Annotated in this window: 48 protein-coding genes, 2 tRNA genes and 4 pseudogenes (1 of these 54 only partly in view); 27 read left to right on the plus strand and 27 right to left on the minus strand. The window is 60.9% G+C overall.

From position 1 onward, the window contains the following. A protein-coding gene (locus AC0L2M_RS13650) for a biotin transporter BioY (protein WP_128248012.1) crosses the window boundary here: on the minus strand, window positions 1–401 show its 5' portion. The gene continues 184 nt to the left of window position 1, outside the view; the window shows 401 of its 585 coding nt (coding positions 1–401); it begins with the start codon at window positions 399–401; its stop codon lies off the left edge, out of view. A 115-nt stretch (window positions 402–516) separates the two neighbouring features. Here AC0L2M_RS13650 and AC0L2M_RS13655 point away from each other — a divergent pair, with 115 nt between their 5' ends. Further along, the gene (locus AC0L2M_RS13655) at window positions 517–1,425 is read left to right on the plus strand and encodes an MBL fold metallo-hydrolase (protein WP_128174354.1); all 909 of its coding nucleotides are present in this window, start codon (window positions 517–519) and stop codon (window positions 1,423–1,425) included. Between the two features lie 29 nt (window positions 1,426–1,454). Here the strand turns inward: AC0L2M_RS13655 and AC0L2M_RS13660 are convergent, their stop codons facing one another. The 5 genes from AC0L2M_RS13660 to AC0L2M_RS13680 are packed head-to-tail and all read right to left on the minus strand — an operon-like array spanning window position 1,455 to window position 6,181. Continuing rightward, entirely contained in the window at window positions 1,455–2,375 is a 921-nt protein-coding gene (locus AC0L2M_RS13660) for a phosphorylase family protein (protein WP_473535113.1), read from the minus strand. Between the two features lie 31 nt (window positions 2,376–2,406). Next, complete coding sequence (locus AC0L2M_RS13665) at window positions 2,407–3,198, minus strand: ABC transporter permease (RefSeq protein ID WP_473535114.1); 792 nt, start codon at window positions 3,196–3,198, stop codon at window positions 2,407–2,409. Continuing rightward, entirely contained in the window at window positions 3,191–4,078 is an 888-nt protein-coding gene (locus tag AC0L2M_RS13670; RefSeq protein ID WP_473535115.1) for an ABC transporter permease, read from the minus strand. The genes AC0L2M_RS13665 and AC0L2M_RS13670 overlap by 8 nt, the downstream gene beginning before the upstream one ends. Beyond that, window positions 4,075–5,112, minus strand: coding sequence for an ABC transporter ATP-binding protein (locus AC0L2M_RS13675; protein WP_287238835.1), 1,038 nt, complete (start codon window positions 5,110–5,112; stop codon window positions 4,075–4,077). Before AC0L2M_RS13675 ends, AC0L2M_RS13670 begins: the two co-directional genes overlap by 4 nt. A 28-nt stretch (window positions 5,113–5,140) precedes the next feature. Then, window positions 5,141–6,181 (minus strand): ABC transporter substrate-binding protein, encoded by a 1,041-nt coding sequence (locus AC0L2M_RS13680; protein WP_287395077.1) that lies wholly within the window; start codon window positions 6,179–6,181, stop codon window positions 5,141–5,143. A 17-nt stretch (window positions 6,182–6,198) separates the two neighbouring features. On the opposite strand from AC0L2M_RS13680, the gene AC0L2M_RS13685 reads away from it, so the two are divergent. Next, the gene (locus AC0L2M_RS13685) at window positions 6,199–7,377 is read left to right on the plus strand and encodes a LacI family DNA-binding transcriptional regulator (protein WP_473535116.1); all 1,179 of its coding nucleotides are present in this window, start codon (window positions 6,199–6,201) and stop codon (window positions 7,375–7,377) included. An 89-nt stretch (window positions 7,378–7,466) separates the two neighbouring features. Here the strand turns inward: AC0L2M_RS13685 and AC0L2M_RS13690 are convergent, their stop codons facing one another. After that, window positions 7,467–8,252: a DUF1499 domain-containing protein gene (locus AC0L2M_RS13690; RefSeq protein ID WP_287171541.1), complete on the minus strand. Its 786-nt coding sequence runs from the start codon at window positions 8,250–8,252 to the stop codon at window positions 7,467–7,469. A gap of 75 nt (window positions 8,253–8,327) precedes the next feature. Further along, window positions 8,328–9,956, minus strand: coding sequence for a fatty-acid--CoA ligase (locus AC0L2M_RS13695; protein ID WP_473532968.1), 1,629 nt, complete (start codon window positions 9,954–9,956; stop codon window positions 8,328–8,330). Between the two features lie 196 nt (window positions 9,957–10,152). Here AC0L2M_RS13695 and AC0L2M_RS13700 point away from each other — a divergent pair, with 196 nt between their 5' ends. Next, entirely contained in the window at window positions 10,153–10,509 is a 357-nt protein-coding gene (locus tag AC0L2M_RS13700; RefSeq protein ID WP_023797902.1) for a hypothetical protein, read from the plus strand. A 164-nt stretch (window positions 10,510–10,673) separates the two neighbouring features. After that, the gene (locus AC0L2M_RS13705; protein WP_473535117.1) at window positions 10,674–11,063 is read left to right on the plus strand and encodes a DUF427 domain-containing protein; all 390 of its coding nucleotides are present in this window, start codon (window positions 10,674–10,676) and stop codon (window positions 11,061–11,063) included. A 95-nt stretch (window positions 11,064–11,158) separates the two neighbouring features. On the opposite strand, the gene ppdK is transcribed toward AC0L2M_RS13705, so the two are convergent. Beyond that, entirely contained in the window at window positions 11,159–13,837 is a 2,679-nt protein-coding gene (ppdK, locus tag AC0L2M_RS13710; RefSeq protein WP_023797904.1) for a pyruvate, phosphate dikinase, read from the minus strand. Between the two features lie 230 nt (window positions 13,838–14,067). On the opposite strand from ppdK, the pseudogene AC0L2M_RS13715 reads away from it, so the two are divergent. Beyond that, window positions 14,068–14,181: pseudogene (locus AC0L2M_RS13715) on the plus strand (VOC family protein); the annotation flags it as partial. 165 nt (window positions 14,182–14,346) lie between these two features. After that, window positions 14,347–14,421, plus strand: a tRNA-Gln gene (locus tag AC0L2M_RS13720). A gap of 62 nt (window positions 14,422–14,483) precedes the next feature. Here AC0L2M_RS13720 and AC0L2M_RS13725 read toward each other — a convergent pair. After that, window positions 14,484–14,633: pseudogene (locus AC0L2M_RS13725) on the minus strand (SLC13 family permease); the annotation flags it as partial. Between the two features lie 22 nt (window positions 14,634–14,655). Here AC0L2M_RS13725 and AC0L2M_RS13730 point away from each other — a divergent pair. Together AC0L2M_RS13730 and AC0L2M_RS13735 are read left to right on the plus strand one after the other, a co-directional pair. After that, a pseudogene (locus AC0L2M_RS13730) lies at window positions 14,656–14,895 on the plus strand (transposase); the annotation flags it as partial. 268 nt (window positions 14,896–15,163) lie between these two features. Continuing rightward, window positions 15,164–15,481 carry a hypothetical protein gene (locus tag AC0L2M_RS13735; protein WP_473535118.1) on the plus strand — a complete coding sequence of 106 codons (318 nt, stop codon included), beginning with the start codon at window positions 15,164–15,166 and terminating at the stop codon, window positions 15,479–15,481. Window positions 15,482–15,551: 70 nt separating this feature from the next. Here the strand turns inward: AC0L2M_RS13735 and AC0L2M_RS13740 are convergent, their stop codons facing one another. From AC0L2M_RS13740 to AC0L2M_RS13765, 6 genes are all read right to left on the minus strand, one after another. Continuing rightward, window positions 15,552–16,115 carry a DUF995 domain-containing protein gene (locus tag AC0L2M_RS13740; protein WP_473535119.1) on the minus strand — a complete coding sequence of 188 codons (564 nt, stop codon included), beginning with the start codon at window positions 16,113–16,115 and terminating at the stop codon, window positions 15,552–15,554. 132 nt (window positions 16,116–16,247) lie between these two features. After that, on the minus strand, window positions 16,248–17,192 hold the full coding sequence (locus tag AC0L2M_RS13745) for a glycoside hydrolase family 26 protein (RefSeq protein ID WP_473535120.1): 945 nt from the start codon (window positions 17,190–17,192) through the stop codon (window positions 16,248–16,250). Between the two features lie 15 nt (window positions 17,193–17,207). Then, window positions 17,208–17,714 carry a DUF995 domain-containing protein gene (locus tag AC0L2M_RS13750; protein ID WP_023797912.1) on the minus strand — a complete coding sequence of 169 codons (507 nt, stop codon included), beginning with the start codon at window positions 17,712–17,714 and terminating at the stop codon, window positions 17,208–17,210. Window positions 17,715–17,915: 201 nt separating this feature from the next. Beyond that, window positions 17,916–19,754 (minus strand): glycosyltransferase family 2 protein, encoded by a 1,839-nt coding sequence (locus AC0L2M_RS13755; RefSeq protein WP_473535121.1) that lies wholly within the window; start codon window positions 19,752–19,754, stop codon window positions 17,916–17,918. After that, window positions 19,751–20,737, minus strand: coding sequence for a UDP-glucose 4-epimerase GalE (gene galE / locus AC0L2M_RS13760; RefSeq protein WP_473535122.1), 987 nt, complete (start codon window positions 20,735–20,737; stop codon window positions 19,751–19,753). Before galE ends, AC0L2M_RS13755 begins: the two co-directional genes overlap by 4 nt. After that, entirely contained in the window at window positions 20,737–21,750 is a 1,014-nt protein-coding gene (locus AC0L2M_RS13765; RefSeq protein WP_287227633.1) for a UDP-glucuronic acid decarboxylase family protein, read from the minus strand. The genes galE and AC0L2M_RS13765 overlap by 1 nt, the downstream gene beginning before the upstream one ends. 575 nt (window positions 21,751–22,325) lie before the next feature. Between AC0L2M_RS13765 and AC0L2M_RS13770 the strand changes: the two genes are divergently transcribed. Beyond that, window positions 22,326–23,468 (plus strand): helix-turn-helix domain-containing protein, encoded by a 1,143-nt coding sequence (locus tag AC0L2M_RS13770; RefSeq protein ID WP_023797917.1) that lies wholly within the window; start codon window positions 22,326–22,328, stop codon window positions 23,466–23,468. Window positions 23,469–23,487: 19 nt separating this feature from the next. On the opposite strand, the gene AC0L2M_RS13775 is transcribed toward AC0L2M_RS13770, so the two are convergent. Continuing rightward, the gene (locus tag AC0L2M_RS13775; RefSeq protein WP_473535123.1) at window positions 23,488–25,260 is read right to left on the minus strand and encodes an SLC13 family permease; all 1,773 of its coding nucleotides are present in this window, start codon (window positions 25,258–25,260) and stop codon (window positions 23,488–23,490) included. Window positions 25,261–25,539: 279 nt separating this feature from the next. On the opposite strand from AC0L2M_RS13775, the gene AC0L2M_RS13780 reads away from it, so the two are divergent. Together AC0L2M_RS13780 and AC0L2M_RS13785 are read left to right on the plus strand one after the other, a co-directional pair. Beyond that, on the plus strand, window positions 25,540–26,109 hold the full coding sequence (locus AC0L2M_RS13780) for a peroxidase-related enzyme (RefSeq protein WP_128174323.1): 570 nt from the start codon (window positions 25,540–25,542) through the stop codon (window positions 26,107–26,109). A 2-nt stretch (window positions 26,110–26,111) separates the two neighbouring features. Further along, window positions 26,112–26,502 (plus strand): annotated as a pseudogene (locus AC0L2M_RS13785) (rhodanese-like domain-containing protein). Window positions 26,503–26,546: 44 nt separating this feature from the next. Here the strand turns inward: AC0L2M_RS13785 and AC0L2M_RS13790 are convergent. Both AC0L2M_RS13790 and AC0L2M_RS13795 read right to left on the minus strand, forming a co-directional pair. After that, the gene (locus AC0L2M_RS13790; protein WP_023797920.1) at window positions 26,547–26,783 is read right to left on the minus strand and encodes a hypothetical protein; all 237 of its coding nucleotides are present in this window, start codon (window positions 26,781–26,783) and stop codon (window positions 26,547–26,549) included. Window positions 26,784–26,894: 111 nt separating this feature from the next. Then, a complete protein-coding gene (locus AC0L2M_RS13795; protein WP_473535124.1) occupies window positions 26,895–27,827 on the minus strand; it encodes a complex I NDUFA9 subunit family protein in 933 nt (310 codons plus the stop codon). Window positions 27,828–28,576: 749 nt separating this feature from the next. Between AC0L2M_RS13795 and leuA the strand changes: the two genes are divergently transcribed. The 4 genes from leuA (at window position 28,577) to AC0L2M_RS13815 (ending at window position 33,860) form a co-directional block, all read left to right on the plus strand. After that, window positions 28,577–30,253, plus strand: a complete 1,677-nt coding sequence (leuA, locus tag AC0L2M_RS13800) for a 2-isopropylmalate synthase (RefSeq protein WP_023797923.1) — start codon at window positions 28,577–28,579, stop codon at window positions 30,251–30,253. 182 nt (window positions 30,254–30,435) lie between these two features. Then, window positions 30,436–32,208, plus strand: coding sequence for a hypothetical protein (locus tag AC0L2M_RS13805; RefSeq protein ID WP_473535125.1), 1,773 nt, complete (start codon window positions 30,436–30,438; stop codon window positions 32,206–32,208). Window positions 32,209–32,311: 103 nt separating this feature from the next. After that, on the plus strand, window positions 32,312–33,115 hold the full coding sequence (locus AC0L2M_RS13810) for an alpha/beta fold hydrolase (RefSeq protein ID WP_473535126.1): 804 nt from the start codon (window positions 32,312–32,314) through the stop codon (window positions 33,113–33,115). Window positions 33,116–33,239: 124 nt separating this feature from the next. Continuing rightward, window positions 33,240–33,860 (plus strand): hypothetical protein, encoded by a 621-nt coding sequence (locus AC0L2M_RS13815; RefSeq protein WP_023797926.1) that lies wholly within the window; start codon window positions 33,240–33,242, stop codon window positions 33,858–33,860. Here AC0L2M_RS13815 and AC0L2M_RS13820 read toward each other — a convergent pair. Then, window positions 33,850–34,764: a metallophosphoesterase family protein gene (locus AC0L2M_RS13820; protein WP_023797927.1), complete on the minus strand. Its 915-nt coding sequence runs from the start codon at window positions 34,762–34,764 to the stop codon at window positions 33,850–33,852. The genes AC0L2M_RS13815 and AC0L2M_RS13820 overlap by 11 nt on opposite strands. Window positions 34,765–34,817: 53 nt before the next feature. Between AC0L2M_RS13820 and AC0L2M_RS13825 the strand changes: the two genes are divergently transcribed. Then, window positions 34,818–35,318, plus strand: a complete 501-nt coding sequence (locus AC0L2M_RS13825) for an NUDIX domain-containing protein (protein ID WP_031254497.1) — start codon at window positions 34,818–34,820, stop codon at window positions 35,316–35,318. A 1-nt stretch (window position 35,319) separates the two neighbouring features. Here AC0L2M_RS13825 and AC0L2M_RS13830 read toward each other — a convergent pair whose 3' ends face one another. Continuing rightward, window positions 35,320–36,309, minus strand: coding sequence for a glutathione S-transferase family protein (locus tag AC0L2M_RS13830; RefSeq protein WP_473535127.1), 990 nt, complete (start codon window positions 36,307–36,309; stop codon window positions 35,320–35,322). A gap of 310 nt (window positions 36,310–36,619) precedes the next feature. Between AC0L2M_RS13830 and AC0L2M_RS13835 the strand changes: the two genes are divergently transcribed. The 6 genes from AC0L2M_RS13835 to AC0L2M_RS13860 all read left to right on the plus strand — a co-directional run bounded on the left by AC0L2M_RS13835 (window position 36,620) and on the right by AC0L2M_RS13860 (window position 41,720). Further along, window positions 36,620–37,156 carry a GNAT family N-acetyltransferase gene (locus AC0L2M_RS13835; RefSeq protein WP_128174312.1) on the plus strand — a complete coding sequence of 179 codons (537 nt, stop codon included), beginning with the start codon at window positions 36,620–36,622 and terminating at the stop codon, window positions 37,154–37,156. A gap of 172 nt (window positions 37,157–37,328) precedes the next feature. After that, a complete protein-coding gene (locus AC0L2M_RS13840) occupies window positions 37,329–38,090 on the plus strand; it encodes a 3-hydroxyacyl-CoA dehydrogenase (RefSeq protein WP_473535128.1) in 762 nt (253 codons plus the stop codon). Between the two features lie 6 nt (window positions 38,091–38,096). Beyond that, a complete protein-coding gene (locus AC0L2M_RS13845; protein ID WP_128169354.1) occupies window positions 38,097–39,287 on the plus strand; it encodes a CaiB/BaiF CoA transferase family protein in 1,191 nt (396 codons plus the stop codon). Window positions 39,288–39,325: 38 nt separating this feature from the next. Next, a complete protein-coding gene (locus AC0L2M_RS13850; RefSeq protein WP_031254499.1) occupies window positions 39,326–40,087 on the plus strand; it encodes a HugZ family pyridoxamine 5'-phosphate oxidase in 762 nt (253 codons plus the stop codon). Between the two features lie 173 nt (window positions 40,088–40,260). Next, complete coding sequence (locus AC0L2M_RS13855) at window positions 40,261–40,599, plus strand: ArsR/SmtB family transcription factor (protein ID WP_128169352.1); 339 nt, start codon at window positions 40,261–40,263, stop codon at window positions 40,597–40,599. A 317-nt stretch (window positions 40,600–40,916) separates the two neighbouring features. Then, window positions 40,917–41,720, plus strand: coding sequence for a TrmH family RNA methyltransferase (locus tag AC0L2M_RS13860; RefSeq protein ID WP_473535129.1), 804 nt, complete (start codon window positions 40,917–40,919; stop codon window positions 41,718–41,720). 29 nt (window positions 41,721–41,749) lie between these two features. On the opposite strand, the gene AC0L2M_RS13865 is transcribed toward AC0L2M_RS13860, so the two are convergent. Beyond that, the gene (locus AC0L2M_RS13865; RefSeq protein WP_128169350.1) at window positions 41,750–42,898 is read right to left on the minus strand and encodes a coiled-coil domain-containing protein; all 1,149 of its coding nucleotides are present in this window, start codon (window positions 42,896–42,898) and stop codon (window positions 41,750–41,752) included. A gap of 148 nt (window positions 42,899–43,046) precedes the next feature. Further along, a complete protein-coding gene (locus AC0L2M_RS13870; RefSeq protein WP_023797936.1) occupies window positions 43,047–43,655 on the minus strand; it encodes a DUF1134 domain-containing protein in 609 nt (202 codons plus the stop codon). Between the two features lie 357 nt (window positions 43,656–44,012). Here AC0L2M_RS13870 and chpT point away from each other — a divergent pair, with 357 nt between their 5' ends. Both chpT and AC0L2M_RS13880 read left to right on the plus strand, forming a co-directional pair. Next, window positions 44,013–44,642, plus strand: coding sequence for a histidine phosphotransferase ChpT (gene chpT, locus AC0L2M_RS13875; protein ID WP_023797937.1), 630 nt, complete (start codon window positions 44,013–44,015; stop codon window positions 44,640–44,642). Window positions 44,643–44,887: 245 nt separating this feature from the next. After that, entirely contained in the window at window positions 44,888–45,256 is a 369-nt protein-coding gene (locus AC0L2M_RS13880) for a response regulator (protein WP_473535130.1), read from the plus strand. A gap of 120 nt (window positions 45,257–45,376) precedes the next feature. On the opposite strand, the gene ctrA is transcribed toward AC0L2M_RS13880, so the two are convergent. After that, window positions 45,377–46,072: a response regulator transcription factor CtrA gene (gene ctrA, locus AC0L2M_RS13885; RefSeq protein ID WP_006203583.1), complete on the minus strand. Its 696-nt coding sequence runs from the start codon at window positions 46,070–46,072 to the stop codon at window positions 45,377–45,379. Window positions 46,073–46,522: 450 nt separating this feature from the next. Between ctrA and AC0L2M_RS13890 the strand changes: the two genes are divergently transcribed. Beyond that, complete coding sequence (locus AC0L2M_RS13890) at window positions 46,523–46,900, plus strand: flagellar export protein FliJ (RefSeq protein ID WP_023797940.1); 378 nt, start codon at window positions 46,523–46,525, stop codon at window positions 46,898–46,900. Window positions 46,901–47,315: 415 nt separating this feature from the next. Here AC0L2M_RS13890 and sciP read toward each other — a convergent pair whose 3' ends face one another. Then, the gene (sciP, locus tag AC0L2M_RS13895) at window positions 47,316–47,591 is read right to left on the minus strand and encodes a CtrA inhibitor SciP (protein WP_006203587.1); all 276 of its coding nucleotides are present in this window, start codon (window positions 47,589–47,591) and stop codon (window positions 47,316–47,318) included. Between the two features lie 274 nt (window positions 47,592–47,865). Between sciP and mnmA the strand changes: the two genes are divergently transcribed. Next, window positions 47,866–49,056, plus strand: a complete 1,191-nt coding sequence (mnmA, locus tag AC0L2M_RS13900; protein WP_473535131.1) for a tRNA 2-thiouridine(34) synthase MnmA — start codon at window positions 47,866–47,868, stop codon at window positions 49,054–49,056. A gap of 55 nt (window positions 49,057–49,111) precedes the next feature. On the opposite strand, the gene AC0L2M_RS13905 is transcribed toward mnmA, so the two are convergent. Continuing rightward, window positions 49,112–50,077, minus strand: coding sequence for a Gfo/Idh/MocA family protein (locus AC0L2M_RS13905; RefSeq protein WP_023797942.1), 966 nt, complete (start codon window positions 50,075–50,077; stop codon window positions 49,112–49,114). Between the two features lie 328 nt (window positions 50,078–50,405). On the opposite strand from AC0L2M_RS13905, the gene AC0L2M_RS13910 reads away from it, so the two are divergent. After that, window positions 50,406–50,482: transfer RNA gene (locus tag AC0L2M_RS13910), tRNA-Met, on the plus strand. An 801-nt stretch (window positions 50,483–51,283) separates the two neighbouring features. Here AC0L2M_RS13910 and AC0L2M_RS13915 read toward each other — a convergent pair. Continuing rightward, window positions 51,284–51,577 (minus strand): DUF1003 domain-containing protein (locus AC0L2M_RS13915; protein ID WP_473535132.1); only part of this gene is annotated, 294 nt, incomplete at its 5' end.

A 51,577-nucleotide genomic window follows, 5' to 3' on the forward strand; every position in this document is an offset into this window, starting at 1 on the left:
AAAAGCTTGACCGGATGGCGATCCCAGCCGCGATCGGCGGCCCAGCCGACGATCGCCGCCATGACCACGAAGCCGAAGAGATAGCCGCCGGTCGAGCCGAGCATGTAGGCTATGCCGATGCCCTTTTCCGGCGTGCCCTGGAAGACCGGCAAGCCGATCGCGCCCTCCGCCATGTAGAGAAGCAGCGTGGCGACGCCGAGGCGCATGCCGAACGCAGCTGATATCAGGAAGACGGCCAAGGTCTGCATCGAGATGTCGACCGGTCCGAGCAAAACCCTGGTCTTGGCCGACAAGGTCAGCACCAGCGTACCGACGATCGCCAGCAAAAGCTGGGTCGCCAGGCGGGCCGCACCCTTTTCAGGCAGAGCGAGAGAAACAAGCGGCGTCGTTGCAATTGCCATGGTCTTCCTCATTCGGATTGCCGCAGATCGCGGCCTTGCGTTTTCCTATATTGGCTTCCGTGTTATGCGGCAATCGGTTTTGCCGCCTCTGGAACAGAGCTGAACGACATTCGCTATGGCGCTGAAATTCGACACAGACTTCGACCCGGCCTACGGCCAGGGCGTGACCGTTGCGCCCGACGTGGTTCGGGTCACCGCGAAAAATCCCGGCACGTTCACATTCTACGGCACCAACAGCTACATCGTCGGGCGCGAGACGCTGGCGGTGATCGATCCGGGGCCGGATGACGAGGCGCATCTCAAGACACTGCTCGCGGTGATCGCAGACAGGCCGGTCAGCCATATTTTCGTCAGCCACACGCATCGCGACCATTCCCCGCTGGCAGCGCGGCTGATGCAGCACACCGGTGCAATTATCCTGGCCGAGGGTCCGCATCGGCCGGCGAGGCCGCTGCGCACCGGCGAAATCAATCCGCTCGACGCCAGCGCCGACACCGCCTTCAATCCGGATATCGCGCTTGCCGACGATATGGTGGTCGACGGCGACGGCTGGGCGATCAGAACGGTGCTGACGCCGGGCCATACCGCCAACCACGCAGCCTTTGCGCTGGAAGGAACCGGTATCCTGTTCTCGGCCGATCATGTCATGGCCTGGGCGACCTCCATTGTTGCGCCGCCGGACGGCGCCATGGCCGACTATATGGCCTCGCTGGATCGGCTGATCGAGCGCGACGACCGCCTGCTGCTGCCCGGCCATGGCGGGCCGGTGACAGCGCCGAGCAGCTTCATGCGCGAGCTGAAGTCGCATCGCAGGATGCGCGAACGCGCGATCCTGGAGCGGATCAGAAGCGGCGACCGGACGATCAAGGAGATGGTCGCGGCGATCTATCGGGATACCGACCCGCGCCTGCATGGCGCGGCCGCGCTGTCGGTGCTTGCCCATCTCGAGGACCTGGTGGCGCGCGGCCTGGCGAGCACCGACGGCGACCCTGACATCGACGGCATTTTCAGCCTGCCTGGCTAAGCTCCCGCCAGAACTACGCTCCTGAAAGCTCAGAACCGGCTGGAACGCTCTTCGGGTTGGGGCGACTTCAGACCCTGGCAAGAGCATTGCGGATTGGCCGGAAGCCGCGCGGCGGTCTCCAGCGCGACAAGCGAGGCTGTCATGGAGAGATTGGGCAGCACGTCCTCCTGCAGCAATTTCTGGCGGTTGCGGTCCATATAGTCGTTGAAACCCGCCGTGACGAACGCACAGGGCACGAAGCAGGCGCCGATCTCGCGCGCCAGGGTCGCCTCAGGGGCGATGGAGTGGTTGAGCACGTCCGCCCCCATGCCGCGATAGGCCAAGGCTTCGGCCGGGGTTGTCAGCCGCGGCCCATAACAATGGGCAGCCACCAGTTGCTGTTCGATGCCATGCACGCGGCATTCGGCCGGCCAATGGCGGCGGGCCGTCTCGGCCAGAACCGCCGCACATCTTGGACATACGATCTGCTTGCCCGAACAGTCAAAACTCTGGCGGTCCGGAAGCAGTGAAAACGGGGTCTGCGTCAGTTCGATGATATCGGCGGGCACCACCATGTCGCCGGGCTGGATCGCCTTGTTGACGGCGCCAACGGTCGAGCAGGCGAGGACTTGCCGCACCCCCGCTTGCATCAACACCCAGAACGCGCGGCGATGGCAGGAATGGTCGATATGGTCGCGGGGATTGCCGTGCGAATACATGCACAACGCCCGCTTTGCTCTGCCTTCGGCTGAAATCGAGGCATCGAACTCGAGCAGCTTCCAGTTGTCGGTACGACCGAAAGGCGTTTCAAAACTCATGTCGCGCCGCAGCGTGCGCACGCCCTCGAAGCCGATATCTTCCGGGAAGGCAAGCCCCCAGTTTGCCGACCCGGTGATGATGGCCAAGCCGACCTGAGGTATGTCAGTCGATTGATCCGCCGGAGCACCGGCCGCGTGATGATTTTTGGGCATGCTTCCAGTCTCGGTGAGGATTTTGGCTCGGTCAGGATTTTTGGCGCAGGGCGACGATCACGACGACGACCACAACAATGGCGGTCCACAATGTCGAGATCGCCGCAATGGTCGGATCGATCTGATCGCGCAGCGAGATGAACATGAGCTTCGGCATCGTGCTGTTGCGACCACTTGCCACGAAGGTCGAAATCACGGACTCGTCGAGCGACGTCAGGAACGCCATCAGTGTCGCCGACAACAGGCTGAGCCGAAGTTGCGGAACGATTATTCCGCCAATTGCCCTGGCCCAGTCCGCGCCGAGGCTGCGCGCCGCCTGAACCTGGTTCCAGTCGAAGCGAGCCAGCGCGGGCAGCAACACGATGCACGCCACCGGTACGGCCAGCACCACATGTCCGACCAGCACACCGAACAGCGTTCCGACCAGGCGTTGCGCCGCCAGCACAAAGAACAGGCCGATCGCCAGCAGGATTCCCGGGGTGACCGAGGGGGTGAGCAGGACGCCCTGGATGGAAGCTGCGGTCTTGCCGCCCAGCCGATTCATCGAGATGCAGGCGAGCAGCGCAAAAGGCACCGCGATCAGCGCCGTCAATGTCCCGAGGATCAGGCTCGTCCTGAGTGCAGCCATCCACGTCGCCGAGCCGAAAAAATTCTCGTACCAGCGCAACGAGTAGGCGTGCGGCGGAAACTCGAGGAGGTTAGACGCCGAAAACGAAAGCGGCACCACCACGAGCGTTGGCAACATCAGAAATGCCATGACAAGCGCAGCAAAGCTCCACAGGACAATGCGGGCGAGCCGGTTTTGCGGATAGGCTTCAAGCATGGGAGGCTGCCACTGCGTCCTGGGCCAGCAGGCGGCGTGCCGCCAGCAGCATCACACCGATCAGCGCCATCAGAACGAGGAGCAGAATGCCCAGGACGCTCGCCGACCCCCAATCCTGAAAGGTCGATAGCGCACGCTCGATCCGGGTAGAGAGAGGATTTACCTTGCCGCCGCCAAGCACCGCCGGCGTGATGAAGAAACCGATGGAATAGATGAGCACGATGACCGAACCCGAGAAGATGCCGCCGGCCGAAAGCGGCATGATGACGGTGCGGATGACCTGCCCGAGCGTGGCTCCCATGCTCGCTGCCGCGCGAACGAGGTTTGGGTCGATATCGCGCATCGCGGCATAAACCGGCAGCAGAAAGATCGGCAGCATGTAGTGAACCATGCCGATCAGCGTCCCGGTGAAGTTGTAGACCAGCGGAAAAGGCTCCGCCGTCAGGCCCGAACCAGTCAAGGCCGCGTTGATCATACCATCACGCCGCAACAGCACGAGCCAGCCATAGGTGCGCACCAGGATGGCGGTCCACAATGGCAGCATGACGAAGGCCATCAGCACGTTGGCCACCCTTGGTCTGGCGCTGGCCAAGGCGAGTGCCAGCGGGATGCCCAGAAGAATGCAGATCGCCAGCGTGCCGAGGGACAGTTCGAGGGTGGTGACGAGCGCCGACCATGTCAGTCCGCTCGAAAGCACTTTCGCGTAGTTGCCGACAGTGTACTCACCGCCTGTGGTCAAAAAAGATTGCCGGATGATCCAAAGGATGGGCAGTATCGCCGCCAATCCAACGATGATCAGCGCCGGCAGCGAAAGCGAAAGGAAAAACCGCCGCTCGCGGCGCGCATCCGCCAAGAGCGCTGGATCCGCGGTGACGGTCACGCCAGCGCTCCCGGTATCGCGTGAATCTTCGCTGCTGGTGCATAGGCGGTCATCCGCTGACCGGCGGCAAGCTCGGCGCAACCGCCGGCCAGCGCTGCCGGAATGCAGACAAGGACCTCCTGGCCACCGTCGAGCGCCAGCGTCAAAAGCCAGTTCTCGCCGCGGAACGCCTTGGCGCGCAGTGTTCCTTCGAGAGCCACTGCGTCTGCCCCGGCGAGCTTCGCATCAAGATGGAAGCTTTCGGCGCGAATCATCAGGGTTTCGCGTGACGCTTCGGCGCCATCGATCCTGCGCACCGAGCCCGGCGCCACAATGTTGGCCTCGCCCATGAACTCGGCGACGAAGCGGGTCGATGGACGATCATAGATCCGCTGCGGCGTATCGATCTGCTGGATGCGGCCAAAATTCATCACCGCAATCCGGTCAGACATGATCAGCGCCTCGCGCTGGTCGTGGGTCACGTAGATTGTGGTGATGCCCAGATCATCGTGCAGACGCCGGATTTCGTACTGCATGGTTTCGCGCAGATTCTTGTCGAGCGCCGACAGCGGCTCATCCATCAGCATCACACGCGGCTCGAAGACGATAGCCCGCGCCAACGCCACCCGTTGGCGCTGGCCGCCGGACAGTGCGGCAACATTGCGCTCCGCCAGGCCATCCAGCTTGACGCGGGCCAAGGTGGCAAGCGCCCGCTGACGCGCCTCCGCTCTCGGCGTCTTGCGCAGCGCCAGCGGATACGCGACATTCGCCAGGACGTTCATGTGGGGAAACAAGGCGTAATTCTGGAATACGATGCCGATGTCGCGTTTGTTGGGCGCCAGACGGGTGATGTCGCGATCGCTCAACAACAGCTTGCCGGAATCCGGCCGGACAAAACCGGCCAGAGCCATGAGCAGCGTGGTCTTGCCCGATCCCGATGGCCCCAGCAGCGTGAGGAACTCGCCAGCTTGAATGTCGAGCGAAACATCATCCAGTGCGACGTAGGACCCGTAAGCCTTGCTGACGCTGTCGATGGTGATCGGGAGCGACTTCATCATCTGCTCCAGCCTTGTCAGCCGAGACTCAGCGGGCCATCATCTCATCGAAGGCCTGTTGGGCAGCCTCGCCGTTCTTGACCCACCATTCCGAATTGGAAAACACCGAAGTGCCGGCATTTTCAGGCGCCGTCGCAAGCGTCTTCAGACGGTCCTCGGGAATCAGGCCACCCTCATAGGCCGCAGGATTGACCGGGCCATAGGCGATGAAATCGGTCAGCTTCGCAACACGCGCCGGCTGCGTCATCGCTGCGATGAGCTTCATGGCGGCTTCCTTGTTCGGCGCGCCCTTCGGCACCCCAAGGCAGTCCGTGCCGATGACCGAACCCTTGAACGTGTAGTCAGCCGCGCCGCCATCTTTTTTAACAGTCTCTGCGCGTCCGTTCCAGGTAACGACCAGATCCGCCTCACCATCCTTCAGCAGCTGCGCGGACTGGGCTCCCGAGGTCCACCACACGGCGACATCCGGTTTGATCGCTTCAAGCCGCTTGATGGCGCGCTCCAGCCCTTCCGGCGTGCTGAGCACGGAATAGACGTCCGCCGGCGCCACGCCATCGGAGAGAAGCGCGATCTCGATCGAGTCCTGCGCATTGGCGCGCAACGCGCGGCGGCCCGGGAATTTGGCAACGTCCCAGAACTCGGCCCAGGTCTTCGGCGGGTTGTCGCCATAGGTCTTGGTGTTCCACGACAGGACGGTGCCATAGGAATCGAACGGATAGCAGTAGTCGGACGCGGCACCCTCCGGCACGGATTTGGCATCGATGATCTCGTAGTCGAGCGGCTCCAGCAGCGACTGAGCGGCGGCCTGGGCGCCTTCCGGCGAGCCGAGGTGGATAATGTCGGTCGCAACTGCCCCCGAGGTGACCTGCATCTTCAAGGCGGCCAGGCCGTCGCTCAGCGTCTCCTCGCGAACATCATGGCCAAGCTCTTGTGCAGCAGGGCCCCACATGGCCTCTTTCATGGCGTTGCCATAATCGCCGCCTGCGGTCGTGATGGTGAGTGTTTGCGCATGGACGGGCAAGGCAGCCGAGATGGTGAATGCTGTTAAGGAAATGCGCAGCCAGGACATAGGTTCTCCTCCCCAACTTGATCAAATATTGCCCGAAATGGCTATTTATTTGTAATCGTAACGTTACGATTGCATCTGAATACGCAGGAGTCAAGCTGCTTGCCACGGGCGTTCGGATTGACCGGGATGTCGAATCCGGTAACGTTATGGCGGTCAGCAAGTCAGCCGGCGCTTTCGCAAATGAAGTCGGGCGAACAATGGCCAATCTAAAGCAGATCGCGGCGGAACTTTCCCTCTCGGTGACCACGGTGTCCCGCGCTCTGAAGGATGGGCCGGAAGTGCAGCCCTCGACCATAGCCCGCGTCAAGGAGGCGGCCAAGCGGGTCGGCTATCTGCCAAACCATCATGGTCGTGCGCTCAAAACCGGTCGAACGCTGACGCTGACGGCAGTGCTGCCGATGGAGACCCGAGACCATCTCTCCGATCTGTTGAAGCTGCCTTTGATCGAAGGCATGACGCTGGCGGCGCGAAAAGCCGGTTATAGTCTGTCCATCTATTCCACCACGCCCGACGACGATCCCGTCGAGAGCGTGCAGCGGCAGCTTCAGGCGCGCAGCACGGACGGACTGATCATCACGCGCCTGGTGTCGGGTGATCCGCGCGTCAAGCTGCTGCTGGATCAACGCATGCCATTCGTCGCGTTTGGAAGAACCGACCTGGATACCGCGTATCCGTATGTCGATGTCGACAATGAACAGATTGCCTACGAGGCAACCCGACGGCTCATGGACAAGGGCTGCCGACGCATTGCACTGCAACTTCTGGTTCCGGAGGATCAGGGAAGCGCCAAGCGTCTTTCCGGCTATGCAAGGGCAATGGCCGAGGCCGGCATTCCGATCGACCAAGCGCTGATCGGTCATGGCATGTTCACCATGGAATCGAGCGCAGCCTGGTTCGATCGCTTGCTGGCTTGCTCAGATCCGCCGACAGGCCTGGCATGCGCCAACGAACTCGGCCTTCTGGGGGCGCTGCACGCTCTTGGCAAAAGAGGTCTTGCGCCGGGGAGCGACGTCCACATCGTCACGCGTGACAGCACACGGCTGGCACGCTTCCTGCCGGCAAAGATCGAAGTTCATTCCGTCGATATGGCGGCTGTCGGACGCAAGCTTGTCGAAGTCCTGGAGAGCCGGATCATCAATCCGCTTGGGCCGGTGGAGACAATTTTGCTCAAGGGTGAATTCGAACCGGCCGAATAGCCTGTTCGGATACTCAACCACTGATTGTATTAGCCGCATTTCTGTGGCGTCAAAGCGATTCCGCTTTGGCTGTAAAAATGCTCTGGACGTCACTCGGCCGGGGCCGTGCCGACCTGGCCGGCGACTTCCTGATCCAGCTCGGCCAGGAAATCCACGATGCGGGCCGCATTGTCGCCAAGGTCGTAGCGGCCGTAACGCGAGGCCGAACGCATGTCGACGATGACCGCATCGCCATCGTCGGTCACACGGATGGCGACGTCGGCGGGAAGGCTGAGGATGAAGCTCCTGGCCAGGGCGTTGATCGTCACCTCGCTTTGCCCGATCGCACGGGGAAACTGCGCCGCAAGCTGCCAGTCCCGACGACCGAGCACGGTTTCGACGGCTTCCAGGACCCGATCGAAAGGCAGATTGTAGCTGCGTCCGGTGACCAGCGGATAGGTCTCGGTCTGCAGGCGCCGCTCGCCCGGGGTCGGCGGCGAAAGCGCGTTCATATCCCCGGTCCGGGTGCTGGTGTCGAGCACCGGCGGATCGTCGAAATCCGTCGAGATGTCCCTGAGCGGCGGAGAAGTCGCTGCCCAATAGGCGGCAATGCCAAAAGGAACAAGCACCAGCAGTGCCAGCACCGTGCCGACGGTGAGATCGCGACCGCCACGGTCGCCGAAATTCCACAGTCTCGAAAACGCAAATCCGGCGAACAACAGCGCAAAGGCGGCAAGCAGCGCGACAATGCCGAGCACCCAAAGGAAAGCCGGCGTTTCAACAAGCTGATAGCGGTGGCCGACGAGAACGGTCAGCAGAAGGACCGCCGAAAAAGCGCCTGTCCGCCGCGACCAGCCGGCCGCCCTCGACGTCTGTCGCTCGGGAGTTTTCATCATTTTCAGCACTGCTTCACCCCGAACCGGCGCTTAAGCCGTTCAACGGCGGCTTGAAGGCGAAAGACGTCATGTCAGTCAGTCCGTCGGCAGGCGATAGTCCCTGAACTGCCGGCGCAAGGTTGTCTTCTGGATCTTGCCGGTAGCGGTGTGGGGAATTTCGCCGACGAAGGCGACGTCATCCGGCATCCACCACTTCGCCACCTTGCCGTCCATGAAGGCGAGGATATCCGTCTTGGTCGGCTCCCGGCCCGGCTTGCGGACGACGACAAGCAACGGCCGTTCGCCCCATTTCGAATGTTGGATGCCGATGGCGGCCGCCTCCGCCACATCCGGATGACCGATAGCGAGATTCTCAAGCTCGATGGTCGAGATCCATTCACCGCCCGACTTGATGACGTCCTTGGCGCGATCGGTGATCTGCATGTAGCCGCCTGGGTCGATATGGGCGACATCACCGGTATCGAACCAGCCTTCTTCATCGAACTGTTCGGATCCGATGCCGCTATAATAGGCACGCGCGACGGCCGGTCCGCGGACCTTCAGGCGCCCGAATGTCCTGCCGTCCCAAGGCAGTTCCTTGTCGTCGTCGTCGGTGACCTTCATTTCGACCCCGAAAGGTGGAAAACCCTGCTTGCTCTGGACGTCGAGCCGGGCTTCGCCCTCAAGCCCGGCATAGCCCGGCTTCAAGGTACACAGCGTGCCGAGCGGCGACATTTCGGTCATGCCCCATGCATGGATGACCTCAACATCGTAATTGCCCTGGAACTTTGCCGTGATCGCACGCGGGCAGGATGAGCCGCCGATAACGACCTTGTTCAGATAGGGAAGTTTCTTGCCGGTCTCCTCCAGGTACTGGAGCAGCATCAACCACACTGTCGGCACGGCGGCGCTGAACGTCACCTTTTCCGTGTCGAGCAATTCATAGATCGAGGCGCCGTCCATCTTGCAGCCAGGCATGACCAGCTTGGCGCCGATCATCGGGCCGCTCTGGCCGAGGCCCCAGGCGTTGGCGTGGAACATCGGCACAACCGGCAGTATGGTGTCGCGCGAGGAGAGGCCCATCGCATCGGGCATCGCCGCAATCATGGCGTGCAGCACGTTCGAGCGATGGCTATAGAGGACGCCTTTCGGATCGCCTGTCGTGCCCGAGGTGTAGCACATGCCGGCGGCGGTGTTTTCATCGAACGTCTTCCAGGTGAAGGCGCCGTCGGCTTCGTCGAGCCATTCCTCATAGGCGACAGCATTCGGCAGCGCCGTCTGCGGCATTTGCGCCTTATCGGTCAGCACGATCACCTGCTTGAGCGATTTGACCGCGCCGGCGATCTTTTCAAGCAGCGGCATGAATGTCAGATCGACGAAGATCGCCTTGTCCGCGGCATTGTTCATGATCCAGGCGATCTGCTCGGGAAACAGGCGCGGATTAAGCGTGTGATAGATCGCGCCGACACCCATGATGCCGTACCAGGCTTCGATGTGGCGCGCCGTATTCCAGGCCAATGTGGCGATGCGGTCGCCAAGCCCAAAGCCATCACGCTCGAGCCGCTCAGCGACCCGCAAGGCACGGCGATGAATTTCGACGTAAGTGGTCCGGACGATCGGGCCCTCGATCGAGCGCGACACAATCTCGCGTTCGCCGTGCTGCCTGGCTGCGTTGTCGATGAGCTTGTGGCAAAGCAGCGGCCATTCCTGCATCAGTCCGAGCATGCTTCTCCTCCCATTGGTTTTCGTTCCCCCACTGGTTTTCGCTCCATTGTGGGACGAACAAGCGGATTGTCCAGCCATGACCGGGCAGAAGCAGCGCATTGTTCGAAAAGGCAGAGAAAACCGCCACAATCCGGCCATTGTCGACATTAACTTTGATTAATGGTAGGGGTGTGATTGGCGAATGAAAGAGGTTCGCATGGACGCGCAGCTCGACGACAAAGCTCTCGAAGATTCGCTTGCCGAAAGCCTGGCCGATTTGGTGCCGGACGCCAAAACCGTTTCCGAGGACGAATTCGTCGAAGTCGTCGGCGGAGCCCTTGAGGCGGTCGGCGGCACGCTGCTGTTCAAGATGTGCGTTCAGAACGAAGGCGAAAGCCAGCACGTCGCCGCGGCTTGCGTCGGCGATGGCGGCAACCGCCAGTTCCTGCTTCTTACCCTGCCGACCGGCGGTGGTGCGCTCAAGGTCGAAACCGCGTCGCGAAGCACCAATCCTGTCGCCGGTATCGCCGCCGCCTATGCCGGGCTGATGGACGCGTTTCAGGCTGCCGCCTGATCGGTCATCAGCCCTGATCGGTCATCGGCCCTGATCGGTCATAGCCAAGCTCGATTTGACGAGAGATCCGGCAACGCCAAAAGGCGATGGAGCCCCCGCATTCGACAGCGCCCTTGCGTAGCGCGCACACCCTACACACCTTAGGTCGTGCAAGGAGAACCGTCATGGACCAGACCGCCAATCCGTCACCCGGCTTTCAGCGCAACCCGGATAAAGTGATTACCATCGAGCCCTTCAGCGGAACTGTGACCGTACGCGCCGGCGACGCGGTCATTGCCTCGTCCAGGAGGGCCAAGGTGTTGACCGAATCCCCCTACCCCGGGATCCTCTACATTCCATTCGAAGACATCGATTTCGACAAGCTTCGCAAGACGGACTCGTCGACTCATTGCCCGTTCAAGGGCGATGCGAGCTATTGGAGCGTGCTGCCTGCCGCGGAAGCAGGCAAGGATGCGATGTGGGCCTATGAGCAGCCTTTCGACGAGATGATCGAAATCCGCGATCACGGCGCGTTCTATCCCAACAAGGTGACGGTCGAAGCCAAACCAGCCTGAACAGGGCCAGCCTGAGCAGGGCCAGATGAGCAGGGACGGCTCGTGGCCTGTCCCGCCGATCATTCGGTGGCACGGCAATGGCCGACGTCGGCGCCTTACCCGCGACCGTTCTTAGCAGCCTGCACCGCCGCCTGCGCGGCAGCCAGCCTGGCGATCGGCACGCGGTAGGGCGAGCACGACACGTAGTCGAGGCCGATCTCCTCGCAGAAATGGATCGACGCCGGATCGCCGCCATGCTCGCCGCAAATGCCGAGCTTGATATCCGGCCGCGTTGCCCTGCCTTTTTCGGCCGCCATCCGCACCAGTTCGCCGACGCCTTCGATGTCGAGCGACACGAACGGATCCTGCTCGATGATGCCCTTCTGGCGATAGGTCTCCAGGAACGAGGCCGCATCGTCGCGTGAGATGCCAAAAGTGGTCTGGGTCAGATCGTTGGTGCCGAAAGAGAAGAATTCGGCCGCCTCGGCGATGGCTTGGGCGCGGATCGCGGCGCGCGGCAGTTCGATCATCGTTCCGGTCAGATAGGTGATCTTGACGCCGGTTTCCTCCATCACGCTCCTGGCGACGGCATCGATCCGCGCCTTGACGTAGTCGAGCTCCTTCACCAGACCGACCAGCGGCACCATGATTTCCGGGACCACCAGCGCGCCGGCCTTCCTGCCGGCTTCGACGGCGGCCTCGAATATGGCGCGCGCCTGCATCTCGGCGATTTCGGGATAGGAAACCGCAAGCCGGCAGCCGCGATGGCCAAGCATCGGGTTAAATTCGTGCAGGGCCTCGGTGCGCTGCCTGAGCTTGTCGGGCGACAGGTTCATGGCGGCGGCGACTTCGGCCACCTCTTCCTCGGTCTTGGGCAGGAATTCGTGCAGCGGCGGATCGAGCAAGCGGATCGTCACCGGCAGGCCGGCCATGATCTCGAACAATTCGAGGAAATCCGAGCGCTGCATGGGCAAGAGTTTTGCGAGCGCCGTTCGCCTGCCCTTTTCCGTGTCGGCCAGGATCATCTCGCGCATGGCAACGATGCGGTCGCCCTCGAAGAACATGTGCTCGGTGCGGCAAAGCCCGATGCCTTCGGCGCCGAAGGAACGCGCCATGCGCGCGTCGAGCGGCGTTTCGGCGTTGGTGCGCACCTTCATGCGGCGCACGGCATCGGCCCATTCCATGATGGCGGCGAAATCGCCCGAGAGCTCCGGCTGCAGCATCGGTACGGCGCCCTTCAGCACCTGGCCGTTGCCGCCGTCGATGGTGATGATGTCGCCCTTGCGGAACGTCGATCCCATCGCCATCAGGGTGCCGGCCCTGTAGTCGACGCGCAGCGAGCCGGCGCCCGACACACAAGGCTTGCCCATGCCGCGCGCCACCACTGCAGCGTGGCTGGTCATGCCGCCACGCGTGGTCAGGATGCCTTCCGCCGCATGCATGCCGTGGATGTCCTCGGGACTGGTCTCGATGCGCACGAGGATCGCCTTGCGGCCTTGCGTCTTGAGCTCCTCGGCATCGTTGGAGGAAAACACGATCTCGCCGGTGGCTGCACCCGGAGATGCGGGCAGACCGATGCCGATGACATCGCGTGCTGCCTTCGGATCGATGGTCGGATGCAGCAACTGGTCGAGCGAGGCCGGATCGATGCGGGCCACCGCCTCCTCCTTTGAAATGAGCTTGTCGCGTGCCATTTCGACGGCGATTTTGAGCGCCGCCTTGGCGGTGCGCTTGCCGGACCTCGTCTGCAGCATCCACAATTTGCCGCGCTCGATGGTGAATTCGAGATCCTGCATGTCGCGGTAGTGCTTTTCCAGACGGTCGGAGATGGTGACGAAAGACTGAAACGCTTCCGGCATCAGCTTCTGCAGCGACGGCTTGTCGGAGCCGGCGGCAATGCGCGCCGCCTCGGTGATGTTTTGCGGCGTGCGGATGCCGGCGACGACATCCTCGCCCTGCGCATTCACCAGGAACTCGCCATAGAGCATCTTTTCGCCGGTCGACGGATTGCGGGTGAAGGCGACGCCGGTGGCCGAGGTCTCGCCCATATTGCCGAAGACCATGGCCTGGACGTTGACCGCGGTGCCCCAGCTTTCGGGAATGTCGTGCAGGCGCCGGTAGGTGATGGCGCGGTTGTTCATCCAGCTCGAAAACACGGCGCCGATCGCACCCCAGAGCTGCTCGTTCGGATCTTGCGGAAACGGTTTGCCGAGTTCCTCCTCGACCTTGGCCTTATAGAGCGCGATCACGCCCTGCCATTCGATGGCGCTCAGTTCGGTATCGAGTTCATGGCCGAGGCCGCCCTTCTGGTCTTCGAGGATTTCCTCGAACACCTCATGGTCGAGGCCCATGACGACATCGGAATACATCTGGATGAAACGCCGGTAGCTGTCATAGGCAAAGCGGGCGTCGCCTGAATCGGCGGCCAGCGCCTCGACCGTCTCGTCGTTCAGGCCGAGATTGAGCACGGTGTCCATCATGCCGGGCATCGAAGCGCGGGCACCGGAACGCACCGACACCAAAAGCAGTTTTGAGGGATCGCCGAAGCGGCGCCCGGTCAGCCGGCCGATGTGGTCAAGCGCAACCGCGACGTCCGCCTCCAGCGAGGCCGGGTAGGTGCGGCCGTTAGCGTAATAGGCGTTGCAGACCTCGGTGGTGATGGTGAACCCCGGCGGCACCGGCAGCCCCAGGCTGCACATTTCGGCCAGATTGGCGCCCTTGCCGCCCAGCAGGTTCCTGTCGCCGGCACGGCCTTCCGCAGCGCCGTCGCCAAAGGTGTAGACCCATTTGGTCATGCTTGCTCTCCGGTTGCAGGAGATTGAAAAGATTGACGAAGCCGAAGTTCCGCCGTGTCCCTGCACGAGCGATATGATGCTGCAGTGCGAAAGGCAAGCCGTCGGCAAGCCAGCCGGCTTCTACAATCGATTAAGAAAAAGCGATAACAAAAAGACTTGCGGCTCGACGGCCAGTTGAAGAGGACAAAACAGGAACTAGCGATAACGCCATGTGACTGACCGGAGAACTCGAAACGCTGGGCGCCGTCGAAAATGCCGGCGGCACGATCGTCAAGCCGATCTTCTCATTCCCCGGCGGCAGGCGGATCCATTTCTTCGATCCGGCCGGCAATGAAATGGCGGTTGGGGTGAATAGATGCCATCGCCCGACAGCAGACGATGATATGCGACGCCAATCTGCGGGGACCGGTGGATCAGTTCCGCGCACTTGCCGTTCTCGGCATTCTCGGCATTGAGCTTTCCGTCGGCTCGTCCTATAAGGCCGCGCGCAGCGGGCATGTTCCGGCTGCTGGGGCGTAGCCAAGTGGTAAGGCATCGGTTTTTGGTACCGACAATCCCAGGTTCGAATCCTGGCGCCCCAGCCAATCCGGCATTTTCCGAACTGTGGACCCGCGAAGGCCGCCAGGATTGATCCGTCCGCCGCATATCAGCTCATTGGCCAAACGATCATGAGCATCGGCACGGCAACAATGACGACGAGGAACGATAGCAGCAGTCCCAAATGTGGATAATCGCTGAAACGGTAGCCGCCCGATCCCATGGCGAGCGTGTTGCACTGGTGGCCGATCGGTGGCAGCCCTTTTCTCGAATCCAATGGGGCGCGGCGGGATGAGGCGCTGAGTGCCTCGAAGGCGAGTGGACGCTGGAGCGGCTCGGCTACCGCTCGAGTTTATTACGGCCGCACCCTTGTCACCCGCGTCGGCAAGCTTGAGCTGCGGATTCCGTAGGACCGGGTTGGCCGCTTCTCCACCGGGCTGTTCGAGCGTTGCCAGCGTTCGGAGCGGGCCTTGGTGGCCACGCTTGCGGGGTTGTATGTGCAAGGCGTGTCGACCAGCAAGCAGCTGGTCCAGCAGTTTCTCGATAGCCAAGCGATGATTCTTTCCTTTCCATCATCATGGCCGCGCACAGAATTCCTGACAGGCCCCAGCGATGACTGCCTGCAGGAGCTGTCGATGCCGGCACGCTCTCGCCGAAGCCAAGTCCAAGGCCGATCTCTCTGCATGAGGAATGCAACATTTTGTCTAAATTTATCAAGATAGTTCAAACCAGAACCTAAAGTCCTGTGGGTACAACGCACTCCAGAACAAAAACATTGGAGGCTAGCACATGACGTTTTCTACTGCGCATCGGAACTGTTTTAGAAGAGTGGCGATTGCAGCGATCGGGCTTGCTTTTTCCGTGGCTCTCGGCGCAAACGCGCGAGCAGGCGAATTGCGTAAGCCAGAGAGAGAGACACGGTCCGTCTACCTTGTCAAATATTGGGTTAACAACGATGTTCGCTACAACAAGAAGCCCGTCGGCAAGGTCGTTAAAATATCAGCATCCCGGTACTTGAACAGCAACAGCTATGTCTGCACTCCGAGCGGCTTTGGTCAGAAAGCGCGTTGCTACACTCGAAGGGTCTCGAATCAGCCGGGCATTTAATGTTGGACTTGGTTTTGACAGAAGCCGCCGCGCCTGAGCCTGAAGCCGCGGCGGCTCCGTTTTTGCGCGGTTATCGAGAATTCGCCTTAAGATGCGAAACTTCTTTGCTTACCCCATTACCTTTGACTAGTTTGCGCGCCTCATCGTCCCGGCGAGCGGGATTGTGACGAAAGACATACCATTTCCCACCCTTGAAAGGCTTCTGATAAACGACGCCATGTTTTTCACGGTGCAGGAAACATGTGATTGCACCGCTTCTGGCCAGACTCCCTTTCGCTACTTTGCTGGTCCAGAGAGCGCGCATGCAGAGCTTGCCCCCATTGGTCGCATACCAGTTTCCCTCCGCATAGGACCATGCTGCCCGTTTGCGCGACCAAGCGGCGAACGGCTTCCTATTTGCAGAGAACAGCCCGCGAGCAGTTGTCTCCGCAGAATAGAACCCACCGCCGTTTTGCCATTTCCAGGTGCGGCCGGCATAGAGCTTTTCAACCGCTGAGGCCTTCATCGGCGTCGCGGCAGCGGCGCGTTTTTCTATAGCGTCGCCCGCCGGTTGTTTGGGAGCGGCGTAGGCATTGCCTGCAAGCAAGAACACAAACAGCACCGCACTTGAGATAATCGAACGGATCGAAAACATTTTACTTCCTCTCCACCAAGGCAATTCCAGTAAGACTGCGTAAGAGTCCTGCGTTGGAACCGCATAGAAATAAAGGGATGGAGCGGTTCGGCCATCTGGTGAAAGCCGAACCACTCTGTCGAACGACTTGGATCAGTCCAGCGGATGGTTGGCCACGCGCCAATCGGGCCGGCCAACCTTTCTCGGCCATGGATAGACTTCAAGATCGTTGAAGTAGACAACGGCTGTCATGTCCGGGAACTCGGCATGCGGCTTGTTTGCTTCCGCGGCCCAGTCACGAGCATATTCGTCGTTACCTTCGTAGCCAAGCTCCGCAATGGCGATTGGTTTGCCGAAGCCCGTCACACGGTCATAACCCGGCTTTGTGCGCTCCACAAAAGTCGTATCACGACCGACCTCCAGCTTGTCATAGGGCTGATAGCCAAAGACGGACAGACCGATAATGTCGACATATTTGTCGCCAGGATAGAAGGCTTCCAGTCCTTCTTCTCCTTTCGGTGACCACATGTATTGGGCCGACGGAAGATGCTTGCGGCATATGTCGATGACATGCCTATAGGCGTTCACATAACCTTCAGCATTCCAGAAAGCCCAGGTGAATTGCCCGTCATTATCTTCCATTTCCTGCCCCCAGCGGATAGTGACGGGGCTTTTCAGCTGCGCCGCCGCAGAGCAGACCGCTGACATATTGGCATCGTAGCGCCCGCCCAAAATCCCGGCGAGCAAATCCTCGGGACCTACACGCCAGTCCCGCGCCCAGGACCACGGCTCGACTGTGATCAACAGGGAACGTCCACGCTCACGCGCATAGGCATCTGCGGCGCTGAGCGTTGCCAGATCCACATCTTCCCAGGGAAGAAAAAGGTGTTCGATTTTTGAGTTGGAATCGTTGGTATAATCCGCATGCGGATCGTAGGCGCCGGGGGTTACAGAGTCAGCCGTGATGATGGGACGCTTATCCCGAAACTGATTGCGGCTGTCGACACTCGCTCCCGACACGCCGCTGGCTGCATAAACACCACCGGAAATGCATAGGCCGCAAAGCAAGGCTGCTGATTGTTTAAAGAGACTTTTCAAGGACCCCTCCCTTTCTTACTGTTCAGATTGCTGTGCCGCACCAAGCGCGGCTTTGATGGCATCGAGTGGACGGGAAACCAGATCGGTGGACACTAGCTTGCTGGCCTCGTCGCCTTGGTGGACCTCGGCGTTACGGAACGCATACCACTCACCACCGGGCTCGCGCTTCTGATAGATCGTTCCATTGTCGATGCGATGCGAAAAGCAGGTCTTGGCGGGAAATACACCCTGTTCGGAATGCCATGTCGCGTTGAGACACATCCAACCTGTCTCGGTGATGATCCAGCGGCCTTCCGCCCAGGATTTGCCCGTCTCACCGTCAGTCCACGCCGAAAATTGCCGGTTCGCGCCCACCATTCGTCCGGCTCCGCTGTCCCACTGCCAGCTCTTGTCTCTATAGAGATCGTAGATTTCGCCTGCTGTCATGCGACGTGCCCCTTCCGGCAGAACGGAAACCTGTGAGGAAGAGGCAAAGGCCGGTGCAGCAATGCAGGACACTGCCCAAGCGACTGCTGTCAGCATCCGGAAACCTGACAGCAATAGAGCCCTTTCAGATTTAGAAACTGCCACCGGAACCTCCTGCCATCTCGAGATGAGCGGTGCCCGCCGTTTGTCCTCGATGGGCGTGTTCGGTCGCATGAGGCAGTGCGGCCGGGCATGTGCCGCTGACCAAACCGACATAGCCTGTTCCAATGATTGCGATCTTCATGTGTTGATTGCCTTCTATCGCTGATTTGAATTGCTGGGAGTGCGCCAACGTGGATTGAAGGTGGTCTTGTGAACAGCGCGACCACCGACGCCTGCCCCTGCAATTGAGAATCTGTCGTCGAACAGGGAAAAGCTTTTGGTTCCCCAGGCGAGCGCCTCAATGCCGTCGCGTCCACGCTCGACCGTGGCGAAGCTGGTAACCATCAAAAGGGCCATGAAACTGCTTGCCAGCGCGGGGCGATAGGCGCGGCTTTTCATCCGCACGTTATTCTCCCTGCCATGCTGCAGCAAGATGATGAAAATCAGCAGCAAGTAAAAGCAAGCATTGATGATGGCGAAGACGAAAAAGCCGCGCGTTTGATACGCATCCTGCACGAACACGACCGGCAGAATGGAGATCAGGACCACGAAGGCATACGGCGCCAGCACGCGAAACGGCAGTGGATCGACTTCGGACGTGCCTTTTGGCGTGACGCGAAAATCAACAAAGGATCCGGTCATCCAGTCACGGAACGCGGCAAAGGTTCCAGCCAGAACCCACGGCCAGCGTGCCAGCAAAAACAACATCGCTTCCCAACTGAAAATCTTGCCGTCGATAGGCCGAAATGTGCGACTCGACCGCCACCAGAATGCCAAAAGCAGGATCATAAGCGACTGCGGCATGAAATGGAGCAGAAACTCTGGGTAAGTGACGTTGACGAAATTATCGCCCTTGACCAGCACAATCACGGGCAACAGGAATGTCAGAGCAAGAAAGAAGGCGTATAGCGGGTACCAGAACTGCGAAAATAGGAATTGAACCTTCAAACGCAGCGGCAAGTGTCCGATCAGTTTTGGTGAGTATTGCAACAGGATCGTCACCAGGCTCCGCGACCACTGGAACTCCTGCGTTACAAGATCGGCAAACGTCCGTGGGCCGTCGCCATGGGCGATGGCATCAAGCGCGTGAGCCCCTCGCCAGCCATAGGCATTCATGAAGAGCGTTGTGGAATGATCCTCGGCGAGTTCTGGCCCCAGCCCGCCGATTTCCTTCAGTGCCGCAGTGCGCACCGCATAGTGCGATCCGATGCATACGGGCGCGAAGCCATTGTTGTATCCGGCTTGCAGTGACCCATGCATGCTCGCTTCGATGTAGAGGCGGCCACGCGCGGACCAGCTTTCATGTGCATTGCGATCGCAAATGCTGGGCGCGGAAACATAACCGATTGTCGGGTCGGCAAAAGGCCGCAACATGTTATATAGGTAGTCCGGTTCGGGAACATGATCGGCATCGAGCTGCGACACAAAATCATATTGGTCGTAGCCATAATGATCGTAGAAGAAAGCCAGGTTGCCTTCCTTGCAGCGTGTGCGGCGGGGCCAGGACTGGCGATGGTAATCGGCGCGATTTTTGCGGGTGGAAACGAATACGCCATGTTCGCGACACCATGCGAGCGTTGCGGGCGATGGATCCTCATCGGCCAGCCACGTGTCGTGAGGCACGTTCTGGGCTAACATGGCCCGCAAGGTTTCGGCCACCACCTCAAAAGGTTCTGATGGAGCCTTGGTGACCACCATGGCAACGCGACTGCCGGCGGAGATACGCAGCCGTCCGTGCGGCCGGCGTGCATTGAAGAAAATGGTGATGAAGTAGACTGGCAAAAGCGTTACCCACGCCAGAAGCGCCGTCACCAGAATTGAGCCGACCATGTTGGTGTGGGTGGCTCCGAAAACCCACCATTGCCAGAAGAATGCGACGGCCATCGCCCACAAAACCGCGCCCATAATGTACTCGACGCGCTTTCGGCCGGTGAAGACCGGCACCATCAGGGGTTCTTCCCTGTCAACGGACAGCGCGATGCGCGGCGTGCTCATGAGCGCACCTCGAGCCCGAAGAAGGGAGCCGCTGTGCGAATGATCGTATCGAGATCGGAATAGAGCGCCTGAAAGCCAAGTTTTTCGGCAGCGAGCGCCGGATCGGCATAAAGCACCGGAGGATCGCCCGCACGACGAGCGCGCATCTCGACCGGCACGTTACGACCTGTCAGCCGGCTGATCGCTTCGAGAATTTCCTTGATGGATGTACCACGCCCGCTGCCAAGATTGACGGCCAGATTGCCACCGCCGTTGATCAGATGTTCGAGCGCCAGCACATGCGCGCGCGCGAGATCCGCGACATGAATATAGTCGCGAATGCAGGTGCCGTCGGGCGTATCGTAATCCTGGCCATAGACTTCGAGAAAATCGATCCTGCCTGCAGCGGCCATCATGGCTCGCGGAATGAGATGTGTTTCTGGATCGTGGGTTTCGCCGATTTCCCCGTCGATATCCGCGCCGGACGCATTGAAATAACGCAGCGCCACGTAGCGCAGCGCATAGGCAGCCGAATAATCGGCAAGCATTTGCTCCGCGATGAGCTTCGTGCGTCCATAAGGATTGATCGGGCGCTGGCTCTCGCCTTCGCTAATCGGCAAGCGATCCGGAATGCCGTAGGTGGCGCAGCTTGACGAGAAGATGATATTGCGCGTTCCGCTTCTCTGGCAGGCGTCCAGCAGCGATTGGGTCCCGTTGACGTTGTTCTGATAATATTTTGCCGGTTTCTCTACGGATTCGCCGACATAGGCCGATGCAGCAAAATGGATCACCCCGATAGGGCGATACTCATCCATGACGTGGGTCAACCGCTCCGAATCAAGGATGTTGCCTTCAACGAAGGCGCCCCATCGGACGGCTGACCGGTGACCCGTGGATAGATTGTCGTAGACAATCGGATCATAACTCTGCCTGGCCAAAAGCTTGGCTGTATGGCTGCCGATAAAGCCGGCCCCACCAACGACAAGTACGTTCTTGCCGGACATCAGGCGGCCTCCGCCAGCTTTCCGGAGGGCTTCCTCAACTGCCGTTCGAAATAAGCGATCGTTGACTTCAGCCCATCGGCCAACGCCACGGTCGGCTCCCATCCAAGTTCTCTCCGGGCCACTGTGATGTCGGGCCGACGCTGGCGCGGATCGTCCACGGGCAACGGGTGATAGACGACTTTGGAGCTCGAGCCGGTCATTCCCACGATCTGCTCGGCCAACTCACCGACTGTAAATTCGCCGGGATTGCCGATGTTGACAGGCGTATGGATCGCCTGAGGGCTGTACATGAGCCGGTAGAAGCCTTCGATCAGATCGTCCACGTAACAGAAGGAACGGGTCTGCGACCCGTCGCCGTAAACGGTGATGTCTTCGCCCTTGAGCGCCTGCACGATGAAGTTGGAAACGACCCGGCCGTCATCCGGGCGCATGCGCGGACCATAGGTGTTGAAGATGCGCACGATACGGATGTCGACGCCGTATTGCTGATGAAAATCGTAGAACAGAGTCTCGGCAGAGCGCTTTCCTTCGTCATAACAAGAGCGCGGACCGAAGGAATTGACATTGCCCCAATAGCTTTCGGGCTGCGGATGCACATGGGGATCGCCGTAGACTTCCGAGGTGGAAGCCTGGAAAATCCGCGCCTGGTAATGTGCTGCCAGTTCCAGAAGATTGAGCGACCCGATCACGTTCGTCTTCAACGTATGGACCGGGTCGGCCTGATAGTGCGGCGGTGAAGCCGGGCAGGCGAGATTGTAGATCTCGTTGACCGGCAGATCGAGCCGTTCCACGATATCGTGGCGCACAAAGCTGAACGTGTCGTAGTTCAGGAGGTGGCGCAAATTCTCGAGCCGCCCCGTGGAAAAATTGTCTACGCAGATAACAGAATGGCCGTCTTGCAAAAGACGTTCGCACAGATGTGATCCGAGAAAGCCGGCCCCGCCCGCGACAAGTACCCTCCGTTGCGATGAAAGAGCAGAGTTCAAATTTGTAGGATGAAATGCTATACTCACTGGAACACCTCATTCGTTAACCATCAGCGCTAGAATGAAGACATGTAGGTGTCTAGAATGCACTGAGACTTCAGGTTTTCTTTCTCGAGTGAATTTGATGATGTCCAATACCTCCCCGGTTCGTACGTTGCGATATCAGGGAATCCGGAAACTTTTCACATCGTCCATTTTTGCAGCTGACCGCCGCAGACATTTGTTTTTTGATGGAGACGGTGGGCTTCAGGCGATTCTATTGCCTGTGCCGAGATCGGTGCTGCCAAAGGCCTTTATCTCGAAGCGAGCCAAGAAACCCATTCATGGTCGGTTCAGGATCGATCCGCTAACGGCTAAGCTTTGTTGACTTGGTGCGCGATATAATTAACTACTTTACAACCAGGGATCCTTAAATATAGCCAATGATTTTGTTTCTTATAAACGATACACTTCGAAGATGACGACGCATGTCGTTCTTCCATACAAGTTGGCAGGGTCGGAATGTTGTCTATGCGGTCGGTCAGTTCCTCCCCATGGCGATGACGTGGCATATCTCCTGAAGCAGCGCGACGTCGCGGACTTCCGGGTCGTGGCTGGAGGCAATGATGTCGGATAAGACGGTCCCACCTAACGACAGGGAGCCGACATCTGTCGAACGTCGCCGCTGGCCGCGCATGTCGCAGGATCCACTCGGTGAGGATGAGGTGGAGAAGGCCGTCCTGACGTCGTTACGCTTTGAGACGGAAATCCTTCCACCAGTCCAGCAGTTTGCTGCCTGGCGGGAGCATATGGCGATATTGATGGATTCGCGTCTGCCGAACAATGTGAATCCCGAGGATGGATTTGTCGTCCAGCAGGCGGTGTGGAATCTGGGCGGCATGCTTTTGTTGCAACAAACGGTTCCGGCCTTCAGTTACGAACGCTCGCCAGACGCGGTGCGGTTCAGTCCAATTGACCATTGGCAGATCACCGTTCTCCGCGCCGGTCGCACCTGGACCGGAGTTGACGGACGTGTCGCGCAAAATGAACCGGGCATGATTGAAATCCGGTCGCTCGGGCATCCGTTTAGCGGGCGGGCGCTGGCAACGGAGTCGATCAGCCTGATCGTTCCCGTCGATCTGTTTGCCGATGGAGGTAGCTTGCCGGCGGCGAGCAACAACGTCGTTTTGGGTGGACACCGGGCCAAACTGCTGATCGATCTTGTGTCAAGCGTTGAAGCCAATCTCGATCGCTTCACGCAAGACGACCTTCCTAGAATCAAGGACCGTTTGCGGAAAATGGTATTCGACGCGGTTACACCTTTGGTGGATCGTGATGACGGCAACGATCAGATCTCACAAATCGGATTGATGACGCGGGCGAGACGCTTCATTTCGAGCAATCTTGCCTCGCCCGACCTGACACCGGATGCTCTCGCCCGGGAACTGGCGACCTCGAGGACACGGCTCTATGAGCTTTTCGAAACGTCCGGCGGCGTTGCGAATTACATTCGTCGACGACGTCTGTCCGCAGCTCATGCAATGTTAGCGGATCCTTCCGACACCCGAAAGGTCGCCGAAGTTGGTCTAGCAGTCGGCTTTGATTCAGCGGCGAATTTCAGTCGAGCTTTCACGCAGCAGTTCGGGTATAGCCCGAGCAACATACGCAAGCAGTCGTCCGACGACTACATGTACACGGATAGGCAAACAGGTAAGAAACCAAAGGTCACATTCGAAAGCCTGCTGCAAACGCTCGGCCTCTTTTGAGGATGGCGAGGAGCATATATTAGTTCATTGGCCAAACGATCATGAGCATCGGCACGGCAACAATGACGACGAGGAACGATAGCGGCAGTCCCAGGCGCGGATAGTCGCTGAAACGGTAGCCGCCCGGCCCCATGACGAGCGTGTTGCACTGGTGGCCGATCGGGGTGAGAAAATCGCAGCCGGCGCCAATGGCGACTGCCATCAGAAATGCTTCCGGCCTGTAGCCGAGATCGCCGGCAAACGCGGCGGCGATCGGCGCCATGACCAGAACGGTGGCGGCATTGTTGAGGAATGGCGTAACGGCCATCGCGGCGACAAGGATGAGCATCAATGCGCCGGGCGCCGGAAGAATGGTCCCCAGTTTGGCAAGCTCGCCGGCAATGACGCCGGTCGCCCCTGTACTGCGTAGCGAATCGCTCACCGGAATGAGAACGGCGAGCATGACGAGGATTGGCCCATCCAGCGATTGGTAGACGTCTCGGACCGGGATGACCTTGAAAAGCACCATCCCGACCGCGGCCGCAAAGAAAGCGACGGAGACCGGGAGCAGCCCGAACGCAGTCGCCATCATGGCGAGAGCAAGGATGGTTACCGGCACAACACCTTTGCGGACGCTGCCAAGCAGGATAGCCCTTTCTGCCAGCGGCAGGCAGCCGAGTTCACGCAGTATCTCGGGTATCGTCGCGGCATTGCCCTGCAGCACGATGACGTCGCCCAGCCTTAGCTGGATTTCGGCCAGCCTGCGGTCGGGGCGCTCGCCGTGACGGCTGACAGCCAGGAGGTTGACATTGAAGCGGTGATAGAGGGCAAGGCGCTGGGCTGTCCAGCCGATCAACGGGGAGTTTTCACCGATGACGGCTTCGATAGCGACCAGCTCGCCGGTCGTGTCATCCCCGCTGGCCCGGCTGCCCGTAACGCTGAGTTTGCCCTGCGAGACAAGGCGATCCAGCGCCCCTGGGTCGCCCTCGAGCAGCAGAATGTCGTTCATCTTGAGGACAACGTCGGGCAGTGGCGTCATCCGCATGGTCCGGTTGCGCAGGATCGATGTCACGATAGCATCGCCGCCGGAAAGCTTCATGAGGTCTGCGACGGTTTTGCCGAGCACAGTGGAATCGCGGACAATCCGGGCCTCTGTCAGGTAATTCTTGATATCGATGGCTTCATTCACCGACCCGCCCAGCTTTTCGCGCACCGGCAGCAGCCAATAGAAAAACACCAGAAAGATCGTTCCGGCGGCGGCCAGGGCAGCTCCAACAGGTGTAAAATCGAACATTGTGAAGGCGGTGCCGGTCAGTTCCTCCCGCACCCGCGACACAACGACGTTGGGAGATGTCCCCACCTGCGTCATGAGTCCGCCGAGCAGCGACCCGAACGCCATAGGCATCAGGAATATCGACGGTGAAACGCTCGACCGGCGCGCGAACTGGAAGGCTATCGGGATCATGATCGCGAGCGCACCGATGTTCTTTACGAAGGCAGACAGGATCGTGACCACGATGACCAGCAGCGCCAGTTGCGAGCGAACGCCCGACAGGTTCGGAGCGAACCGCCTGATGGCGACTTCCATGATGCCCGAGCGTGCGATGCCTGCGCTCACCAGCAGGGCACTGCCGACAATGATCACGATATCGTCGCTGAACCCGCTGAAGGCCTCGTCAAAAGGCACGATGCCAACCGCGAGTGCGGACAACAGTGCCGCGGCTGCAACCAGATCATATCGATACCGACCCCATACGAGCGCCGCCATCATTATGAAGATAACGGCGAACGACAGGATTTGCGGCGTAGTCATGTCTTCGGATACCCCGCCGCTTGTGCGGCTGATCAGAACGGCCAAACCGCCCTTTTGTTTCTTTCGCTGGTCACGGTTTTGCTACCACGGTTCCGTGCCTGCCAATAAGCCCGTGTCGAGCAATGTTCCTGACTTTCGCAGCCATGGTCCTGGGGCGGCGCCTTTCAACCTGGCCGGCGCGCGGCCGTTCCGACTTCAGCCCTTCCATGAGGCTCGCAGAAAAGCCTTCGACGGCCTAAAGCTGGTCGCATTGACGGCCGTGCAAGGGAGAGAACACAGATGACCGCGCCCGCCATAAGCCGCTTCCCGGTTCCCGAGATCGCCGGCCTTCCCGACGACATCCGCGAACGGATACTCGCCGTGCAGGAGAAGTCGGGCTTCGTGCCCAACGTCTTCCTCGTGCTTGCGCATCGGCCGGACGAGTTCCGCGCCTTCTTCGCCTATCACGACGCGCTGATGGACAAACCCGGCCCGATCACCAAGGCCGAGCGGGAGATGATCGTCGTGGCCACGAGCAATGCCAATCAGTGCCAGTACTGCGTGGTCGCCCATGGTGCGATCCTGCGCATTCGCGCAAAGAACCCGCTGATCGCCGATCAGGTGGCCACCAACTACCGCAAGGCCGACATCACCCCGCGCCAGATGGCGATGCTCGATTTCGCCATGAAGGTTTCCGCGCGCGCCTACGAGGTCGGCGACGCGGACATCGCGGACCTCAAGATGCATGGCTTCACCGACGAGGACGCCTGGGACATCGCGGCCATCGCCGCCTTCTTCGCCATGTCAAACCGGCTGGCCAACGTCACCAGCATGCGGCCGAACGACGAGTTCTACGCGATGGGGCGCTGACCATGCCGAAGGGATACAAGGACCTGCTGGCCGACGCCGATGCGGTCGTCCGCTCGGTCGAGGCAGCGGACATGGCGACCATTCCCGACGGCGTTGTCATGGTCGACATCCGGGATCCGCGGGAACTGGAGCGCGAGGGCATGATCGCCGGCGCGTTCCATGCGCCGCGCGGCATGCTCGAATTCTGGGATCGACCCGGAAAGCCCCTACCACAAGCCGATATTCGCCGAGCCCAGGACCTTTGTGTTTTACTGCGCGTCCGGCTGGCGCTCGCTGCTCGCCGCCAAGGTCGCGCAGGAGATGGGACTTGACGCGCGCAGCCTGCGCGGCGGCTTCTCGGAGTGGAAGAAGCGCAGCAATATCGTCGCCGAGAAACCGAGGAAGGACAGCTAGGCTCGACGACCGGCACCGTCGCTTGCCACTGGGAATGCGGGCGATCAAGGCGCGCGATCGGTCAGCGCGCTTGCACCTTCCTCCGCGGCGCAATGTGCGCAGCAGTAGATGATGTCATCTTGTTCGACACCATGTCCGATGATCCGGCACCCGCAATGCGGGCAGAGCGGCGCAAGTTTCTGGATCGCGCATTCGAAGCTGTCGAACGTATAGCTTTCCTCAGCCAGCGTCACTTCGAAAGCCTTGTCATAGTCATTTCCGCATTGATCGCATCTGGCCATGGTTCTTTTCCTTCTTCTTCATTGGTTCAAACTCGACCAACCCGCCGCATGGCGATAGGTTCCCGGCAGGATCGTAGAGTCCTGCCAAGCAGGAGACGAGCCCGAGCAGCCTCACGCGCGCCGTTCGATCAAGCGGATCACCTCCTCGATATCGCGCGGCGCGATGTCGAGTTCCTTCAGGCCCGGCGCGCCGATTGCGGCCACATTGTCGTGCCGCATAAGATCGACCTGGTTGCGCGTAATCGGCGCTCCCGGAAGGAGTTCCGCGACGCCGGCCAAGGCGTCCCACGCCGCAAACGGCACCGGCATCAGCCTGATGTGGGTATCGAGCTGTCGGGCGATCTCCCGCAGCAGTTCCTTATAGGTGTAGATGCGCGGGCCGCCGAATTCGAATATCGATGAGCCCTTGTGGTTTCGCCCGCCGATCAGCCGGCTGACTGCGTCTGCGACGTCTTCCACATAGACCGGCTGAAGCCGTGTGCCACCATCGCCGAACAGCGGATAAACCGGCAGGAGACGTATCAGCCTGACAATCGTCGTGAGGAAAACGTCGTCAGGTCCCGTCATGACGGCGGGACGCACAATGATGGCGCCGGGAAATGCGCCCGCCACCGCCTCTTCTCCGCGCCCACGTGCCCTGATGTAGTTCGAATCCGATTGAGGATCGGAGCCGATCCCCGAAATCTGGACGAACCGGTCGACCTCGCCAGCGCGCGACGCGGCGGCAAGTTCAGCTGCGGCTTCCACATGCACGCGCTCAAACGTCTGGGCGCCCTGCTCGACGTAGAGACTGACGGCGTTCACGATCGCTTGTGATCCGTCAATGGCCGTCCCGATCGAGGACGCATCCAATATGTCCGCCTCGACGGCTTCGGGCGGCCTTGCCGTCGAGGAAAAAACCTGGCCCACACGAGCCGGGTGGCGGGATGCGGCGCGGACCGTGAAACCCCTTTCCAGGAGCCGCTTCACGATCCGGCGCCCGAGAAAACCTGTCCCGCCGAACACAGTGACGATCCGTTCTGTATTGAGATCGTCAGGATCCATTTGCCTCGCCATCCCTTGGCTTTGCGTGCCCGCCGAGCGCCTGCCGCAAGGATCGCCTCTGGCCGGCGTATAACCCAGCCCCTTCGAACATCGGGACGGTTGGAGAACAACGCAGGAACGTTTTTTGTTCCAGTCGGCGCCAGGTTCGATCGAGAGACGGCCGATGTTGCTGTGGACGGCGAGTGTTCGACGCCGGGTTGCCATGCTGTCCGTTTTATCCCCAGCCTCCATGCGCTGGTGATAAAATCGGACAACTCACGTGCTACCTAATCCGGACAACTCATCTGCTTACGACACTGTCGTTCGGCCCCACTTGCCTCGCTTTGGCTGCTCCTGTATGAAAACCGCCATGACCAACCGCGCCACCTCCGTCGCTTCCCGTCAGACCGGCTTTGCTGGCGAGACCGTGCGCGCGCTTGCTTCCGCTCTGCTGCTGCTCGGCCTTATCGGCGATCGCCGGGTTCGCTGAAGGAGCGCCCGGCGGTCGAACCGCCGCTCACGCGCATGCTCCTTGGCCAGTCTCAAAATTGGCAAGTCACATCTAGCGAATGAACATCTGGTAAAGGCGCCGCTCGGCACCAAATCCGCCTGAAGGCGGATCCCGCGAGCCGCCGGGAGAGACGACAATGAACGCACGAGAAGAGATCCGCTCAGACAGCGGGGAGATGGGCCAGGATGCCCGGGCCATGCCGGGGGCAGCCCGGGGCATGCCGGAGGCAGCCCGGGGCATGCCGGAGGCAGCCCGGGGCATGCCGGAGGCAGCCCGCAAATACCAACCCTACCCGACCGTCGGTCTCACCGACCGCGTGTGGCCTTCGAAAGTCATCGACAAGGCCCCGATCTGGTGCTCGGTCGACCTGCGCGACGGCAACCAGGCGCTGATCGATCCGATGGGCCACGAGCGCAAGGCGCGCATGTTCGCCCTGCTCCTCGACATGGGCTTCAAGGAGATCGAGATCGGTTTCCCGTCGGCCTCGCAGACCGACTTCGATTTCGCCCGCTGGTGCATCGAAGAGGGCAATGTATCAGACGATGTCTCGCTGCAGGTGCTGGTGCAGTGCCGGCCGGAACTGATCACCCGCACTTTCGAGGCGCTGCAGGGCGCCACCAACCCGATCGTGCATTTCTACAATTCGACCAGCGAACTGCAGCGCCGCGTCGTCTTCGAGAAGGACGTCGCCGGCATCAGGCGGATCGCCACCGATGCGGCCAAGATGATCACCGACATGGCAGCGAAGGCCGGCGGCTTCTATCGTTTCGAATATTCGCCGGAGAGCTTTACCGGCACCGAGCTCGAAGTGGCGCTGGAAATCTGCAACGCCGTCACCGAAATCATGAAGCCGACGCCGGAAAACAAGCTGATCATCAACCTGCCGTCCACGGTCGAGATGTCGACACCCAACATCTATGCCGATCGCATCGAATGGATGTGCCGCAATCTCGACAACCGCGAGAACCTGCTCATTTCGCTGCATCCGCACAATGACCGCGGCACCGGGATCGCCACCACCGAACTCGGCCTGATGGCGGGCGCGGACCGCGTCGAAGGCACGCTGTTCGGCAATGGCGAGCGCACCGGCAATGTCGACATCGTCACGCTGGCGCTCAACATGTACACGCAAGGCGTCGATCCCGAGCTCGACTGCTCCGACATCAACCGGATGAAGGACGTCTACGAATATTCGAACCAGTTGAAGATCCCCGAGCGCCATCCCTATGTCGGCGAGCTCGTCTACACCGCCTTTTCCGGCTCGCATCAGGATGCCATCAACAAGGGCATGAAGGCGTTGCGCAAGGCCAACACGCCGTACTGGGAAGTGCCCTATCTGCCGATCGACCCGGCCGATGTCGGGCGCAACTACGAGGCGATCATCCGCATCAACTCGCAGTCCGGCAAGGGCGGCATCGCCTATGTGCTGCAGGCGGACTACGGCCTCAATCTGCCGCGCAACCTGCAGATCGAGTTCAGTCAAGCGATCCAGGCGATCACCGACGCCGAAGGCAAGGAGGTGCCGGCCAAGCGCATCTACGAGCGCTTTCTCGAAACCTACGTCGATCAGCCCGACGCGCGGCTGAAATTCCTCGACCACCACACTTATCCCGACATCGAGATCAAGGGGCGGCGAGCGGTGGAGGCGATCATCCTCGACAGCGGCAAGGAGGTGACGATATCAGGCTCCGGAACCGGTCCGATCGACGGCTTTGTCGACGCGCTGTCGCGCCATGTCGGCGTGCCGATGTCGGTGCTCGACTATTCGGAGCACTCCATGCAGCGCGGCTCGAATGCCTCGGCCATCTCCTATGTCGAGATGGAGCATCCCGGCGGCAAGCTGTTCGGCGCCGGCATCAACACCAATATCGTGGCCGCTTCGCTGGAAGCCGTGGTTTCCGCCGCCAATCGCATCGTCGGCGGAAAGGCCGACTAGAGGAGCTGAGCTGGAGCAAGATGACCCCGGATGGTATCATCCTGCTCCAGTCTTTCGCGCCATTAACCACCGGAATATTATCCGGTGGGGTACGCGATCGCATAATGGATGCATGCTTGTATGGCAGTGCAGGCGCTATATGATTGCGTCTTAACCTGTGCCGACTTCGAGAGGATCGACACTTGCAGCATGCCACGCCTGCCGCCCCCGCAGTGCGCGAGACGCTGGAGCGATTGCTAGCCAGCGAAACGTTCGGGAGATCCGAACGAGCGCGTAAGCTGCTTCGCTATCTGGTCGAGCGCGAGCAGGCAGGCGAAGCCGACAAGCTCAAGGGCTTTTCCATCGCGATGGATGTTTTCGGCAAGGACGGCGATTTCGATCCGTCGACCGACGCCGTGGTGCGGGTGCAGGCGGGCAGGCTGCGCGAGCTTCTGCAGCATTACTTTGCCAATGAGGGTGTTGCCGAGCCGATCCGCATTGCCATTCCGCGTGGCGGCTATGTTCCATCCTATGAACTCAACGCGATCCGCCTGCCGGTCGAGCCGGCGTCGGCGGAACACGTCGAAGCGGCGGCCACCTTGCCGGAATCGCCCGAAGAACCCGTCATGGCCGCACCTGCCGCATCGTCCCCCGTCGTTCGCCAGCCGGCACCCTCGGTGCTGCGTCATCTCCAGTTCTTCTGGCTGGCGATCGCTCTGGTCATCGCCATGCTGGGGGTGCTGATCCTTCGTCAGGGGGGCAGCGCATTGCTGGCCGGAAGCGATGCCGCGCCGACGATTGAAAATGCGGTGGCAACCGGCAGCATTGCGCCATGGGCTCCGGTTGAAAGCCTTCCGCTCGTCTACATTGCGGTGAAAACCAACAGTGCCGAGGCTGCCCGAGTCGCCGCATCGCTGCGCGCCGGCCTCAGCCGCTTCGACACGGTCACCTTCATCGGTCGCGATGCTGACGGCCCGCCCGATCCGGTCGCCGATGCGATCAGCTTCGTATTCGATGTCTTGCCGGGGCCAACGGCAGGCGATGTCACGCTGGAGCTTCAAAGCGTGGCGACCGGGCGGGTCCTGCTGTCACGCAACTTGACTGCCGCCGACAGCACACCCTCCACCGTCGAGGACAGTGTCGCCGGCATTTTGAGTTCGGCCGTTCCCGCCTCGGGCGCGATCTACAACTATATCGAACAGAGCGGCCTTCAGACCGGCCTGACGGAATGTCTGCTGCTCAACGACAAATACTATCTCGACCAGGGCGCCAAAACCCATGAGGCTGCCTATCGCTGCCTCGAAATCCTGGTCGATCGGGATGCGAAATCGTCGCTCGTCTTTTCGGAGCTGGCGACCCTGCATCTCGAGGCGGGCACAGATCACTACGCCTATCCAGCCGGCGCAACGATCGAACAGGCGATGTCGCTGGCGCGTCGCGCCGTGCAGATGGGGCCGACCAGCCCCTATGCCCACCGTGCCTATGGCTATCTCAATTCCCGCCTCGGCAATTCGGAGGAATCGATCCGCTGGATGCGCAAGGCCTACGAACTCAACCCTTACGACCTCAGCATGGCGGCAGCTTATGCCTACGGGCTGATTTTCGCCGGCAGGTACGGGGAGGGAACACCGATCCTTGCTCACGCCGCCGAAACCTCCAGCGCCCATCCGACCTGGTGGGATTACGGGCTTTTCGTCGGCCAGTTCATGGCTGGCGATATGAACAAGGCCGCACTTGCTAGCGATGCGTTGCAAGCGACGCCGACGAAATCGCACTATCTGGCTGCGCGGCTGATCACTGCCAAGGTCGCCGGCCGCGATCAACTGGCGCACGAACTTCTGGACGAGTTGACTGTCAAGTTCCCGAAATTCGCCGCCGATCCGCGCGCGACTTTTGTCGAGCGGAGATACCCCGCAGATCTGACCGAGCGGCTGGTCGAGGCTTTGCGTGCGGCCGGGCTCGGCAATGCCAGCTAGTCCTTGCGACCAGAACGGCCGATCGCGAAAACTTACTGGCCATCGAACCTGGTAAAAGACGCAATCCCGCCACATCCGAATTCGCGTAAAACCATAGAATTTCATGATTTCATCGCTTTACGCTACCGAACGGGGCGCCGGCCCGAAGACGGTTGTATTTCTGCATGGCTTCGGCGGTTGCCACGGCGACTGGCACGAGGTGATTTCGACACTGGCACCTGGTTCACGGACACTGGCCTATGATCTTCCGGGCCATGGGCTGTCCCTCGATTTCCCGGGTGGCGGCCCGGCCAGGACAGCCGCCCAGGCTGTTCTGGCAGACCTCGCCGCACGCAGAATCAGGAGGGTGCATCTCGTCGGCCATTCGATGGGCGGGGCGGCGGCTGTGCTGATGGCACTGGCCGAACCCGCAAGAATAGCCTCGCTGACGCTTCTGGCGCCGGGCGGGTTTGGCACTGAGATCAATGGCCCGCTGTTGCGCCGTTACGCAGCGGCAGCCGGCAAAAGTGAAATTCGCGCCTGCCTCGCCGCCATGTCCGGACCGCAAAGCCCGCCCTCGGAGCGCATCGTGGATGTGCTTGGCGCAATGCGCGCGCGTCCCGGCCAGTTGCACAAACTTGTCGAGATCGCAGCCGCCATGACCAGGGACGATCGGCAGGGCGTCATCCCGCACGAACGGCTCGAAACACTGGATATGCCGGTGATTGTGGTCTGGGGGACCGATGACGCGGTGCTGCCCTTCAGCCAGGCCGATGGTCTGCCGGCGCATTTCCACCTGCACCACGTGTCGGAGGCCGGCCATATGCTGGTCGAGGAAGCGCCCGTCCTGATCGCCGAGATCGTCCGCCACAACATGAAACGCCGCAGCAGGCCGCTTCGTCCAAACTCCGCTCCCGCAGCGGGCTGATCCCTGTCAAAGCGCGGCTTCGGGCCGGATTTTGCAAGCCGCCTATCGATCTCGCAAGCGCATTTTGCTGCATTTTGCCAACGACTATGTTAATTCGGTGTTAACCAAACGCGAGGCAACGCCGATGAAGGATGCAGCCGAGACCATAAGCCAGGCCGATGAGTCGCGAAAATTGTCGGACGCCATCCGCGACGTGAAAAACGCTTTCGCCGACCGCGACGACGTCGTGGTCGACATGCGCGAAGCGCATCGCATGCGGCTCGAATTGCTTGCCGCCGAACTCGCGCCGGTCTTCGCCGACGTGCCCGCCGACATGGACAATTTCGACTTCGCCGTCTCGTCCGGGCTGCAGCCGCGCCTCTGGATCGACGCCGTCAGCCATGTCGCCATGGGGCGCGACCGCCGCACCTATCGCTTCCTCAAGGACACGCGCATCGGCCGCGTGGTGCTCGCCGAATCGACCGAGATGAAACCGGTTGCCGATCAGGTGACGCGCTACGTCGCGGAGCGCGTCATCGAACGCCAGAGAATGCTGGAAGGCGGGGTCGAGCAGGCTGCCGGCCTGAAACGTGCCTTGGTCCCGGAAGCCGAGCCGCCGCTGCGATCCGTCAAGCGCCGCAAGCGTTGGTCAGCCTTTCTCTCCGGTCTCGGCCTGATCGCTGCCGGCGCCCTGGTCGGGCTGGCGGTATCGATCGTGTTGTTCTGGGACCGCCTCGTTGCGATGGGACTGAGTTTCACGCCATAGCGTCCGCGCCAAGCTCCACAACCTCCAGATCGGCAGGCGGGATGGCCGGCCCGGTCAGGCCACGTCGCGTCAGCCTGAGCCGCCAGTTGCCTATTTCACCATCGATCTCCAGCAGATTATATTGCGCCGCTGGACGCCTGCCGCCTGGCGCCTGCCCTGCGGCAGCGACGCCGACCACTGGAATTTTGGCGCCGCGCCCATTGATCGAGAACAGCGTCGGCTCGTGCGAATGGCCGTGCAGCACAAGCTCGGCCCCGTGCCGCTGAACGACCTTTTGGAAGCGGGCAATGCCGAACAGCCGCTTGGGCTGCGAAACGGCGCCGCGCACCGGCGGATGGTGGATCATGATCACCCGGAACAGCCCGCGTTTGGCCGTGGCATCGAGCACGTCCCGCAGCCTTTCCGCCTGGTCTTCCAGAAAAAAGCCGTTGGCCATGAACGGAGCCGTCGCCCGCGCCGTCGTGACACCGATCAGCGCGACGTTGCCACGCACGCGCAGATAGGGAAAGGCTTCGCGGTCGACCGGCGTATTGACGCCGTCGCCGGTCATCCACGCCGTCCACGACCGGCAGGACTTGTCGAAAGCACCGGGCACATAGGCGTCGTGGTTTCCCGGAACGACCGACACATCGTCGGGGGAGCCCAGCGTCTCCAGCCAGTGCTTGCCCATCTCGATCTCGCCATCGAGCGCCAGATTGACCAGATCGCCGGTGACGGCAAGGTGATCGGGTGCGCTCGCCTTGATATCGGCGACGATGGTGTCGATGACGGCGTCGCGCATGTGGCGGCGGCGATTGCGCTGCCAGTTGACGTAACCGACCACCCGCTTGGAGGCGAGATCGCGATAGGTTACACCGGGAAGCGGTCCCAAGTGGATATCGGAAATATGCGCGAGCCTGAACATCCCTCCTTCATAAGCGACGCACGCGCTGCTTTCCACCCACGGTTTCGTGGGTGATGATGCGGCCCGATCCGGAGCAAGCTTTCCGCCAGACCGGCTGGCCGGGTCTCAGGGCAAGGCTGTTTCATCTGTACTTCGTGCTGCGGCGGCCGATGACGCTTGGGGTGCGTGGCTTGATCCACGATCGCACGTCCAGTTCCGTCTTCCTCATTCGCCATACCTATGTACCGGGCTGGCAGCTTCCCGGCGGGGGCGTCGAGCTGGGCGAGACGATGATCGAGGCGTTGGCGCGCGAGCTCTCCGAGGAGGGCAATATTGCATTGACCGCGCCGCCGGTGCTGAAATCGATGCATTTCAACCGTCGGGCCAGCCGCCGCGACCATGTCGGCCTCTATTTGGTCGAGCAGTTCAATCAGACAGCGCCGAAGCTGCCGGACCGCGAGATCGCCGCAGCCGGCTTCTTTCCGCTCGACCGCCTGCCGGAAGCAACGACGCCGGCCACGTTGCGGCGGATTGCCGAGATTTTCAGCGGCGCGGCGGCATCGCCCTTCTGGTAGATCACGCTGCCTTCCTGAACCGCGCCCGATCATGCGGCGCCGCGTAGTCCAGTTCCGGCCCGACCGGCACGATGTGCGTCGGGTTGATCGTTGCGTGGCTGCCGTAATAGTGCGCCTTGATGTGGTGCAGGCTCACCGTGCCGGCGACGCCCGGGACCTGGTAGAGGTCGCGCAGATAGTTCGACAGGTTCGGATAGTCGGCGATGCGGCGCAGGTTGCACTTGAAATGGCCGACATAGACCGGGTCGAAGCGGACCAGCGTGGTGAACAGCCGCCAATCGGCCTCGGTGATGCGGTCACCGACGAGATAACGCTGGCGAGATAGGCGATCCTCGAGCTGGTCGAGCGCCGCGAACAGTTCACCAAACGCTTTCTCATAGGCCGCTTGCGTGGTGGCGAAGCCGGCGCGATAGATACCGTTGTTGACTGATGGATAGACCAGAGCGTTGACCGCGTCGATTTCGCCGCGCAGTGCTTTCGGATAAAAATCGAGGCTGGCATCGCCCCATTTGTCGAAGGCTGAATTGAGCATCCGAATGATCTCGGAGGACTCGTTGCAGACGATTGTCTGTTCTCGCCTGTCCCACAGAACCGGCACCGTCACGCGGCCGGAATAGGCGGGATCGGCCTTGGTGTAGATTTGATGCAGGAAGTCGAGGCCGCAGAGCGTATCGCCGGTGGCGCCGTCCTCGGCCAGGAAGGTCCAGCCGTTGGCGCCCATGAAATGATGGACGATCGAGACGGAAATCACGTCCTCGAGTTTTTTCAGTGCCCGAAAGATCAGCGTCCGGTGCGCCCAGGGACAGGCAAGCGAGACATAGAGATGATAGCGGCCCGGCTCGGCCTTGAAGCCGCGCGTGCGGCCTTCGGCCGGCCTGCCGTCAACCGTGACCCAGTCGCGCCATTGCGACTGCGCCCGCACGAATTCGCCGTCGCTCGCCTTGGTGTCGTACCCGCTGTCCTGCCATTTGCCGTCGACCAGCAATCCCATGTGATGTCCTTTCCTCTTCGTAGGGATTTAGGCACAAACCGACGATGCGGAAATCGCCAGGCGTTGAACAGTTCGTCAATCGCCCGGTGCGGCAGACGAATGACGGCAAACGAAGGCGGCAAACGAATGGCGGCAGCAAACGGCCGATTGCAGTGGCTGAAGATTGGTGCTAGCGGAAAATCCGCATGCTTGACTTTGCCTTGATCCGGTTCGACCGACGACGAAAGGGCGCCCGCGCTTGATGAAGCGCTGACCGGCGAACGCTGCCGTTTGCAGCAAACCTTTCCCCGTCTACCGGAACGCAAAGACCATGAGCCTTGCCGACGTGAAATACCTGCCGGAAACTCCGGCGCATGACCCCGAAATCGAAACCATCAACGACGAAGCCTTCGGGCCGGGCCGTTTCGTGCTGGGCGCCTACAAGATCCGTGAGGGCGGCCCGCATGAACGCGCTCTGTCCTTCGTGGCCGTCGATGGCGATATCGTCGTCGCCTCTGTGCGCATGACGCGCATCGCGGCCGGCGCCGGCCGCGCGCTGATGCTCGGACCGCTTGCCGTGCGGCCGGCCTACAAGAATCTCGGCATTGGCCGCCGGCTGGTGGCGATCGCGCTAGAGGCCGCCGCCAAGGCCGGCATGCCGGCGGTGATGCTTGTCGGCGACGAGCCCTATTACGGCCCGCTCGGCTTCAAGAGAATCCCGCGTGGGCAAATCTCCATGCCGCGCCCGGTCGATCCTGACCGGCTGTTGTCGCATGAGATCGTGCCGGGCGCGATGGCACGGCTGGTGGGGGAGGTTTGCCACGCCGATCAGGCAAGGATTGCCGCGCAAATCGCCGCGATGGCGTGACCATCCGGATGCTGTTGCGCCATACTGTCAGGCTTCGTAGCATGTTGCCGATGGTGCATGTCGCCCAAAAGTGCGCAGCGGTTTTGGGTAACGAGATGCAACAAAAACAGAGATTTAAAGCGCTTCGATTGAGTCCGTTCAGTTCGACGCGCTTTAGATGGAGGACGCCGACATGAACCCGAACGGCCAGATTGCGATCGTCACCGGTGGCGGCTCCGGCCTCGGAGAAGCGACGGCACGTGAACTGGCCGCAAAGGGCGCCGGCGTTGCCATCCTCGACCTCGGCATCGAGCGTGCGGCGAAGATCGCGGCCGATATCGGCGGCATCGCCATCCAATGCGACGTAAGCAGCGCCGACGGCGGTGCTGCTTCAGTGGCAGAAGTGGTAAAAAAGTTCGGCGAACCCCGTATCCTGGTCAATTGCGCCGGCATCGCCATCGGCATGAAGACGATCGGCAAGGACGGTCCGCACCCGCTCGACCAATACCGCAAGGTGATCGAGGTCAATTTGATCGGCACCTTCAACATGATCCGCCTCGTCGCCGACCGGGCCGCGAAGCTTGAGCCGGTGGAGGGCGGCGAGCGCGGCGTCATCGTCAACACGGCATCGGTCGCCGCCTATGACGGTCAGATCGGCCAGGCGGCCTATTCAGCCTCCAAAGGCGGCGTCGTCGGCATGACGCTGCCGGTGGCGCGCGATCTTGCCCGGTCGGGCATTCGCGTCTGCACCATCGCGCCCGGCATCTTCAAGACGCCGATGATGGCCGGCATGCCGCAAGAGGTGCAGGATACGCTCGGCGCCGCGGTGCCCTTCCCGTCCCGTCTCGGCGAGCCTTCCGAATATGCAGCCCTTGTGCTGCATATCATCGAAAACCAGATGCTCAACGGCGAGACCATCCGCCTCGATGGCGCCATCCGCATGGCGCCGAAGTAGCCGACCATGAGTGCCGAAGTCGCCCTTCAGGCGAAGACTGGCCCGCTCGCCGGCCTGACGGTGATCGAGATGGCCGGGCTTGGACCGGTGCCGCTGGCCGGCCTGATGCTGTCGGAGATGGGCGCCGAGGTGCTGCGCATCGAGCGGGCTGGATCGAGCCAGCCGTTTCTGGCGCTACCGGACGAATACGACATCGACTGTCACGGCCGCTCCATCCTGCGGATTGACCTGAAGCGCTGGGAAGGCGCCGAACTGGTGCTGCGCCTTGCCGAAAAGGCCGACATGCTGGTCGAAGGGTTTCGTCCCGATGTCATGGAGCGGCTTGGTCTCGGGCCGGATGCGGTTCTGGCGCGCAATCCGGCCCTGATCTACGGCCGCGTGACGGGTTTCGGTCAGGACGGTCCGCTATCGGGACGTGCCGGCCACGACATCACCTACCTCGCCTATTCGGGTGTGCTGCATGCCATCGGCCAGCAAGGCGGCCGGCCGGTCCCACCGCTCAATCTTGTCGCCGACTACGGCGGCGGCGCCATGATGCTGGTCGCCGGCGCACTGGCCGCCCTGTTTGAGCGCTCGCGCTCCGGCAAGGGTCAGGTGATCGACGCCGCGATGACCGAGGGCGCTTCAATGCTGGCGACACCTGTGCACGCCCTGATGGCGGCGGGCCTGTGGAGTGACACGCGTGGCACGAACCTGCTCGATTCCGGCGCGCCCTTTTACGACACCTATGAGACCGCGGACGCACGGCACGTCGCCGTCGGCTGCCTTGAGCCCCGGTTCTTCGCCGAATTCGCAAGACTGCTGCCGCTCGACCAGATTTTTGTACGCGGCCAATACGACAGGTATTTGTGGCCGCAGATGCGGGCCGCCATTGTCGATCGGGTCGGGCAAAAGTCACGGGACGACTGGGACCGTCTCTTTGCTGCGACCGATGCTTGCGTCGCACCGGTCTTGTCGCTGCGGGAAGCCAGGGATCATCCGCACAATCGCGCTCGCAACGCCTTCTTGAAGTCGGGTGCGCTTGAGCGCCCCGCCCCAGCGCCGCGCTTTTCGCGCTCCCGGCCGACGCTTGCCGCCATGCCGGCCGATCACGATTGTCAGGCGGCGACGGTGCTGGCACGCTTCGGTCTTTCGGAAAGCGAGACTGAGGCCCTTTTCAAATCTGGGGCCCTTGTCAAATCCCGTGTGATAGGTTGATAACTGGAGAGCAAAGATCAGCTTAGGACGGTGTGGATTTGAACGATCGGAAGAAGGACGTGATCCGCGAGACCGACGCCGAAGCGATCAGGCTGGCGAAGACGCTGATCCGCAGTGCCCGTTTCGGCGCGCTGGCGGTGATCGAGCCCGGCACCGGTTCGCCGCTGGCCAGCAGGGTTGGTGTCGCCACCGATATCGACGGCACGCCGCTGATCCTTGTATCGATGTTGTCCGCCCATACCGGCGCGATCCTTGCCGACCCGCGCTGTTCGCTGCTTGTCGGCGAGCCCGGCAGGGGCGACCCGCTGGCGCACCCACGGTTGACGCTCGTCAGTCGGGCGGCACGGCTTGAGCGTGGATCCGACGAGCACGCCGGCGCCGAACGGCGCTATCTCAACCGCAACCCCAAGGCGAAGCTCTATGCCGGCCTTGGCGACTTCTCGATCTTCCGCCTAGAGCTGGAGCGCGCCAGTCTCAACGGCGGCTTTGGCAAGGCCTACCTGCTCGAACGCGCCGATCTGGTCACGACCGCGCCGATCGTCGAAGAGCTTGCCGCTGGCGAACAATCCGCCCTCGACCATATGAATGCCGACCATAGCGACGCAATTGCCGTCTACGCGCGCCACTTCGCCAAGGCGGCGGGCGACGGCTGGGTCGTCACCGGCTTTGACGCCGACGGCATGGACCTGGCATTGGGCGACGATATCTGCCGGGTGTTCTTTCCCGAGCCATTGAGGACGGCGCGCGAGCTCAGGCATGTTCTGGTCGACATGGCAAAAACCGGCCGAGTGGCGGATTAAACACAGTCCGACAGTTAATCGCGCCGGGTCGAAAGCAAGTCTTGAGGTTTGAGCTAGATGTTCTACGCTTTCCCGGTCGCGTTGAATCGCCAGCGCAAATTCGCAAGTGAGCCTATGGAATCAGACGCTATTGCCCCCATAGCGCCGGAGGAGCAGGAAGGTATGGGGGATCGATGGTCTCGAAAAAGCTAATCGCCAATGCCGAATCAGCGGCCTCGTTTCTGACGCTGATGGGCAACGAGAAACGACTGTTGATCATGATCCACCTGGCCGAAGGTGAAATGTCCGTCGGCGCTATCGCCGAAAAGGTTCTGCTCAGCCAATCCGCCCTGTCACAGCATCTGGCCAAACTGCGGGCGCTCGATCTCGTCGAGACCCGGCGCGACCGGCAGATGATCTACTATTCCTGCAAATCCGATGCCGTGCGCGAACTTCTCAACACGCTGGACGGGGTTTTCGGCGAGGGTGAGCTATCGCAGATGGCATACCGCTCGCGTCGCTCCGGGACTTGACCGGCCAATGCATGTCGCCCAAAGCCGGCACATGCATAAGATAAGAACTGGTCCGAGCGCCCCTTGCCTCGCTGACGACTCCTAATGCATGTCGCGCAAAAGCATGCCCGTGCAGCGGTTTTGCGATAGCGACATGCATAAAACAACAACCTAAAGCGCGTCGCGAGAGGTCGGTTGAGGTCGGTCGAACGCGACGCGCTTTTGAGCGACTTGCGTCCACTTGGACGCAGAAGGTACGCTCTGACACTTTGGATCCACGCGTCGTGCTGTCGCAAAACCCACCACGATCGGGCCGATGCGGGTCAGTTGAGGCAAGCATGCGCAGCATTCGTATCGACGACCCGCAAGACCCGCGCGTCGCCGCCTATCTCGACATTCGCGAGCGCGATCTTGCCGGCCGGCAGGGTCGTTTCGTTGCCGAAGGCAAGGTGGTGCTCGAAATGTTGCTCGCGGCCAAACGCTTTGCCGCCGAATCGGTGCTGGTGCTCGAAAACCGGCTGGCAGGCCTCGACGCAACCCTGCGCAAGGCGCCCGCGGACCTTCCGGTCTACGTGGCGGCCAGCGAGGTTATGGACAGGATTGCCGGCTTTCACATGCATCGCGGCATATTGGCGATCGGCCGCAAGGGCGAGGCGCAGCCTGCAGAGGCCTTGCTGGATGCCCTGCCCGCCCGCGCGTTGATCGTCGCGCTGGTCGGCATCGCCAACCATGACAATATGGGCTCGATCTTTCGCAACGCCGCCGCCTTCGGCGCCGATGCCGTGTTTCTGGACGCGACCTGCTGCGATCCCCTGTACCGCAAGGCGATCCGCGTTTCGGTCGGCGCCGCGCTGAAAGTTCCTTTTGCCTCCTTCGCTGAGACCGTCGGCTTTACCGCGGCGCTCGATCGGCTGGGCTTCGGCCAATTCGCATTGTCGCCGCGCGGACAAACCGACATCCGCGATGCGAAAAGGACCGAACGGCTGGCACTCTATCTCGGCACTGAAGGCGAAGGCCTGCCCGAGATGCTGCTCGCCCGCCTGCGGACGGTGCGGATCAATATGACAGAAGGCTTCGACAGCCTGAATGTCGCCGCCGCGTCAGCCATCGCCTTGCATCATTTCTCGGCAAGCAGGACCTGAGCCGCAGAAGTCAGCATCACTGCCTTGGCTCAATGCCCCGATTCGGCCTGCTGCAGCGCCCGCACGCGATCGGCAAGGCTGCGTTCACCGCTTCCTGGTGGGTTGGGTGCCGCAAGAACCTTTGCGATCGGCGATTCCGGCCCGTCGAGCTTCGCCGTCAGGGCTACGACCTGCGCCGCCAGGTCGCTCATCTGCTCGCGCAACGCAGCGCTGGCGCCTTCGGATCTGGATGCCGCGTCGGCGGCAAGATCCGTTTTCAGCCGCTTGTTCTCGCTGGCCAGTGCCGTCAATCTCGCCTCCAACTGCTCCCGGTCGCTGTCGAGCCTGGCGATAGCTTTTTCCATATCGCCCTTGACGGCCACATCGGCCTGACTGCCTTGCGCTCCGACGAGACGCACCGCCGCCGACGCATTTTCCACGCTTTCGCTTTTCAGCTTTTCGCGAAGCCGCGCGATTTCCTTTTCGCGGCGTTCAAGCTTGTCCTCGCGATCGGCAAGCGTGGCGAGCAGGCGCTCGATCTTCTTGTCCAGTTCGCCGGTCCTTTTCTTCTCGGCTTTCAACGCGTCTCGCGCGGCCTTGCTCTCGGCCGCGATCTCCTGTTGGCGCCTGTCCGCCTCCTTGCGCTGACCGCGCAGCACTGAAATATCATCGGCCAGCTTTTGCAATTCGGATTCGCGCGCCACAAGTTCGATCTGACGGCTGCTGGAAGAAAAGCTGGCGTCGTCATACATGTGCTCCAGTTTTTTCAGCTCGAGCACACGCTTTTCCAGGGCATCCTCGGTTTGAGCAAGCCGATCCGACAAAAGCTGCAACTGGTCTTTGCGCTGCCGAAGGTCTTCGCCCTTGACCTCGAGCGCGGAAAGGGCCTGTTCCTTGTCCTTCCGCTCGAGCGCCAGTTCCTTCAGTGCTTCGCGGCCACGGCCGATCTCGACAAGCTGTTCGGCCGATTTCTCGCGCAACGCCTTGACGCTCATCTCAAGCCGACGTGTCGCCATGGCGAACTCGGCGCGGATGCGATCCTTCTCCGCCTGGATCTCGGCCAGCGTCAGCGGCATCGAGCCCTCGATGCGTTTACGCGTCAGCATCACGGCCCGCCGCCAGATGGCCGGGGCAATCATCAGCGCCAGAAAGCCGGCGCAGAGAAAGCCGAGGACAAAGAACAGGACCGACTGAACCAAGGTGACTATCCGTTATGAACGGCAAACAACCGTAAGGGACTGTGCCACGTTCGCATGACGGAATTCCAGTGCCGCGGCAAGGGTCTGCCGCAGCATTGTTCAGACCGTCGATCCTGGAAACAATCGCGGTGACGAGGCAACCACTTGCTCAGAATGGATTCCAGGTGGCGCGCTGGGTAAGCTTGAGGTAGCCGAGATTGACGCCAAGCCGGGCGCCGACGCCGGTACGGATCGGCACCAGCAGCACATTGTTGTTCTTCATCACGTTGAAGCCGACGCCAGCCACGAGGTAGGCGGAGCCGGCAAGGCCGCCGAAACGATTGTAGAGGCTGTTCACATCGTCGAGATTATAGACCAGCATCATCACCCGCGAGCCCTCGCCGCCAAAATCCCAGCCGAGAGACGGGCCCTGCCAGAACACTTTGTGATCGCCGGCATTCTTGGTGTAGAGTGTGCCTTCACCATAGGTCAGGCCACCGATCAGGGCGCCCGAGCCCTCCTCGCCAAGCAAATAGCCATTGGGCAGGCCATAGGAGGAGAAAATCTTCTCCACGACGGTGGCGAGCCCGCCCGACGTCGCACCGAAGAATTTATGACCGGAATCGACGATCTCCTGAGCGGTGTACTCCTGGGCCCGCGAAGGCGAGGTTGAAAAGACGACAAGGCCCATGAGAGCGATCGCCATCGAGAAGACACGGAGAAAACTCCGGTCTGTGAAGACACGGAAAAAACTCCGGTCGTAGTATCGGGAAAACATGCTTCCAATCTCCGTCAGGGAGCACTTTCGCCGACGCCTCGCATCCGTGCGGCTCTTTGGCGGCCGTTAAGGATGACTGTTAAGGACAAACTATGCCGTAATCCTTTTTCAACCATTAAGCTTTCACATGAAGATGGCGGTTAGTAGGCTGGTTTCGCGCTGATTTCGCGTCGGCCCGCAGTATCCGCACCCTGGGTGAACACACCATTTTCGATAACGACAATTCCGGATTTGTTGCTGCACGCTCAGGCGCTGTGTATTCAGTAGGCCTTGGGAGAGCGAGCGTGATTCGTGTGGGCAGGCGTGATCGTTGATCGCCCGGCCATTTCCAGTGAAATTTTGCAGGGACTTTCGCCGATGGCCGAGCTTTTCACCCTTTCCGCACCCGATCTCGCCGCGCTTTTGTGCAGCCGGGTCTGCCACGACATCATTTCGCCGGTCGGCGCCATAAACAACGGGCTTGAGCTGCTCGACGAAGGCGGCGCCGACGAAGACGCCATGAGATTGATTCGCCAGAGCGCCAGAAACGCTTCGGCCCGCCTGCAATTCGCCCGCATCGCCTTCGGCGCAGCCGGTTCTGCCGGCATGATGATCGACACCGGCGATGCCGAGGCCGTTGCGATCGCCTTCTTGAAGAACGAGAAGCCGGAACTGATCTGGAATGGACCCCGTGCGCTGCTGCCCAAGAACAAGGTAAAGCTGCTGCTCAACCTCATTCTCGTCGCCAACGCTGCCATTCCGCGTGGCGGCAAGCTTACGGTCACGCTTGAAAACCTCGACACGGAACCACGCTTTGCGCTCGCCGCGAGCGGTCCGATGCTGCGCGTGCCGCCCAAATTCCTGGAGCTCCATTCCGGCAACAAGCCTGAAGAACCGATCGACGCGCATTCGGTGCAGCCCTACTACACACTGCTTTTGGCGCGCGAGGCGAACATGACAATATCGATCCACGCGACCGCAGAAGAAATCGTTCTCTCGGCTGCTTGAAGTTGCTAAGAAATGATTGAAAAGAACAGATAAGAGTTTTTAGACAATATTTACTACGCCATCACGGTGGAATGAAATGAGCCATCCAGGCTAGTTCGGCCGAAGCATCGGTTAAGAAGTTTCCGTAAAAGCTGTTCTTGCAAAAATTTTACCTATCGGCTTTTCAGCTTCTTTACCGGATTGATCCTACGGTGCCTCCAGACCGCGACGCTGCCGGATTGCCGCATGGCAAAGAGGGCCCGGAAATGAAACGCTGCATGTTCATCAACGAGTCGAGCGTCATCAGGAGGGTTGCAAAGCGCATCCTGGGTGGTTCCGACATGCTGGTCATCGAAGCTGCCAGCGGGCTTGATGCGGTTGAGATGTGCACTGCCGACATGCCGGATATCATCATTGTCGACGGCGCCTTGCCGGACATGCAGGCCGAGGACGTCATTCGCCGCGTACGCGCCATGGAAAGTCCGATACAACCCCAGATCCTGATTTTGCTGGTTGAGGTCGACGTCGCTTCGATCATGCGGGCAAAGCGCGCCGGCGCGCAAGGCTATTTGCTGAAGCCGTTCACTCGGCCGCAACTTCTCGAGCGCTTCCGCACCTTGAGATTTGCCGGCTGATTCGCCGCCGCTGGCGCATGGCCGCGGAAATCGGCTCTCCAATATCTGCGACATAAAAACGCAAAATCCGGCCGAAGCCGGATTTTTGTCGGAAAAATCGATCGGATCGGCGTCGTCAGCTCAGGCGCTGACGCGGATGTCTTCCGGCTCGCGCAGCACGTAGCCGCGACCCCAAACCGTCTCGATGTAGTTCTGGCCGCCGGAAGCAGCGTCGAGCTTCTTGCGCAGCTTGCAGATGAAGACGTCGATGATCTTCAGTTCCGGTTCGTCCATGCCGCCGTAAAGGTGGTTGAGGAACATTTCCTTCGTGAGCGTAGTGCCCTTGCGCAGCGAGAGCAGCTCCAGCATCTGGTATTCCTTGCCGGTCAGATGCACGCGCTGGCCACCGACCTCGACGGTCTTGGCATCAAGGTTGACCACCAGGTCGCCGGTGGTGATGACCGACTGGGCATGGCCCTTGGAACGCCGCACGATGGCGTGGATGCGGGCGACCAGTTCGTCCTTGTGGAACGGCTTGGTCATATAGTCGTCTGCGCCGAAGCCGAGGCCACGTACCTTGTCCTCGATGCCGGCCATGCCGGAGAGGATAAGGATCGGCGTCTTCACTTTGGAAAGGCGAAGTGTTCTCAACACCTCGTATCCCGACATGTCGGGGAGATTAAGGTCGAGAAGGATGATGTCGTAGTCGTAGAGCTTACCTAGATCGACCCCTTCTTCGCCAAGATCGGTCGTATAGACATTGAAACTTTCCGATTTCAGCATCAGCTCGATGCTCTGTGCGGTCGCACTGTCATCTTCTATCAGCAGAACACGCATTTCATTCCCCTTTTCTGCTGCCGGACCATTTCACGACCCGTCCAGGACCGGAGCAGTGATTGCCTGAGCAGAGGCTGCCATCGAATGGTTAACAAAACCTAATTCCGTGCCGTTGACGGTACCAGATTTTTTAACCCTTTTCTACACCCTGTTGAATCTAATAGCGAATCTAAGAACCAAACCGCTAATGCAAAACATTAATAAGCCAGACTAAGTGACTCCAGGGACTCGCTAGCCGTGCTTCCGCATCGGGGCCGGAATTTTTACCCGGCCTTAAGTCCTGAGCCGTATGATTAACAATGCCCGTAAACGAATGGTTACCGCCGGCAAAAAACTTTAGGAATTTGTTTCCCATAGTTCTGGTAAAGTCGGTGGAAGCGGGTCGAAGCCTGAGTTTGCCAGGCGGATTAGACGATATGTGCAGGTGTGCGTTTCCAGGAGTACCGAATCATGAAGTCACGTGAAAACCTCGTTCGGCTGAAGCAGTTTCAGGTGAACGAGAAGCGGCGGCAGATGCTGCAACTCGACATGATGATCGCCGAATTCGAGCGCATGGCTGTCGAACTGGAACTCCAGATCACTGCCGAAGAAAAGAAAGCCGGCATCACCGACATCAACCATTTTGCCTATCCGACCTTCGCCAAGGCAGCACGCTTGCGCCGCGACAATCTCAGAAATTCGCAAAGCGACCTCGCCCAGCAGCGTAGCGTTGCCGAATCACTGCTTGGCGAAGCCGAAGCGGAGCTTTCCAAAGCAGAAATGCTCGAATCACGCGACACCAAGATCCGAGACGCCGAGACCGGCGGCCGCAGCGCCATGATCGGCTGAAAACAAGGCTTTCAGGCCGGTCAGCACCCAGCGATCAGGGCGTTGCCCATCTGGAATGTCGCCGCTCGTAGGTCGAGCAACTGCCAGTTTCAGGCCTACGCTGCCAAATCCCCTTGATGCTCCGCGACCGCCCGCACCTGGGCATCCTGGTGTCGGGCGCAGGCGATTCCGGCCAGGACCTTATCTGATTGAGCAGCCCACCAGGTTCCGGCCGAGTTCGGCTCGGGGCCGACCGCGCAGGCTTGTGGAACTCGGCAAGGTCGACGCGAAAATGCTTGCTCCAAGAAGCAGGCGCTGCTCATGCCTTTTGTCAGCCCGATCGGCAGGTGGTGCTGACCGTCTGAAGCAGAGAAAACCTGTCGGCAAAGCAAAAAGGGCGCGGATTGCCGCGCCTTTTGACATCCTTGAACCAGCCCTAATGCCGATATTGCTGGATGCGGGTCGTGCGCAGGCCGGCAAGGCCATATTCATCGATCGACGCCTGCCAGGACAGGAATTCCTCGGTGGTCAGCTTGTAGCGCTGGCATGCCTCTTCGAGGCTCAGCAGCCCGCCGCGCACCGCCGCCACCACTTCGGCCTTGCGCCGGATAACCCAGCGACGTGTGTTCGTCGGCGGCAGATCGGCAATCGTAAGGGGGCTGCCGTCAGGCCCGATAACATATTTGACGCGCGGTCTAACAAGATCGGTCATCGTACTCTCTACTAAAAACTCAAAGACCCAATCCCCACCACATTACCGCCACAGCTTTAAAATTTGCCTAAGCGATCCCTAATAGCTAGGTAAGGATCATGAACGCCGCGTTAGTCTTTTCGTCGGCATTTGAGGCATCTGCCCAGCAAGCGCCCGAATCCGTTCAAAAAAATCGGCCGGTTCGCGAAGCTGGCGCACCCGGAAAGCTTGACCTATATTCCGGCCATTGGCATTCAGGCGCCGTCATCCAGGCGCCGTGCAGAACGAAAGAACCATGAACAGCCTCGACCTTCCCGGACGCCCCGAAGATACCCGCATCGTTGTCGCCATGTCGGGCGGCGTCGATTCGTCGGTTGTTGCCGGCCTTTTGAAGCATGAAGGCTATGATGTCGTCGGCGTCACGCTGCAGCTCTACGACCATGGCGCGGCAACGCACCGGGCCGGCTCGTGCTGCGCCGGCCAGGACATCGACGATGCCCGCCGCGTCTCCGAAACGCTCGGCATTCCGCATTATGTGCTTAATTACGAGGAGCGTTTCCGCAAGGCGGTTATCGACCCCTTCGCCGAGAGCTATGTGGCCGGCGAAACGCCGATCCCTTGCGTTTCCTGCAACCAGACGGTGAAATTCGCCGACCTCCTGGCGACCGCCAAGGAACTCGGCGCCGAGGCGCTGGCCACCGGCCATTACATCCGCTCCGGCGCCAACGGCGCCCATCGCGCGCTGTACCGGCCGGTCGACGCAGATCGCGACCAGAGCTATTTCCTGTTCGCCACCACACAGGCGCAGATCGACTACCTGCGCTTTCCGCTCGGCGGCCTGTCGAAGCCGCAGGTTCGCGCCATCGCCGAGGAAATGGGGCTGACGGTCGCTGCCAAGCAGGACAGCCAGGACATCTGCTTCGTGCCGCAGGGCAAGTACTCCGATATCATCGCCAAGCTGAAGCCGACTGCTGCCAATCCGGGCGACATCGTCCATATCGACGGCCGCGTGCTCGGCCGCCATGAAGGCATTTTGCGCTACACGATCGGTCAGCGCCGCGGCATCGGCATTGCCTCGGGCGAGCCGCTCTACGTCGTCCATCTCGACGCCGACCGGGCCCGCGTCGTCGTTGGCCCGCGCGAGGCGCTGGAAACGCACAAGATCTATTTGCGCGACATGAACTGGCTGGGCGACGCTGCGCTGTCAGATATTCCGGCCGCCGGGCTGGAGCTTTTCGCCAAGGTCCGCTCGACACGCCCGCCACGCCCGGCCGTGCTGCGTCACAACGCCGGGATCACTTCGGTGGAACTGGTCGAGGGCGAGTCCGGTATCGCGCCCGGCCAGGCCTGCGTGCTCTATTCCGACGACGGCAACGAGGCCCGCGTTTTCGGCGGCGGCTTCATCGAGCGTTCCGAACGCGGCGCCGAGGCCGAGGCGATGCTGACGCGGCTGGCGGCCCGGCCGGCGCAGATTCCCGCCGAATAGACGATAATCCCGATCTATCGGGATCGATCAGGCTCTGATACAGCCGCACTTTCTCTCAGGAAGACGATCCGGTGTGGGCAACCGTGCCAGCGGTCAGGATACGCAGCACCCTGATGGCTTCCTCGCCGCTGGTACGCGGTTCTGCCCGCGTCTCGATGCACTGGATGAAATGCTCGAGCTCTCGCGTCAGCGGCATGCCCTCGCCCACTGCAACATAGGACGGCTCGTTGGTGGTGAAGGCCCATTGGCCGCTGTCTTGCCAGACCGCGTGGCGGTAGACGGCGAGCTTGCGCTCCCACGGCTCGACATCGTCGAACACCGCCATCGCCTTGGTGCCGACCACGGTCAGCCGCCGTTCGCGGTAGGGATTGAGCCGCGACGCGAATAGGTGGCTGCGCAGACCGTTGGGAAAGCGCATGTGCAGATGCGCGAAATCGCTGAGATTGTCGAGGAGCGCTGCCCCTTCGCCACGCACCTCGATCGGTTCCGTGCCGGTGATGGCCAGGATCATCGACAGATCGTGCGGCGCCAGGTCCCACAGCGCATCGTTCTCGGTGTGGAACTTGCCGAGCCCGAGCCGGTGCGAATGGATATAGCGGACCTCGCCGAGCTCGCCATTGTCGATCAGCGCCTTCAACGTCTCGAAGGCGGGATGAAAGCGCAGCACATGACCGACCATGAAGACGCGGCCATTGTCGACCGCCGCCTTCACCGAACGCTCGGCATCGGCCACCGTCAGCGCGATCGGCTTCTCCACCAGCACGTCCTTGCCGCCCTGGACGGCGCGCACCGCCATATCGGCGTGGAACTGCGGCGGCAGCGCCATCACAATGGCGTCGATGTCGCTGCGCACAAACAGCGCCTCCGGCTCGATCGCCAGGCAATCCTGCTCACTGGCGAAACCTTCGGCGCGGGCAGGGTTGACGTCCGAGACCGCGTGCAGCGCGCCGAGCGCCTTGAGGGTGCGGATGTGGTTGCTGCCCCAGTATCCGCAACCGAGGACTGCAATGCGCGGTTTCATCATTCCAACTCTAGAATTTCGTGGCCGAGACATAGCGGCGCGCCCCGCCGAACTCAACCCGGCATTTCTGTGCCCGATTGTCTGCCCGGCAAAGCTTTTCGGCCATCAGAGCGAGGTGCGTCCGCCTGGACACACAAAGTACGTCTCAGACCGAAAAGCTTGGCGACGCGACAGGATGCGATAGAGTGTGGCGCCAGACCGGCTGCGTCGACACCGGCTGCATCGATGCTTGACAGGCTTGGCGTCCCAACCTTATATCCGCCCGACCTTGGCGAACGCTTCGACATGCCCTCTGATTTGAGGCAGATTTCGGGCCTTTCGCCGCCCTGGCGGGGTAGCTCAGTTGGTTAGAGCACGGGAATCATAATCCTGGGGTCGGGGGTTCAAGTCCCTCTCCCGCTACCACTTAATTCTTTCACAATGTTCTCTGCATGGACTTCGCGGCCCCGAAACCCCGCAGAACAGCAGGCCCTTCGGCCAAAAGCTGTGGAGTCGCTGTAGTGGTGAAAGCGACTCATTTGCTCTCTGTCGGCCGATATTCTCCAAAGCTGGGGAGTGCGCCTTTTTACTCCCTAGCTTTCCCCCATTGAAATCACAGGGTTTTCCGGCTCGAAAGCTGCGGGTCGTTTGGTGCAATGCCGCTATGCGGAGAACACACAAAGCAAACCAACTGGTGACCAATTGGTCACCCTGCCCGGCGATGTCTGGCTTTTGGGCAAGCACCGGCTTATCTGCGGCGACAGCACCAATGCTGAGGATGTCGAGCGGGTGCTTACCGGCGTCAAGCCGCACCTGTGCGTTTGCGATCCTCCATATGGCGTCAGCTACGATCCCTCATGGCGAGAGCGGTTCGGCGATGGAGAAGGTCTCGCCAGAGGCAAGGTGCTCAATGACGACCGCGCCGACTGGCGGGAAGCATGGGCCAACGCACGGGTTGCTGAAAGCCTTTACCGCAGAGCGACCGGTGAAGGTCGGGAGGCCGTCACCGCAGCAATTTTCTGGCTGAAGACCAGGGCGCGCTGGAAGGAGACCTCCATCCATGAGCTAGAAGGAAAACTGGACACATCAGTGACCTTCGTTACCACCTATGAAGAAGCAAGCTTCTGTAGGGCGGCATTGCCGACAGTACCGATCTGTCATTCCGACTGTCGTTTTGATTTCGAGTTCGACCCAAGCCCGAAATCAAAATCAACCGAAATCACGACACTAGCGCTGGTCCAGCTTCTCCGCAGTCTCCCGCTGCTTCGATTCGATCTCGTCCAGCACTGCTTCTGGCGCGATGTCCCTCTTAATCTCGCCAACTTCTATATCGCTTACGGCTGGTTTTGCATTCAACCGATCCGCTATCGAATCGACAAGCCCAATAAGCTTTGTGAGTTCGTGCTCCGTCAGCAGGCTCACCTGAAGGTCCAGATCCGCCCGCTTGTCTGCGGCAGCTGACATCCGGTTTTGGCTGATCAGTACAAAGGTCGAGAGGAATATGGCCTCGACGGAAGCTAC

This window comes from Mesorhizobium sp. WSM4806, assembly GCF_055811635.1.

What these genes read in the sequence shown, in the direction of transcription:
- AC0L2M_RS13655 (WP_128174354.1), top strand. Translation starts at nt 517, where the DNA reads ATGGCGCTGAAATTCGACACAGACTTCGACCCGGCCTACGGCCAGGGC.
- AC0L2M_RS13660 (WP_473535113.1), bottom strand. Translation starts at nt 2,375, where the DNA reads ATGCCCAAAAATCATCACGCGGCCGGTGCTCCGGCGGATCAATCGACT.
- AC0L2M_RS13665 (WP_473535114.1), bottom strand. Translation starts at nt 3,198, where the DNA reads ATGCTTGAAGCCTATCCGCAAAACCGGCTCGCCCGCATTGTCCTGTGG.
- AC0L2M_RS13675 (WP_287238835.1), bottom strand. Translation starts at nt 5,112, where the DNA reads ATGAAGTCGCTCCCGATCACCATCGACAGCGTCAGCAAGGCTTACGGG.
- AC0L2M_RS13680 (WP_287395077.1), bottom strand. Translation starts at nt 6,181, where the DNA reads ATGTCCTGGCTGCGCATTTCCTTAACAGCATTCACCATCTCGGCTGCC.
- AC0L2M_RS13690 (WP_287171541.1), bottom strand. Translation starts at nt 8,252, where the DNA reads ATGATGAAAACTCCCGAGCGACAGACGTCGAGGGCGGCCGGCTGGTCG.
- AC0L2M_RS13695 (WP_473532968.1), bottom strand. Translation starts at nt 9,956, where the DNA reads ATGCTCGGACTGATGCAGGAATGGCCGCTGCTTTGCCACAAGCTCATC.
- AC0L2M_RS13700 (WP_023797902.1), top strand. Translation starts at nt 10,153, where the DNA reads ATGGACGCGCAGCTCGACGACAAAGCTCTCGAAGATTCGCTTGCCGAA.
- AC0L2M_RS13705 (WP_473535117.1), top strand. Translation starts at nt 10,674, where the DNA reads ATGGACCAGACCGCCAATCCGTCACCCGGCTTTCAGCGCAACCCGGAT.
- ppdK (WP_023797904.1), bottom strand. Translation starts at nt 13,837, where the DNA reads ATGACCAAATGGGTCTACACCTTTGGCGACGGCGCTGCGGAAGGCCGT.
- AC0L2M_RS13735 (WP_473535118.1), top strand. Translation starts at nt 15,164, where the DNA reads ATGACGTTTTCTACTGCGCATCGGAACTGTTTTAGAAGAGTGGCGATT.
- AC0L2M_RS13740 (WP_473535119.1), bottom strand. Translation starts at nt 16,115, where the DNA reads ATGTTTTCGATCCGTTCGATTATCTCAAGTGCGGTGCTGTTTGTGTTC.
- AC0L2M_RS13750 (WP_023797912.1), bottom strand. Translation starts at nt 17,714, where the DNA reads ATGCTGACAGCAGTCGCTTGGGCAGTGTCCTGCATTGCTGCACCGGCC.
- AC0L2M_RS13755 (WP_473535121.1), bottom strand. Translation starts at nt 19,754, where the DNA reads ATGAGCACGCCGCGCATCGCGCTGTCCGTTGACAGGGAAGAACCCCTG.
- galE (WP_473535122.1), bottom strand. Translation starts at nt 20,737, where the DNA reads ATGTCCGGCAAGAACGTACTTGTCGTTGGTGGGGCCGGCTTTATCGGC.
- AC0L2M_RS13770 (WP_023797917.1), top strand. Translation starts at nt 22,326, where the DNA reads ATGATGTCGGATAAGACGGTCCCACCTAACGACAGGGAGCCGACATCT.
- AC0L2M_RS13775 (WP_473535123.1), bottom strand. Translation starts at nt 25,260, where the DNA reads ATGACTACGCCGCAAATCCTGTCGTTCGCCGTTATCTTCATAATGATG.
- AC0L2M_RS13780 (WP_128174323.1), top strand. Translation starts at nt 25,540, where the DNA reads ATGACCGCGCCCGCCATAAGCCGCTTCCCGGTTCCCGAGATCGCCGGC.
- AC0L2M_RS13790 (WP_023797920.1), bottom strand. Translation starts at nt 26,783, where the DNA reads ATGGCCAGATGCGATCAATGCGGAAATGACTATGACAAGGCTTTCGAA.
- AC0L2M_RS13795 (WP_473535124.1), bottom strand. Translation starts at nt 27,827, where the DNA reads ATGGATCCTGACGATCTCAATACAGAACGGATCGTCACTGTGTTCGGC.
- leuA (WP_023797923.1), top strand. Translation starts at nt 28,577, where the DNA reads ATGCCGGAGGCAGCCCGCAAATACCAACCCTACCCGACCGTCGGTCTC.
- AC0L2M_RS13810 (WP_473535126.1), top strand. Translation starts at nt 32,312, where the DNA reads ATGATTTCATCGCTTTACGCTACCGAACGGGGCGCCGGCCCGAAGACG.
- AC0L2M_RS13815 (WP_023797926.1), top strand. Translation starts at nt 33,240, where the DNA reads ATGAAGGATGCAGCCGAGACCATAAGCCAGGCCGATGAGTCGCGAAAA.
- AC0L2M_RS13820 (WP_023797927.1), bottom strand. Translation starts at nt 34,764, where the DNA reads ATGTTCAGGCTCGCGCATATTTCCGATATCCACTTGGGACCGCTTCCC.
- AC0L2M_RS13825 (WP_031254497.1), top strand. Translation starts at nt 34,818, where the DNA reads ATGATGCGGCCCGATCCGGAGCAAGCTTTCCGCCAGACCGGCTGGCCG.
- AC0L2M_RS13830 (WP_473535127.1), bottom strand. Translation starts at nt 36,309, where the DNA reads ATGGGATTGCTGGTCGACGGCAAATGGCAGGACAGCGGGTACGACACC.
- AC0L2M_RS13835 (WP_128174312.1), top strand. Translation starts at nt 36,620, where the DNA reads ATGAGCCTTGCCGACGTGAAATACCTGCCGGAAACTCCGGCGCATGAC.
- AC0L2M_RS13840 (WP_473535128.1), top strand. Translation starts at nt 37,329, where the DNA reads ATGAACCCGAACGGCCAGATTGCGATCGTCACCGGTGGCGGCTCCGGC.
- AC0L2M_RS13845 (WP_128169354.1), top strand. Translation starts at nt 38,097, where the DNA reads ATGAGTGCCGAAGTCGCCCTTCAGGCGAAGACTGGCCCGCTCGCCGGC.
- AC0L2M_RS13855 (WP_128169352.1), top strand. Translation starts at nt 40,261, where the DNA reads ATGGTCTCGAAAAAGCTAATCGCCAATGCCGAATCAGCGGCCTCGTTT.
- AC0L2M_RS13860 (WP_473535129.1), top strand. Translation starts at nt 40,917, where the DNA reads ATGCGCAGCATTCGTATCGACGACCCGCAAGACCCGCGCGTCGCCGCC.
- AC0L2M_RS13870 (WP_023797936.1), bottom strand. Translation starts at nt 43,655, where the DNA reads ATGTTTTCCCGATACTACGACCGGAGTTTTTTCCGTGTCTTCACAGAC.
- chpT (WP_023797937.1), top strand. Translation starts at nt 44,013, where the DNA reads ATGGCCGAGCTTTTCACCCTTTCCGCACCCGATCTCGCCGCGCTTTTG.
- AC0L2M_RS13880 (WP_473535130.1), top strand. Translation starts at nt 44,888, where the DNA reads ATGAAACGCTGCATGTTCATCAACGAGTCGAGCGTCATCAGGAGGGTT.
- ctrA (WP_006203583.1), bottom strand. Translation starts at nt 46,072, where the DNA reads ATGCGTGTTCTGCTGATAGAAGATGACAGTGCGACCGCACAGAGCATC.
- AC0L2M_RS13890 (WP_023797940.1), top strand. Translation starts at nt 46,523, where the DNA reads ATGAAGTCACGTGAAAACCTCGTTCGGCTGAAGCAGTTTCAGGTGAAC.
- sciP (WP_006203587.1), bottom strand. Translation starts at nt 47,591, where the DNA reads ATGACCGATCTTGTTAGACCGCGCGTCAAATATGTTATCGGGCCTGAC.
- mnmA (WP_473535131.1), top strand. Translation starts at nt 47,866, where the DNA reads ATGAACAGCCTCGACCTTCCCGGACGCCCCGAAGATACCCGCATCGTT.
- AC0L2M_RS13905 (WP_023797942.1), bottom strand. Translation starts at nt 50,077, where the DNA reads ATGAAACCGCGCATTGCAGTCCTCGGTTGCGGATACTGGGGCAGCAAC.